The sequence below is a fragment of the Alicyclobacillus sacchari genome (genome assembly GCF_004366795.1).
In the GTDB taxonomy this organism is placed as follows: Bacteria; Bacillota; Bacilli; order Alicyclobacillales; family Alicyclobacillaceae; genus Alicyclobacillus; species Alicyclobacillus sacchari.
The window spans coordinates 1-57,671 of record NZ_SORF01000002.1; the positions used below are offsets into that span (position 1 = coordinate 1).

63 protein-coding genes and 1 riboswitch (1 of these 64 running past the window's edge) are annotated in these 57,671 nt (G+C 53.7%); of the genes, 59 read left to right on the forward strand and 4 right to left on the reverse strand.

The features are described from left to right. Window positions 1–31: 31 nt before the first annotated feature. Window positions 32–184: a hypothetical protein gene (locus C7445_RS14505; RefSeq protein WP_166668955.1), complete on the reverse strand. Its 153-nt coding sequence runs from the start codon at window positions 182–184 to the stop codon at window positions 32–34. Between the two features lie 144 nt (window positions 185–328). Here C7445_RS14505 and C7445_RS02120 point away from each other — a divergent pair, with 144 nt between their 5' ends. The 7 genes from C7445_RS02120 to C7445_RS02150 all read left to right on the forward strand — a co-directional run bounded on the left by C7445_RS02120 (window position 329) and on the right by C7445_RS02150 (window position 5,289). Further along, window positions 329–1,228 (forward strand): LysR family transcriptional regulator, encoded by a 900-nt coding sequence (locus C7445_RS02120; protein WP_134158420.1) that lies wholly within the window; start codon window positions 329–331, stop codon window positions 1,226–1,228. 378 nt (window positions 1,229–1,606) lie between these two features. Continuing rightward, on the forward strand, window positions 1,607–1,951 hold the full coding sequence (gene rplS, locus C7445_RS02125) for a 50S ribosomal protein L19 (protein WP_040289522.1): 345 nt from the start codon (window positions 1,607–1,609) through the stop codon (window positions 1,949–1,951). 107 nt (window positions 1,952–2,058) lie between these two features. Then, window positions 2,059–2,979: a ribosome biogenesis GTPase YlqF gene (gene ylqF / locus C7445_RS02130; protein ID WP_134158421.1), complete on the forward strand. Its 921-nt coding sequence runs from the start codon at window positions 2,059–2,061 to the stop codon at window positions 2,977–2,979. A gap of 57 nt (window positions 2,980–3,036) precedes the next feature. Further along, window positions 3,037–3,696, forward strand: a complete 660-nt coding sequence (locus C7445_RS02135; protein WP_243834884.1) for a ribonuclease HII — start codon at window positions 3,037–3,039, stop codon at window positions 3,694–3,696. Then, entirely contained in the window at window positions 3,689–4,672 is a 984-nt protein-coding gene (locus C7445_RS02140; RefSeq protein ID WP_134158422.1) for a hypothetical protein, read from the forward strand. Before C7445_RS02135 ends, C7445_RS02140 begins: the two co-directional genes overlap by 8 nt. A 1-nt stretch (window position 4,673) precedes the next feature. Then, window positions 4,674–4,931: an EscU/YscU/HrcU family type III secretion system export apparatus switch protein gene (locus tag C7445_RS02145; RefSeq protein WP_243834885.1), complete on the forward strand. Its 258-nt coding sequence runs from the start codon at window positions 4,674–4,676 to the stop codon at window positions 4,929–4,931. Beyond that, the gene (locus tag C7445_RS02150; protein WP_134158424.1) at window positions 4,903–5,289 is read left to right on the forward strand and encodes a YraN family protein; all 387 of its coding nucleotides are present in this window, start codon (window positions 4,903–4,905) and stop codon (window positions 5,287–5,289) included. The genes C7445_RS02145 and C7445_RS02150 overlap by 29 nt, the downstream gene beginning before the upstream one ends. Before the next feature lie 6 nt (window positions 5,290–5,295). Here the strand turns inward: C7445_RS02150 and C7445_RS02155 are convergent, their stop codons facing one another. Both C7445_RS02155 and C7445_RS02160 read right to left on the reverse strand, forming a co-directional pair. Further along, window positions 5,296–5,964, reverse strand: a complete 669-nt coding sequence (locus tag C7445_RS02155) for a polysaccharide deacetylase family protein (protein WP_243834886.1) — start codon at window positions 5,962–5,964, stop codon at window positions 5,296–5,298. Window positions 5,965–6,040: 76 nt separating this feature from the next. Further along, a complete protein-coding gene (locus C7445_RS02160) occupies window positions 6,041–7,516 on the reverse strand; it encodes a YifB family Mg chelatase-like AAA ATPase (protein ID WP_134158425.1) in 1,476 nt (491 codons plus the stop codon). Between the two features lie 145 nt (window positions 7,517–7,661). On the opposite strand from C7445_RS02160, the gene C7445_RS02165 reads away from it, so the two are divergent. The 6 genes from C7445_RS02165 to C7445_RS02190 all read left to right on the forward strand — a co-directional run bounded on the left by C7445_RS02165 (window position 7,662) and on the right by C7445_RS02190 (window position 13,521). Next, on the forward strand, window positions 7,662–8,042 hold the full coding sequence (locus tag C7445_RS02165; protein WP_134158426.1) for a hypothetical protein: 381 nt from the start codon (window positions 7,662–7,664) through the stop codon (window positions 8,040–8,042). 183 nt (window positions 8,043–8,225) lie between these two features. After that, window positions 8,226–9,380 (forward strand): ADP-forming succinate--CoA ligase subunit beta, encoded by a 1,155-nt coding sequence (gene sucC / locus C7445_RS02170; RefSeq protein WP_134158427.1) that lies wholly within the window; start codon window positions 8,226–8,228, stop codon window positions 9,378–9,380. 14 nt (window positions 9,381–9,394) lie between these two features. Then, a complete protein-coding gene (gene sucD, locus C7445_RS02175) occupies window positions 9,395–10,297 on the forward strand; it encodes a succinate--CoA ligase subunit alpha (RefSeq protein ID WP_134158428.1) in 903 nt (300 codons plus the stop codon). A gap of 119 nt (window positions 10,298–10,416) precedes the next feature. Next, on the forward strand, window positions 10,417–11,502 hold the full coding sequence (gene dprA / locus C7445_RS02180; protein ID WP_134158429.1) for a DNA-processing protein DprA: 1,086 nt from the start codon (window positions 10,417–10,419) through the stop codon (window positions 11,500–11,502). 168 nt (window positions 11,503–11,670) lie between these two features. Continuing rightward, a complete protein-coding gene (locus C7445_RS02185) occupies window positions 11,671–12,465 on the forward strand; it encodes a L,D-transpeptidase family protein (protein ID WP_243834887.1) in 795 nt (264 codons plus the stop codon). Window positions 12,466–12,549: 84 nt separating this feature from the next. Beyond that, window positions 12,550–12,692, forward strand: a riboswitch (cyclic di-AMP (ydaO/yuaA leader). A gap of 7 nt (window positions 12,693–12,699) precedes the next feature. Continuing rightward, window positions 12,700–13,521 carry a LysM peptidoglycan-binding domain-containing protein gene (locus tag C7445_RS02190; protein WP_243834888.1) on the forward strand — a complete coding sequence of 274 codons (822 nt, stop codon included), beginning with the start codon at window positions 12,700–12,702 and terminating at the stop codon, window positions 13,519–13,521. 33 nt (window positions 13,522–13,554) lie between these two features. Here the strand turns inward: C7445_RS02190 and C7445_RS02195 are convergent, their stop codons facing one another. Then, on the reverse strand, window positions 13,555–14,466 hold the full coding sequence (locus C7445_RS02195) for an MYG1 family protein (RefSeq protein ID WP_243834889.1): 912 nt from the start codon (window positions 14,464–14,466) through the stop codon (window positions 13,555–13,557). A 286-nt stretch (window positions 14,467–14,752) separates the two neighbouring features. On the opposite strand from C7445_RS02195, the gene topA reads away from it, so the two are divergent. From topA to C7445_RS02425, 46 genes are all read left to right on the forward strand, one after another. Further along, window positions 14,753–16,858 carry a type I DNA topoisomerase gene (gene topA / locus C7445_RS02200; protein WP_134158432.1) on the forward strand — a complete coding sequence of 702 codons (2,106 nt, stop codon included), beginning with the start codon at window positions 14,753–14,755 and terminating at the stop codon, window positions 16,856–16,858. A 29-nt stretch (window positions 16,859–16,887) separates the two neighbouring features. Continuing rightward, on the forward strand, window positions 16,888–18,201 hold the full coding sequence (trmFO, locus tag C7445_RS02205) for an FADH(2)-oxidizing methylenetetrahydrofolate--tRNA-(uracil(54)-C(5))-methyltransferase TrmFO (protein ID WP_134158433.1): 1,314 nt from the start codon (window positions 16,888–16,890) through the stop codon (window positions 18,199–18,201). A gap of 3 nt (window positions 18,202–18,204) precedes the next feature. Beyond that, entirely contained in the window at window positions 18,205–19,089 is an 885-nt protein-coding gene (locus tag C7445_RS02210) for a tyrosine-type recombinase/integrase (protein WP_134158434.1), read from the forward strand. 19 nt (window positions 19,090–19,108) lie between these two features. After that, window positions 19,109–19,651: an ATP-dependent protease subunit HslV gene (gene hslV, locus C7445_RS02215; RefSeq protein ID WP_134158435.1), complete on the forward strand. Its 543-nt coding sequence runs from the start codon at window positions 19,109–19,111 to the stop codon at window positions 19,649–19,651. A 15-nt stretch (window positions 19,652–19,666) separates the two neighbouring features. Then, complete coding sequence (hslU, locus tag C7445_RS02220) at window positions 19,667–21,058, forward strand: ATP-dependent protease ATPase subunit HslU (RefSeq protein WP_134158436.1); 1,392 nt, start codon at window positions 19,667–19,669, stop codon at window positions 21,056–21,058. A 194-nt stretch (window positions 21,059–21,252) separates the two neighbouring features. Continuing rightward, entirely contained in the window at window positions 21,253–21,657 is a 405-nt protein-coding gene (gene flgB, locus C7445_RS02225) for a flagellar basal body rod protein FlgB (protein ID WP_134158437.1), read from the forward strand. A 5-nt stretch (window positions 21,658–21,662) separates the two neighbouring features. After that, window positions 21,663–22,097, forward strand: a complete 435-nt coding sequence (gene flgC / locus C7445_RS02230) for a flagellar basal body rod protein FlgC (protein WP_134158438.1) — start codon at window positions 21,663–21,665, stop codon at window positions 22,095–22,097. Between the two features lie 20 nt (window positions 22,098–22,117). Then, complete coding sequence (gene fliE, locus C7445_RS02235; protein WP_134158439.1) at window positions 22,118–22,432, forward strand: flagellar hook-basal body complex protein FliE; 315 nt, start codon at window positions 22,118–22,120, stop codon at window positions 22,430–22,432. Window positions 22,433–22,470: 38 nt separating this feature from the next. Beyond that, entirely contained in the window at window positions 22,471–23,994 is a 1,524-nt protein-coding gene (gene fliF, locus C7445_RS02240) for a flagellar basal-body MS-ring/collar protein FliF (protein WP_134158440.1), read from the forward strand. 32 nt (window positions 23,995–24,026) lie between these two features. Then, window positions 24,027–25,037, forward strand: a complete 1,011-nt coding sequence (gene fliG, locus C7445_RS02245; protein ID WP_134158441.1) for a flagellar motor switch protein FliG — start codon at window positions 24,027–24,029, stop codon at window positions 25,035–25,037. Beyond that, a complete protein-coding gene (locus C7445_RS02250) occupies window positions 25,030–25,824 on the forward strand; it encodes a FliH/SctL family protein (RefSeq protein WP_134158442.1) in 795 nt (264 codons plus the stop codon). Before fliG ends, C7445_RS02250 begins: the two co-directional genes overlap by 8 nt. After that, window positions 25,808–27,124 (forward strand): FliI/YscN family ATPase, encoded by a 1,317-nt coding sequence (locus C7445_RS02255; protein WP_279586202.1) that lies wholly within the window; start codon window positions 25,808–25,810, stop codon window positions 27,122–27,124. The genes C7445_RS02250 and C7445_RS02255 overlap by 17 nt, the downstream gene beginning before the upstream one ends. After that, window positions 27,121–27,579 carry a hypothetical protein gene (locus tag C7445_RS02260; RefSeq protein ID WP_134158444.1) on the forward strand — a complete coding sequence of 153 codons (459 nt, stop codon included), beginning with the start codon at window positions 27,121–27,123 and terminating at the stop codon, window positions 27,577–27,579. The genes C7445_RS02255 and C7445_RS02260 overlap by 4 nt, the downstream gene beginning before the upstream one ends. Then, entirely contained in the window at window positions 27,570–28,265 is a 696-nt protein-coding gene (locus C7445_RS02265; protein WP_134158445.1) for a magnesium transporter MgtE N-terminal domain-containing protein, read from the forward strand. Before C7445_RS02260 ends, C7445_RS02265 begins: the two co-directional genes overlap by 10 nt. Window positions 28,266–28,305: 40 nt before the next feature. After that, the gene (locus C7445_RS02270; protein ID WP_134158446.1) at window positions 28,306–29,649 is read left to right on the forward strand and encodes a flagellar hook-length control protein FliK; all 1,344 of its coding nucleotides are present in this window, start codon (window positions 28,306–28,308) and stop codon (window positions 29,647–29,649) included. Window positions 29,650–29,664: 15 nt separating this feature from the next. Beyond that, window positions 29,665–30,126, forward strand: a complete 462-nt coding sequence (locus C7445_RS02275) for a flagellar hook capping FlgD N-terminal domain-containing protein (RefSeq protein ID WP_134158447.1) — start codon at window positions 29,665–29,667, stop codon at window positions 30,124–30,126. Further along, entirely contained in the window at window positions 30,123–30,539 is a 417-nt protein-coding gene (locus C7445_RS02280) for a hypothetical protein (RefSeq protein WP_243834890.1), read from the forward strand. Before C7445_RS02275 ends, C7445_RS02280 begins: the two co-directional genes overlap by 4 nt. A 67-nt stretch (window positions 30,540–30,606) precedes the next feature. After that, the gene (locus tag C7445_RS02285; RefSeq protein ID WP_243834891.1) at window positions 30,607–31,467 is read left to right on the forward strand and encodes a flagellar hook-basal body complex protein; all 861 of its coding nucleotides are present in this window, start codon (window positions 30,607–30,609) and stop codon (window positions 31,465–31,467) included. Window positions 31,468–31,534: 67 nt separating this feature from the next. Further along, window positions 31,535–31,750: a flagellar FlbD family protein gene (locus tag C7445_RS02290; protein ID WP_134158448.1), complete on the forward strand. Its 216-nt coding sequence runs from the start codon at window positions 31,535–31,537 to the stop codon at window positions 31,748–31,750. Further along, window positions 31,747–32,181 carry a flagellar basal body-associated FliL family protein gene (locus C7445_RS02295; protein ID WP_134158449.1) on the forward strand — a complete coding sequence of 145 codons (435 nt, stop codon included), beginning with the start codon at window positions 31,747–31,749 and terminating at the stop codon, window positions 32,179–32,181. The genes C7445_RS02290 and C7445_RS02295 overlap by 4 nt, the downstream gene beginning before the upstream one ends. A 17-nt stretch (window positions 32,182–32,198) precedes the next feature. Beyond that, entirely contained in the window at window positions 32,199–33,194 is a 996-nt protein-coding gene (gene fliM, locus C7445_RS02300) for a flagellar motor switch protein FliM (protein ID WP_134158450.1), read from the forward strand. Next, window positions 33,184–34,380, forward strand: a complete 1,197-nt coding sequence (fliY, locus tag C7445_RS02305) for a flagellar motor switch phosphatase FliY (RefSeq protein WP_134158451.1) — start codon at window positions 33,184–33,186, stop codon at window positions 34,378–34,380. Before fliM ends, fliY begins: the two co-directional genes overlap by 11 nt. A gap of 32 nt (window positions 34,381–34,412) precedes the next feature. After that, entirely contained in the window at window positions 34,413–34,772 is a 360-nt protein-coding gene (locus tag C7445_RS02310; protein ID WP_134158452.1) for a response regulator, read from the forward strand. 27 nt (window positions 34,773–34,799) lie between these two features. Continuing rightward, complete coding sequence (locus C7445_RS02315; protein WP_243834892.1) at window positions 34,800–35,228, forward strand: flagellar biosynthetic protein FliO; 429 nt, start codon at window positions 34,800–34,802, stop codon at window positions 35,226–35,228. 119 nt (window positions 35,229–35,347) lie between these two features. After that, window positions 35,348–36,064, forward strand: a complete 717-nt coding sequence (gene fliP / locus C7445_RS02320) for a flagellar type III secretion system pore protein FliP (RefSeq protein WP_424922983.1) — start codon at window positions 35,348–35,350, stop codon at window positions 36,062–36,064. A gap of 13 nt (window positions 36,065–36,077) precedes the next feature. Further along, complete coding sequence (gene fliQ, locus C7445_RS02325; RefSeq protein WP_040289496.1) at window positions 36,078–36,347, forward strand: flagellar biosynthesis protein FliQ; 270 nt, start codon at window positions 36,078–36,080, stop codon at window positions 36,345–36,347. 4 nt (window positions 36,348–36,351) lie between these two features. Next, window positions 36,352–37,125, forward strand: coding sequence for a flagellar biosynthetic protein FliR (fliR, locus tag C7445_RS02330; protein WP_134158453.1), 774 nt, complete (start codon window positions 36,352–36,354; stop codon window positions 37,123–37,125). An 11-nt stretch (window positions 37,126–37,136) separates the two neighbouring features. Then, entirely contained in the window at window positions 37,137–38,210 is a 1,074-nt protein-coding gene (flhB, locus tag C7445_RS02335; RefSeq protein ID WP_243834915.1) for a flagellar biosynthesis protein FlhB, read from the forward strand. Between the two features lie 5 nt (window positions 38,211–38,215). Then, a complete protein-coding gene (gene flhA / locus C7445_RS02340) occupies window positions 38,216–40,264 on the forward strand; it encodes a flagellar biosynthesis protein FlhA (protein ID WP_243834893.1) in 2,049 nt (682 codons plus the stop codon). Beyond that, a complete protein-coding gene (gene flhF, locus C7445_RS02345) occupies window positions 40,261–41,499 on the forward strand; it encodes a flagellar biosynthesis GTPase FlhF (protein ID WP_134158456.1) in 1,239 nt (412 codons plus the stop codon). Before flhA ends, flhF begins: the two co-directional genes overlap by 4 nt. Window position 41,500: 1 nt before the next feature. Next, on the forward strand, window positions 41,501–42,451 hold the full coding sequence (locus C7445_RS02350) for a MinD/ParA family protein (protein WP_166668956.1): 951 nt from the start codon (window positions 41,501–41,503) through the stop codon (window positions 42,449–42,451). A 4-nt stretch (window positions 42,452–42,455) separates the two neighbouring features. Next, window positions 42,456–43,043: a CheB methylesterase domain-containing protein gene (locus C7445_RS02355; RefSeq protein ID WP_166668957.1), complete on the forward strand. Its 588-nt coding sequence runs from the start codon at window positions 42,456–42,458 to the stop codon at window positions 43,041–43,043. 16 nt (window positions 43,044–43,059) lie between these two features. Continuing rightward, complete coding sequence (locus C7445_RS02360; protein ID WP_243834894.1) at window positions 43,060–45,063, forward strand: chemotaxis protein CheA; 2,004 nt, start codon at window positions 43,060–43,062, stop codon at window positions 45,061–45,063. A gap of 27 nt (window positions 45,064–45,090) precedes the next feature. Beyond that, window positions 45,091–45,561: a chemotaxis protein CheW gene (locus C7445_RS02365; protein ID WP_134158459.1), complete on the forward strand. Its 471-nt coding sequence runs from the start codon at window positions 45,091–45,093 to the stop codon at window positions 45,559–45,561. Further along, entirely contained in the window at window positions 45,558–46,178 is a 621-nt protein-coding gene (locus C7445_RS02370; protein ID WP_134158460.1) for a chemotaxis protein CheC, read from the forward strand. Before C7445_RS02365 ends, C7445_RS02370 begins: the two co-directional genes overlap by 4 nt. Then, a complete protein-coding gene (locus C7445_RS02375; RefSeq protein ID WP_134158461.1) occupies window positions 46,171–46,659 on the forward strand; it encodes a chemotaxis protein CheD in 489 nt (162 codons plus the stop codon). Before C7445_RS02370 ends, C7445_RS02375 begins: the two co-directional genes overlap by 8 nt. 126 nt (window positions 46,660–46,785) lie before the next feature. Next, a complete protein-coding gene (locus C7445_RS02380; protein ID WP_134158462.1) occupies window positions 46,786–47,289 on the forward strand; it encodes a hypothetical protein in 504 nt (167 codons plus the stop codon). A 173-nt stretch (window positions 47,290–47,462) separates the two neighbouring features. Then, window positions 47,463–48,161 (forward strand): 30S ribosomal protein S2, encoded by a 699-nt coding sequence (gene rpsB, locus C7445_RS02385; protein ID WP_134158463.1) that lies wholly within the window; start codon window positions 47,463–47,465, stop codon window positions 48,159–48,161. Window positions 48,162–48,294: 133 nt separating this feature from the next. Further along, a complete protein-coding gene (gene tsf / locus C7445_RS02390) occupies window positions 48,295–48,948 on the forward strand; it encodes a translation elongation factor Ts (RefSeq protein ID WP_134158464.1) in 654 nt (217 codons plus the stop codon). Between the two features lie 83 nt (window positions 48,949–49,031). Beyond that, window positions 49,032–49,766: a UMP kinase gene (gene pyrH / locus C7445_RS02395; protein WP_134158465.1), complete on the forward strand. Its 735-nt coding sequence runs from the start codon at window positions 49,032–49,034 to the stop codon at window positions 49,764–49,766. Then, window positions 49,759–50,316 carry a ribosome recycling factor gene (gene frr / locus C7445_RS02400; protein WP_134158466.1) on the forward strand — a complete coding sequence of 186 codons (558 nt, stop codon included), beginning with the start codon at window positions 49,759–49,761 and terminating at the stop codon, window positions 50,314–50,316. The genes pyrH and frr overlap by 8 nt, the downstream gene beginning before the upstream one ends. A 21-nt stretch (window positions 50,317–50,337) precedes the next feature. Further along, entirely contained in the window at window positions 50,338–51,111 is a 774-nt protein-coding gene (locus C7445_RS02405; RefSeq protein WP_208320815.1) for an isoprenyl transferase, read from the forward strand. 10 nt (window positions 51,112–51,121) lie between these two features. Further along, window positions 51,122–51,919 (forward strand): phosphatidate cytidylyltransferase, encoded by a 798-nt coding sequence (locus C7445_RS02410; RefSeq protein WP_134158468.1) that lies wholly within the window; start codon window positions 51,122–51,124, stop codon window positions 51,917–51,919. 30 nt (window positions 51,920–51,949) lie between these two features. Continuing rightward, window positions 51,950–53,104, forward strand: coding sequence for a 1-deoxy-D-xylulose-5-phosphate reductoisomerase (locus C7445_RS02415; RefSeq protein WP_134158469.1), 1,155 nt, complete (start codon window positions 51,950–51,952; stop codon window positions 53,102–53,104). A gap of 7 nt (window positions 53,105–53,111) precedes the next feature. Further along, window positions 53,112–54,380 (forward strand): M50 family metallopeptidase, encoded by a 1,269-nt coding sequence (locus C7445_RS02420; RefSeq protein WP_134158470.1) that lies wholly within the window; start codon window positions 53,112–53,114, stop codon window positions 54,378–54,380. A gap of 94 nt (window positions 54,381–54,474) precedes the next feature. After that, window positions 54,475–57,671, forward strand: the 5' portion of a protein-coding gene (locus C7445_RS02425; RefSeq protein ID WP_134158471.1) for a PolC-type DNA polymerase III. The gene runs 1,153 nt beyond the window's last position; the window shows 3,197 of its 4,350 coding nt (coding positions 1–3,197); the start codon lies at window positions 54,475–54,477; its stop codon lies beyond the right edge, outside the window.

The window sequence follows — 57,671 nt, forward strand, 5'->3', positions numbered from 1 at the left end:
ACGGCGCCGACTGACAAGACGACGTCCTGATTCAAGCTGCTAGGTGGGTCAAATTTAAGTCGGCGATCTGGGTCAAAACTAACCCGGCGTTGACACGGTAGACGAGCTGCCCGCGTTCACCGTCCACTAAGCTGAGGCGAGTTCGAGTTGCCACGACCCCTTCCAGTCCCGCTTGATCATTCATTTCAATTGCCCCCTCGATGGATTCTTCGATGCTGTGACCATGTTCTCACCTTCAGGGTACTCGAGATAACTGATTATGTATAATGGGTTTATGCATGATGATTGATTGAGAAATGTAATCAGTTAAGCGGAATGAGGGGATTGCGTGTTCCTCGAATGGGTACAAACATTCACTGTCGCTGCCAAGACGACAAATTTTCGAGAAACGGCAGACCGTCTTCATCTTGCGCAGCCCACAGTAAGCCAACATATCAGCAAGTTGGAGAAACACCTTGGAGTCACACTATTCGAACGACGAGGACGCAACGTTCACCTAAACGCGGCAGGTAGGCGATTTTTACCGTACGCCGAGCAACTCGTCGAGACTAGTTTACAGGGCAAGGAAGATCTAGCGCGCTGGCAGCAAGGCTACCAGCACACGCTGACCGTAGCCGTCTCGCCGCTCATCGCTACGACATTTCTACCGGACTGCGTACACCGATTCACCAAAGAGCATCCAGATGTCGAATTTTCGTTTCAGATTATTGAATCTCGAGACATCCTGAACCATGTTCTGCAGGGGGACTGCGACTTTGGGCTCAGTCGCATGTACGTGCAGCATCCACGGGTCGCATGTGATCCACTCGCATCCGATCCGGTAGTTCTGGTGGCACCCGCAGAACCAGATGACTTGGAGAGTCCTCCCCCAGACCCGGCGGAACTCTTGAGCCGATATCCTGTACTCACACACAATCATCCTGAGTATTGGGACGAGCTACTATGGTACCTCCGTACGAAGTACCGCTTCAGAACTATGCGTGTCAGTCAGGTTCATGTGACATTGCATTGGGTTGCAAGGCGGTTGGGTGTTTCATTTCTACCCTTGAGCGCCATTCGGCTTGAACTCTTACGCGGGACGATTCAGGAGGTTCCGATGATGGACGTGCCCTTACCCGTGACGCACACCTACCTGGTCGCGGATCGGTCCGCGTTGCGCGATCTCGCACGTCGGTTTGCAGACTTTGTATGCACCTATGTACGTCAGCGCGCTCCTAGCTCCGATTGAGACGCTATTTACCGCCAATCTCCACGCATCTGTGCGAATTCACCTTTGTTGAGGAGTTGCGTGAACGGAGTGATCATCCGCTGTAGTAACCTGGCTTTCATGAGAAGTACCTTGCGCGTTGTAAGATCAGCATATGAATCCTATTGGGGGCCGATCGCGAAAGGTACGCCTGTTGGTACATCGCAGGCATGGATAGCAATAGGCAAAGCCGCGAAGCCTATCGGTGTTATCTGTGTATTGTGACTCCCTGGATTTCACCCAAAAATTTCGGCGAACAGTTGGCTTCGTCGTGAAATGTACGGTATAATAGCGCGGGTAATTACAGTGGTCCTCTGTCGAGCGTATGGACATGAACACTTGTGGGAAGGAGGTCTGGCCATGAACTTGCTACGTTCAGTGGTGGAAGACCAGATTCGCTCTGATATTCCGGAATTTCGCCCTGGCGATACGGTGCGCGTTCACGTGAAGGTTCGAGAGGGTCAACGTGAGCGTATTCAGGTATTCGAAGGCGTCGTCATTCGTCGCCGTGGTAGCGGGATCAGCGCCACGTACACCGTTCGTAAGATTTCGTACGGTGTTGGTGTGGAGCGTACATTCCCACTGCACTCGCCGAAGATCGAAAAGATTGAAGTCGTTCGCCAAGGTAAAGTTCGACGCGCAAAGTTGCATTATTTGCGCGGTTTGTCCGGAAAGGCGGCGCGCATCAAAGAAGTTCGGCGGTAAGCAACTGGGCGCGGAGGGTTTGCCTCTGCGCCCTTTTTGTGTGGTCTTGGGCTGGTGGGTATGCTGATTAGAAAGCCCAATCGATTAATACATAGGAGGAAAGATGCGTGCCCGTACAATGGTACCCCGGTCATATGGCAAAGGCCAGGCGGATGATGGAGGAACGAGTTCGCCAGGTGGATGTTGTCATAGAGCTGGTGGATGCTCGTCTTCCGCTTTCAAGTCGCAATCCCGTGTTGCAAGAGTTGTCGGCCAAGAAACCACGGCTCGTGGTCATGACGCGTGAAGACCTTGCTGACCCACTCATAACCCGCTCTTGGTTGGATGCATTCGCATCTGACAACATGATGGCTGTATCCGTGAATACGACCAATGGCAACGGTTTTTCTCAAGTTCGTGATGGTTTGCGGAAGCTTGCTGCGGCAAAAATTCAACGGGCATTGGAAAAAGGTCTGCAGCGGGCGGTGGTTCGTGCCATGGTGGTTGGTATTCCAAACGTTGGAAAGTCGTCGTTTATCAACCAATTTGCCAAACGCTCTGTCGCAAAGACGGGGAATAAGCCTGGCGTCACCCGCACAGAACAATGGGTTCGTATGGGGGACATTGAGTTGCTCGATACACCCGGCGTGCTTTGGCCGAAAATTGACACGGCTGAACAGGGTTTGCGCTTGGCGATCAGTGGGGCGGTTAAGGACCAAATTTATGATATGGAAGAGGGATTGGCTTTCTTCTTGTGTTTTGCTGGCCAGCATTATCCAGACCTTCTACAAAAGCGATACGGTCTATCGCATGTCCCTGCCGTCCGGTGGACGGATTTGCCAACCGTCTGGCCACAGATCGCGGACGTGGTGGAGGAGATCGGACGCAAGCGCGGCTTGTTGGGCCGTGGAGGCGTCGTCGATGAAGAGCGGGTGGCAAAGATGGTGATCAAAGAAGTGCAGGATGGTGTACTTGGCCCAATGACCTTTGAATGGCCCGCATCGCATCTGAGTGAAACGAGTAGCGATCCAGGGAATAACCTCTCCTAAGTTTGTCTGGCGTTTGGACGAGTCTGGCCGTAGACTGGATGGTGAGGAGGCGGTTATATGCTGGGGGCTCGGCAGGCCTGGTACGGCCGTGCGCGTTTTGACTCGGCGATGGCGGGGGGATTGACCATGGCCGGCGTCGACGAGGTGGGGAGAGGGTGTCTCGCCGGACCTGTCGTGGCTGCTGCGGTCATCCTCCCGCGCACAGAGGATGCGTCTTTAGATTTGATGTGTGTCACGGATTCTAAGAAGCTCACAGCAAAGCGTCGGCACGAATTGGCCAACATGATCCGCTTTCGAGCAGTGTCAATCGGGATTGGCGAGGCCAATTCACGAGAAATTGATGAACTCAATATCCTTCGGGCAACCCAGCTGGCTATGGGTCGAGCTCTCGAAAGGTTGGATATCCCAGTTGAGCTGGCTCTTGTCGACGGCAATGTTCCGGCATCTACTTCTGTCGCCTGTCTGCCGGTCATCGGTGGGGACATGCGTTCTCTCTCGATTGCGGCGGCATCCATCGTGGCAAAAGTGTATCGCGATCAGTGGATGATGCGATTACACCGCGATTACCCACAATATGGATTCGATAGTCACGTTGGGTACGCAACCAAATCACATCTGATTGCGCTGCGTGAACATGGACCCACTCCTTACCACCGCTTGTCGTTTGGACCAGTACGGGATTGCATAGGCGATAGGAGGATGGTGGAAAGTGGATAATCCCCCGATCGGTTCTTCGGGAAGGGTGGACCGAGCGCTCGAACCGACGCAACAAGTTCGTCCTACGCCAAGGTTGCCGGTGGATCGAACGGATGAGAGGATTGCCCAAGCGCCTGCACACGCGCCTGCAAACGCGTTAACGGAAGCTGAACTGGCTCGACTCGACGACGCGTTGTTTTCGTTAGAACAGCATGTTCCTTATCAACTATTGCAAAATCCTCTATGGCTGAAGGCGGAATGGGCTTGGAAAGTATTGCTCGTTCAGCACATGTTTACGTCCGCTGCCGCCGCTGCAAACAGCCCTTTAAAGCAACAACAGACCTTGCCAGTGGTGAATGAGCCAGCCATTGCGCAAAACGAACATGCCGTTCGAATGCCGGGTACAGCGGACGAGGCTTCCGAGAGCGAACAGCCAGGCAATTTTGAGCGGGTTATTCAGGGGTTATGGAGTATCCTCACCGAGGCATCGGAACCTGTTGCGTCAAGCAAACTTGTTTCTTTGCGGATGCAAACAGATCCCCCTTTATTACACTTTGCTTCTGTAGGGAATGAGATTTTCGCACAGGCGCATAGTACCGCTGATCGACGCCAGATTGAACGTTGGACACTTCAAGATAGGCTTACTGCCGCTGTGATTGACAACCCATATGAACGCTATGGTGCCGGTCTGTTTTTTTTGCCCGATCAAGAAAGGCCCCCTTATCGAGCTGTCAAATGGGAGGCTGAGCGACGCACGAGAATTGGCAATGCAGGCAAGTTGGTTCATCGCATTGAGATCAATCTCGAAGTCGATGGATCACCTGTTACTTGTCTCATCACGGCACAGCGACCTCAAATGTATGTTCATTTTATGAGTGACGATCTCTCCATTCACAAACATCTGGCCGGTGGGAGAGAGGCCCTACAAGAGCCATTGACACGTCATGGCTGGGAACTTGCAGGATGGTCTTTGGGCACAAGTGAGGAGGTATTCTGACGTGGTGCATAAGCGAGCAGTGGCGCTGCGCTATGACCGTCAACGCGAGGGTGCGCCCCGAGTGGTCGCCAAGGGTGCGGGCGAAGTGGCAAACGCCATCATTGAGACCGCCGCATCCCATACGGTTCCGATTATAGAAAACGAGGCGCTTGTTGACACCTTGATTCAGCTTGAGGTCGATCACGTCATTCCTCCCGAGTTGTATCGGGCGGTTGCCGAGGTTTTGGCATATGTCTATCGAGGGAAAAAACAGCCATGATTCCATCGCCGTCGGCCGCTTCGGCGAGCTCTTTGTTTGCAGCTATCTGACTCGCTGTTTGGGGTGGAACGTGGTAGAGCGAAATGTCCGTTCACGGTACGGCGAGATCGATATCGTGGCGAAAACAGAAACGGCGCTGGTGTTTGTCGAGGTGAAGACGCGACAGTCCAACGATTTTGGAGCGCCGCTGGAAGCGCTGGGCGATGCACAATTGGCTCGTCTTGTTCGCCAAGCTGAAGGTTATGCGGCGCGCTATGACTGTGGTGCTGTACAAAGCGTCTGTCTCGATGTGGTAGGCCTTAGTATACGCCAAAAGTACGTGGTCGATTTCCAGCATGTGCGGATCTACCCAATGTAGGCCGATCTACACTGGAAGCGTACGAAACGTATATCCTTTTGCTTTGTAATCCTTGATAATCGTCGGGATGGCGTCGACCGTATAGCGACTCGTACTGATGCCATCGTGGAATAGGATGATAGAGCCAGGGTGGGCTTCCCGTTCGACGCGTTCGACAATACTGCGGGAAGACTTGGCTTTCCAGTCTTCCGAATCGACCGTCCATAGCGCGATCGGATGACCGAGACGATGGACATAGGCAATCTCGTCTGGCTTGATGGAACCATAAGGCGGTCGATAATAAACTGGTCTTTTTCCGCAGGCACGAATGATGGCCGAATCCGTCAGTTCGATGTCGCGTGTCATTGTCGTGATGGCCTGTTTCGCGGGATCTTGATGCGTAAACCCATGGTTCCCTAGTTCATGTCCTTCCTGCTGCATACGGCGGACAATGGTAGGGAACTGTTCACACCGATGCCCTAGGACAAAAAATGTAGCTGGCGTATTGGTCTCACGAAGCACGTCAAGCAACTTCGGCGTATATCGCTCACTTGGGCCATCATCAAACGTTAGATACAGTACCTTTTCATTTGTTGGTCTCGTTTGGGCATCTGTAGTCTGGGGGACAGAAAGGCAACTTCCCATTGAGGCCAGCGTGATACCAGCTAATAACCATTTTTGTCGTGTAAACCGCAAACGTGTCTCCCTCCCGCGAAGTCACTCCCCCTTAATATTCCATACGCAACTTCTTTCTATCCGCGTGGTTCGGTAGTTAACGCCTCGCTGAAGAGCGAAGAGCAAAAGCTTCCTCGACATCTTCCACCCGAATGTCATCTCTTTTCGCAAGTGCAGCAATGGTTCGCGCCAGCTTTGCCGTTTGTACAATCGCGCGCTCTGTGACATTGAGTTTGTCACACAGGTGTGTCAATGCTGTGACAGCGCGAGCTTGAAACTGCTTCATGGGGTCTAATCCGTCGACGTGTTCAATCACTGTACGCGCGTAGCGCACCGCTTCCCGTAACTCCGATGTTGACGGATCACGGCTGTAGGACGGTTGATTTGTACCATCTGCAACGCGGTTCATATAGTAAATCAAGTCAATGCGGTCCACGATTGGCCCTGGGCAGCGACTCCAATAACGCCGAATGTCGCTTTCGAGGCAGCGACACTCCCTATAGCCTCTCCATCCGCAGGGACACGGATTGGCGGTTCCGACGAGCAAGAAGCGTGCAGGTAGGCTCGCTGTGCGTCCGTTTCGCGAAATGTGTATCACCCCGCTGGTCAGCGGTTCCCGAAGAGCATTGAGGGTCGCCTTTGGAAATTCAAGCCATTCATCGAACAGGAGAACGCCTTTGTCAGCAAGTGTAACTTCCCCTGGGCGAGGTGGAGATCCGCCCCCAATCAGTCCTGCAGGCGTAAGCGTGTGATGGGGCTCTCGCAGGGGCGGTCGTACATGGAAACGAGCGCTGGGATTGACCAACTCGTGGAACGCATAGGAGTGCAATGCATCAGCTTCGGATAAATCCGGCAAGAGATCGACAAGGAGTCGGGCTAGCGTTGTTTTCCCGACACCAGGAGGACCGATGAGCAAAAGTGGATGTCTGCCTGCTGCGCTGATGGCGAGAAGTCGTTTTTCAAAGGCACGATTGGGCAGGGTGTCAAGTATGTCCAGCGGACGTGTTGCGTCCGACGTACAGGAGGTTACATTTCGTGGAGATTCCAGCCTGGCAACACCAAGTTGCCGTCGAGCCGTAAGGTGAGAGACGACTTGTGTCAGGGAGCTGAACCCTGCGACATGCACAAGACGAGTAAGTGGCTCTGGAATAAGCGGACCGGACGCGACGTACAGATCTTGTACGCCCGCTTCGGCAAGCCGCAAAGCCAGACCAACCGTCGACTCGGTCGGGACGAGTGCGCCATCGAGTCCCAGTTCCGCAAGAAAAGCCGTGTTGCCCTCTTCCGCAAGGACACCTTGGGCCCGCAGGATAGCGATCGCGATTGCGAGATCAAGTCCAGACCCCTGTTTGCGGAGTGACGCCGGTTGCAAGTTAACGGTGATACGCCCTTTGGGAAACGGCAGGGAGCAATTGTGAAATGCCGCACGAATCCGAAGTCGTGCCTCACTTACGGCGGAATCGGGCAGTCCTACAATAGAAAAGCGAGGAAATCCAGGTCCGACATCGGCCTCCACATATACAAGTTCGGGTTGAATGCCGTTGTGAACAGCGCTGACGGCGCGACCCAACATATCGAAATCACCTCTTGTAACGGCTTGCACACACGAGCCTGAGCATGGACTAGATATAGCAATTTGCCGGGGTGTAAGCCATAATGTAGGGAAGAATCTCGTTCGCATCGTCTCAGTAGGAGACGAGTTTCAGGAGGGAGCCGACATGGAAAGCCCACGAAAACGTATGGACAAATCCAACTCCCATGGCAAGCGGGGGCAGGTGATTGACTTACGAGCCTACCAGCGTCGCCGCGATCGAAAGTATCGCCGCCAGCCATACGAAGGTTTCACCGGCCTGTGGCTTTTGCGGTTCACCTGTTACGCCCTTGCCGTAGTGGCTGTGGCTTTTGCTATCGTGGGGTTGTGTCCTGTCGGGTGGAGAGCCGGGGCTCTCGTCGTCAGCCTGTTTACGAATACGATTGGTCTCGCTTTGGGGCTGACGCTTTATGTACTGAAGGAGCGAACGGCGATGAAAGTTCTTGGTTTGCTTGTCGGCACATTTGCGTTCGCATACCTATGCTGTCTCCTCCATCCGTGGCTATAGAAGCAAGGTCAATTTTGTCAAGACTCGATTGAATGCGTTTACATGGGTTGAACCGGACGAGACGTTGTCAAACGCTCCTAGAAGTTCTATTCTGATAGAGAAAACAAGACGGACGTCTAGACGACGTTCGTCCGGTTTTTATGGTACCGTTTCGGTACGGGTGGACAAAGGAGGACTGGCATCGTGAACATCCACGAGTATCAGGCGAAGGCCGTGCTGGCCGAGTTTGGCGTGAAGGTTCCGCAAGGCAAAGTTGCCTTTACCGTTGAGGAAGCGGTTGCTGCGGCAAAAGAGCTCGGCGGCAAGGCCGTTGTAAAGGCTCAGATTCACGCGGGCGGCCGTGGTAAGGCAGGCGGCGTCAAAGTATCGAAGTCGCTCGAAGAAGTCGAAGCGAACGCACGCGAATTGCTCGGAAAAACACTGGTTACACACCAAACCGGCCCGGAGGGCAAGGTTGTCAAGCGCCTCTTAATTGAGCAGTTGACCGATATCCGGAAGGAGTACTACATAGGTCTTGTCCTGGATCGCGCACAAGGGCGAATCGTGATGATGGCCTCCCAAGAGGGCGGGGTCGAGATCGAAGAGGTTGCAGCACAGCACCCAGAGAAGATCTTCCGTGAAACCGTCGATCCGGCGACAGGGTTAAACGCGTTTCAAGCTAACAACTTGGCGTATAAGCTCGAATTGCCGCCAACGGCTGTCCGCAAGGCGGTTCAATTTATGATGGGCCTCTATAACGCATTTGTAGCCAAGGATTGCTCGGTGGCAGAGATCAACCCGCTTGTGCTGACGGGTGAGGGCGACATTCTCGCGTTGGACGCGAAGCTGAACTTCGACGATAACGCGTTGTATCGTCATCCTGACATTGTGTCGTTGCGCGATGAGGACGAGGAAGATCCGAAGGAAATTGAGGCTTCCAAGTTCGGACTGAGCTACATTGCGCTTGACGGAAACATCGGTTGTATGGTCAATGGCGCTGGCCTTGCGATGGCGACGATGGACACCATCAAGTACTATGGCGGGGCACCGGCCAACTTCCTGGATGTTGGCGGCGGCGCGAGCGAGGAAAAAGTGACGGCGGCGTTTAAAATCATCTTGTCCGATCCGAAAGTACAAGGAATTCTCGTCAACATCTTCGGCGGTATCATGAAGTGCGACGTGATTGCAAATGGTGTGGTCGCAGCAGCCAAGCAGGTTGGATTGGACAAACCACTGGTCGTGCGATTGGAAGGTACGAACGTTGAACAGGGCAAGGCGATTCTCAACGAATCAGGTCTTTCCATCGTGGCGGCCGATTCGCTGGCCGATGCGGCACAGAAGATCGTCGCGCTTGTGTAAGGAGGAATTCCATCATGAGCATCTTGGTGAATAAAGATACGCGTGTCATTACGCAGGGTATTACCGGATCGGCAGGCTTGTTCCACACACAACAGGCGTTGGCTTACGGAACGCAAGTCGTCGGTGGAACGACACCTGGTAAGGGCGGTACCACGGTAGAAGGTCTGCCGGTTTTCAATACAGTTGAAGAAGCAGTCCGGGAAACTGGCGCGAATGCGTCCGTTATTTACGTACCGCCTGCGTTTGCAGCGGATGCGATCATGGAAGCTGTCGCTGCCGAATTAGACCTTGTCATCTGTATCACCGAAGGCATCCCGGTGTTGGATATGGTGAAGGTCAAGCGGTTTATGGAAGGAAAACACACGCGCCTCGTCGGGCCGAACTGTCCGGGTGTGATTACGCCTGGCGAATGTAAGATTGGCATCATGCCAGGGTACATTCATACGCCGGGTAAGGTCGGTGTCGTTTCCCGCTCTGGTACCTTGACCTACGAAGCTGTATACCAATTGACGGTTCGCGGCCTCGGCCAGTCTACGGCAGTGGGTATCGGTGGCGATCCGGTGAACGGAACCAATTTTGTCGATGTGCTGAAGATGTTTAATGACGATCCGAACACCGAAGCGGTAATCATGATTGGCGAGATCGGTGGTACGGCTGAAGAAGAAGCTGCGGAGTGGATACGTCAGAACATGAAGAAGCCTGTGGTTGGTTTCATTGCAGGTGCGACGGCGCCTCCCGGACGCCGCATGGGACACGCTGGTGCTATTGTCTCGGGCGGATCGGGTACAGCGGAATCCAAGATCCAAAAGATGAAGGAATGTGGAATTCGCGTTGCACCAACGCCGTCGGAGATGGGATCAACGTTGTACACGCTGCTGGAAGAACGCGGTCTGTTGGAAGTCTGCAAAACGAATTAACGAACCAAAAAGGCCATCCGGGCGACATGTCCTGGATGGCTTTTTTGCGATCCGCAATCGACGAACCACGTCCTCATTTGCACAATGTGGTTATGTCGATGGCGGAAGGTGGGCATTTCATGACTGAGCGGGAACTGCGGCTTTTTTGGGCGCTTTGCCCGGGATTGGCACCTGCGACATTCAGGAGATTTCTACAAGTGTTTGGCACATCTGTTACATTTTCGAATGCTGCTGAGTCGGACTGGATGGCATCAGTTCGATTGCATGCGCAAACCGTCCGTCGCATGGCTGCATGGCGGGAATCCTCTCCCAAGATCAGTGAGTTAGAGGCTCGTTTAAACGCACAGAATATCCTTTGTGTCGTGCGAGGCGATCCGACGTATCCGGAAAACTTGGAGGCGTTATTTGATCCACCCGAGGTGTTGTTTGCCCGTGGCAACCTTGATGTGTTACGTTCTCCATTTGCCGTTGCCGTGGTAGGTACTCGTCGTGCCACGGGATATGGTGCGGCCGCGGCCAAGTGGATCGCAGCGACTGTGGCGGAAGCGGGAGGCATTGTCGTCTCCGGACTGGCGTTGGGTGTCGATGCGTTTGGGCATCAGGCGGCCCTTGCAGCTGGGGGACCGACAATTGCCATCCTTGGCTGTGGAGTCGATGTGTGTTATCCGCCAGCCCACGCGGGACTCTATGCAGAGATCGGTGAGCAGGGATTAATTCTCAGCGAATATGCCCCGGGTTCCGCAGCGCGTAAGCATCATTTTCCAGAACGAAACCGTATCATTGCAGGTATATCCGATGCAACGGTCGTCGTTCAGGCCGGTGAGCGCAGCGGTGCGCTCGGGACGGCAGCCGCGGCACTCGAAATCGGTCGTGACGTCTATGTCGTGCCCGGGCCCATCACATCGCAAGCCAGCCGTGGATCGAACCAATTGCTGTTCGACGGGGCCATACCGTTACTCGACCCAGCTGCGTTCATCCAAGAGCGCTTTGACATCGAAGGCGCGTCAAAAGTGGTACAAAAACAAGTACCTGAGCATTTGGCGACAGTGTACCACAAGCTAGCCGAGGACGGGCCGCTTCGTGCGGGAGAACTCGCTCTATCACTGTCGGTACCTCCCGGAAACATCTATGCAACGTTGTTGGAACTAGAGATCTCACATTTGATTGAAAAACTTCCAGACGGGCGTTATCAGGTCATGTTGTGAGGTGAATGGACACAGAACGTATGTAAAAGTATTCCTTGTCTAAGTTGCGGGTCTGCATATCACCCTAGCCACATGGGGGTGATTTGGGTGTTTAGTCGCGACAGCATACGAATCTTGGTGCGGAGATGCGCACAGTTGTGTACTGCGGGTTTCACTTGTGGTTTCGTTGTGCTTGGGCCCTCACATTGCGCATTTGCCGCAAATGTTGATCAAACGGAACAGGTTTCAGCCAATCCGCCCGTCTTGACAACTGGCGATACCGATCCTCGCGTGTATTGGCTACATGAGAAGTTGGCCGAGCTAGGGTATTTGCCACTGACGTTTCAGCGTACGGTGCCGACAGATGGGCTGTATCGTATAGGCTGGGGATCGCCGGATATCGGCGAATTTACTTGGAAGTATCCCAACGTTCCAGATACTTTGCGGGCTCTATGGGATCCCTGCCGATATACCGAATTGACTCGGGGAGCAGTGATGACGTTTGAAGCCGAACATGGCATGCCAACCGATGGATATGCGGGTCCGGCCGTGTTTCGGGCTATCTCACTCTATGCCGCATGTGCCATGGCCAGTACACATCCGTATCGGTACGTGTACGTCAACCAGTCGATCCCACAGACGGTTCGCGTATGGGAAAACGGAGCTTGGGTCTTCTCTGCACCGTGTAGCACCGGCGTCGATGCCGCTCCGACTCACGTCGGCACACACGTGATCTACCTGCGTAACCGCGAGCAAACTATGGACGGTGTAGGACCAAGCGGCAAACCATATCATGTTGATCACGTACCATATGTAAGCTTTTTCTACAGGGGAGAGGCCTTGCATGGTCTGCCTCGATCTCGCTACGGTATCCCTCAAAGCGCGGGGTGTGTCGAATTGGCCGTCCCCGACGCGAAACGGTTATGGCAGTTAACTGATTATGGAACGTTGGTGACGATTAGCGATCCGCAAATCCGCACCTAACAGTCATTGAGTCACCATATATATCATGAGATGTCATACTTTTTATCTTACGTGAGGTATGTTCTAGCTGTTATACTCTCGTCGTCAAATACTTAGCCGAATCACCATTTCATCTGGTGTACGGGGGATCTCTTGGTTTCAGAACCTTGGGGTGAATCGCTGTGCTGCGACGGGTGTCTCGTCACCCGAACCCGACAACTAACCCCGGAGGCAGAACGAGAGGATTTGGGCATATTGCGTAAGAAACATTGGTTGATTGCAGCAGCGACGATGTGTCTGACCAGTGGACTCGGGGTTTCGACGGCTTTGGCGGCGACGGTTAAGGTGGCACCAGGGCAATCGCTTTGGAAGATTGCCCATAGCGCTGGGGTTTCTGTGCAGAGCGTTGAAGCAGCGAATCCTGGCATCGACCCGACGAATCTTCAGATAGGGGCTACCGTTCAAGTGCCGGGTCCTACAGTATATGTCGTTAAGCCTGGCGATACCCTGTTTACGGTGGGGCGCCGCTATGGGGTTGCGCTTGGTGCCATGCTGGCTGCCAATCCACAAGTCAATCCGCAGAACCTGCAAATTGGTTCGACGATTCGCATTCCGATTACATCCACTCAAACCACTCCGACGGCAAGTGATAGTGCTCAATCGAAGCAGGCGGTGAGTGCCCATGTTGCCGCACCCACATCCGATACGTCAAGCAACTTATATTGGCTCGAACACGTGATCAATGCCGAAGCAGGCGGGGAATCCCTGCAGGCACAAATTGCGGTTGGCGATGTCATTATGCATCGTATTGCAGCGGGTGGGTACGGGAACACGGTTCAGCAGGTCGTATTCCAGGTGAGTGACGGACATTACCAGTTTACGAGCGTTGCGAACGGCTACATTTACTCCGCACCGAACAGCTCCAGCATCACAGCAGCACAAGACGTTCTCCAAAAAGGGCAGGATATCGTACCTGGCGCACTGGTTTTTTATAACCCGTCCGAAACGCCAGCGGGCAGTTGGGTGCGTCAACAACCTATCGTGTGCCAGATTGGCAATTTGGTTTTCGCGAAATAGGAGCGTAAAGGGTGGAACACAAGTTGTTCCGCCCTATTCTTTTTGAGTTTCTTTCGAGTGATCAGTCTCCGTTGGCAATGCGATTGCTTGTTTTGCCATATGGAGTATGCCCTCCATAGTGTGGGCGCCTGCGATGAATCGGGCCGGATGGCAGAACGTGGCATCTGCAGTACCACACACCTTGGCGAGGGCAGGTCCCTCTTTGCCTGCCCATGCGGAAGGAAGGGGCTTTCTCGCCTCGAAGCTGCGAGGGCCTTTTGGCACGACCTGAAGGCGATATTGTCCGGTTTTATCTGGAAAAACCACGTACAACACGCTTGCCTGCGTATCCAATTCCATCAACGTCTCTGTCCATGGGCAAAACCTTGGCAGTACCATGAGAGACGGCTCAGTTCGAGTCTGAAAAGCTGTTTTTACAATATCCACCGCATCGATTCGGCTGATTTCGTGTCGTACATAATTGTCAAGAATGACAGAGGCAAAACGCACAGCTCGTTCAAATGCCTCATTTTCATCGTCGGCCGCGTTCCACGGAGGATTGAAGGATCCCACCAATTCCGAAATACCCTTAATGCGGGTATCTCTGTCCAAGTCGACACCGTTGTCGATCGCGTCAATCGCTTGAATGAGTTTCTCGTCAATGTGTGTATGCACGATGTTACGGCTGCCCTCATCTTTCACACCAAAGCGCGATATGAACTCAGCTCCAAAATCTCTCCAAATCAGGCCTGCAGACGCAAACGGAAGACCGTTTGCTCGATAGATTTTGTCGACGGTGTGATGGTCATACGGGGAACCGTTTACGTCGACCACAATGTCACACTCAGCGAGCACCTGTGGAGAACGCGAACGCAACACCTTTGCATCCGGATACAGTTGACGTAGAATTGCTACCGCGAACACTTCGTCTGCATGAAATTTCCCGTGATGGGTGCCGATTTTCATCGCTGTTGACCACCTTTCGCTTATGCATCCAACACGGATGATACAGCGCATATGGTACACGTTAACATCAATCGCTCAGCTGTACAACTTTGCATTCGGATGTTTGTGACGCAGCTCTCGCATCATAAATAATAGAAGAAATTCGACACGATTCACGATGGAAATGCGATTGTAAATCGCTCAATATAAAGGTGGCCTTGTTTGCAAAGATTTTTGTTCCGGTGATAATATGGGTTGAACTGAGGAACGGCACTGCCAAGGCGTACGACGAACAGGAGGATATGCTGTGGCGGATTATTTGGTTATCGTCGAGTCGCCAGCCAAGGCAAAGACGATTGGTAAATATTTAGGGAGTCGATATACGGTAAAAGCCTCCATGGGACATGTACGGGATTTGCCCAAATCACAATTGGGCGTTGATGTGGACCATGGGTTTGAACCCAAATATATTACGATTCGTGGCAAAGGCGATGTGATTAAAACGCTTCGCAATGCGAGCAAGAAGGTTAAAAAAGTATTTCTGGCGGCCGACCCTGACCGCGAAGGGGAAGCCATCGCGTGGCATCTTCAACACATTCTTGACTTAAATCCTGACGAGGATTGCCGAGTCGTGTTTCACGAAATCACCAAGGATGCAGTGCAACAAGCATTCAAACATCCTCGTAAAATCAACATGGATCTGGTGAATGCTCAGCAGACGCGCCGCATCTTGGACCGTCTCGTTGGATATCGACTAAGCCCATTACTATGGCGCAAAGTGAAAAAGGGTCTGTCTGCAGGCCGGGTACAGTCAGTTGCTGTCAGGCTGATTGTCGATCGTGAAAATGAAATTCGGAAGTTTCAGCCGGAGGAGTATTGGACAGTCGACGCCGTTGCGAATGTGGGTTCCAAAAAATTGATTTCGAGGTTCTATGGCTATGATCAAGAAAAAACGAATCTGCCCAACGAGGATGCGGTAAAGGAATTGCTGCGCCGCGTTGAAAACCAGCCGTTGATCGTTCGTCGGGTCAAAAAGTCTGAACGTCGCCGCAATCCGGCTGCACCTTTTACGACGAGTAGCTTGCAGCAGGAGGCAGCCCGGAAATTGGGGTTTCGAGCATATAAGACCATGTCGGTTGCGCAGCAGCTATATGAGGGTCTCGATATTCCCGGCGAGGGAACGGTAGGTCTCATTACGTATATGCGTACTGACTCAACGCGTATCGCCGCTTCCGCGCAAGAAGAGGCGAGATCGTTCATTCAAGCGGAGTTCGGAAGTGATTACGTACCAGAGAAGCCGCGCCAATACACAAAAAATGAAGATGCACAGGACGCACACGAGGGTATTCGACCGACCTCCGTGCTTCGCCATCCCGAGAAGTTGAAGGACCATCTCTCGCGAGACCAGTATCGGCTTTACAAATTAATATGGGAGCGCTTTATCGCCAGTCAGATGGCGTCTGCAATTCTTGATACGACGACGGTCGACTCCGAAATCAACGGTGCGTGGTTTCGGGCCACAGGTTCCGTCGTGCGTTTTCCTGGTTTCATGGCAGTATATATTGAGGGGAATGACGATGCGGAAGGCGATGAAAACAGCAAGTTGTTGCCGCCTGTCGAGGAGGGCAATGCACTTGCCGTCGCCGATGTGCGTCCAGAACAACATTTCACACAGCCGCCGCCGCGTTATTCGGAGTCAAGTCTTGTCAAGGCGATGGAGGAACTGGGAATCGGCAGACCGAGTACGTATGCTCCCACGATTGATACCATTCTCAAGCGCGGTTACGTCGTGCTGGAACAAAAGCGGTTCTTGCCAACGGAATTGGGCGAAATTGTCGTGAATTTGCTGAAGGAAAACTTCAACCAATTGATCGACGTCGATTTCACTGCCAACATGGAACAAGAGCTTGATGCGGTTGAAGACGGGGAAGCGAATTGGGTGGAGTTAATTGACCACTTTTATCATGACTTCCAAAAAAATCTGGATGAAGCGGAATCCTCGCTCGAACATGTCGAGCTCAAGGACGAGGTCTCCGATGTGCCTTGCGAGAAGTGCGGGCGGATGATGGTCTATAAAACCGGACGTTATGGCAAGTTCCTTGCCTGCCCAGGCTTTCCAGAGTGCCGCAATACGAAACCTATTGTGAAGGAAGCCGGTGTCAATTGTCCTAAGTGCGGGAAGCCTCTACTCGAGCGGCGCGGCAAGACAAGAAAGGTGTTTTACGGGTGCAGTGGCTATCCTGATTGTGATTACGTACTCTGGCAGCGCCCAACTGGGCAATCGTGCCCGACGTGTGGCCATCCGATGGTAGAAAGGCAATCCAAGGGCAAGGTCACCGTCGTTTGTAGTAACGAAAAAGCTCATCCGCACGCTCCTGCGTTTGCAGAGAGTGGTTCGCGCAAATCTTCATAAAAGACTCACCTCTTAAGGAAGTGCTCAGGATGAACAATGTTACAGTGGTTGGCGCTGGGTTGGCTGGGGCAGAGGCAGCTTGGCAGGCGGCCCAGCGCGGTGCGCAGGTGGTTTTGTACGAGATGCGCCCGGTGCGGCAAACACCGGCTCATCACACTGAACAGTTTGCGGAATTGGTCTGTACAAACTCGTTTCGTGCGGCAAGTATCACAAATGCAGTCGGATTGTTGAAAGAAGAGATGCGCCGTTTAGATTCTGTCATTATGAAGGCTGCCGATGAGCATCAAGTTCCGGCCGGCGGCGCATTGGCAGTCGACCGTGAACGTTTTTCCGCTCGTGTTACCGAACTCGTAAGCAGCCATCCGAACATTGAAGTGCGCCGTGAAGAGATCTTAGAAATTCCTTCTGAAGGAATCTGTGTTGTTGCCACTGGTCCTCTAACGTCACCGGCATTGTCGGAGAGCATTCGTCGTTTCATCGGTCACGACTATCTGTATTTCTTTGACGCGGCGGCGCCCATTGTGACCAAGGAGTCTGTCGATATGGACAAGGTGTTTCTGCAATCCCGCTACGACAAAGGCGAGGCTGCGTATTTGAATTGTCCCATGGACGAGGAGCAGTTCAATCGCTTCTATGAAGAGTTGATTCACGCGGAACGCGCCGAGTTGAAAGACTTTGAAGAAGAAAAGTACTTCGAGGGTTGCATGCCGATTGAGGCGATGGCTGCCCGCGGCCGCCAGACATTATTGTTTGGTCCGATGAAGCCAGTTGGGCTTCGCGATCCACGGACAGGGAAGCGGCCCTACGCTGTTGTGCAATTGCGCCAGGATAATGGAGCCGCAACATTATTCAATATCGTCGGGTTTCAGACACACCTCAAGTGGGGTGAACAAAAGCGAGTGTTTGGCCTGATTCCGGGTCTCGAACATGCCGAAATCGTTCGTTACGGTGTCATGCACCGAAACACCTACATCAATAGTCCTCGTACGTTGCTGCCTACATATCAAACGAAAGCTCGCCGCGAGTTGTTGTTCGCGGGACAAATCACGGGCGTTGAGGGCTATGTCGAATCGGCAGCGTCAGGTTTGGTTGCCGGAATCAATGCTGGGCGAATTGCTGCGAACATGGAACCTGTGACTATGCCCCATACCACGTCAATAGGAAGTCTTGCCCACTATATCACGCACACGTCCGCCGACAACTTTCAGCCTATGAATGCCACGTTCGGATTATTTCCGCCGTTGCCCGAGCACATCAAGGATAAGCGGCAGCGAAACGAAGCATATGCACAACGTGCGCTGGCGGATCTGTCCAGATGCATCGCGGGCATGCAGGTGAGCTGAACCATGCTTCTCGAAGACTGGATTGGGCGCTTTCTCGACGAGTCAAAGGCAAAGTGGAGCGCGAATACCTTGCATGCCTATGGGCGCGACCTGAACCGATTGCAGACGTGGCTTGCAAAACGGGCGATAACGGATGTTGCGGGCCTTTCTGCGAGAGAGATGCGTTCGTTTATTGCGGATGAACTGGCGGGAGGCAAATCGAAAGCAAGCGTCTCCCGCCAATTGTCCTGCTATCGCTCTTTTTTTGCGTTCCTTGAGCGAGAGGGCGTGATCGATCGCGAGATAGTTCGTTTGCTCACATTACCCAAACGCGACAAGCCCGTTCCGAAGTACTTGTATCAAGAAGAAGTTGCGCAACTCCTTGACCATATTGATGGATCTGATTTCGCATCGTTGCGCGATCGCGCTCTCCTGGAATGCATCTATGCATCAGGTGTTCGCGTAAGTGAATGTACGAACATTGATGTCGGCGATCTTTCACTGAACGATGGTTATGTATATATCATGGGCAAGGGCGGCAAGGAACGTTATGTGTTGCTAGGTGGCAAGGCGATCGCAGCTCTCTATCGGTACCTGGAGGCGCGCGGCGCAATCGCCACATGCCCAGCTTTATTTGTGAACCAGCGTGGCACGCGTCTATCGGATCGCAGTGTCCGGCGTATACTGGATCGAAGAATTCGCGAAGTGCCTGGGTTGCGACACATCCACGTGCATGGGCTGCGCCATTCCTTTGCGACGCACCTCCTAGACGGGGGGGCCGACTTGCGCAGCGTTCAGGAGCTGTTGGGGCATGCCAGCCTGTCGAGTACGCAGATTTACACACACACGAGTCGCGAGCGTTTGACGAAAGTGTATCTCGATGCGCATCCGCGGGCGGAACGAAAATAGGACGATAGGAGCGAATGGGATGGATATGTCGATGCATGCGACAACCATTTTCGCCATATTGAAAGATGGTAAAGGTGCGATGGCCGGCGATGGCCAGGTGACTTTGGGTAATAGCATGATTATGAAACAAGGAGCCCGCAAGGTTCGGCGTCTTTATAAGGACCAGGTAGTGGCTGGGTTTGCCGGTTCGGTTGCCGATGCGTTTACTTTGTTTGAGAAATTTGAGAAGCGGCTCGAGGAGTTTCAAGGAAATCTACAGAGATCGGCCGTTGAATTGGCGAAGGAATGGCGGTCAGACAAAGTTTTGCAGAAACTTGAGGCGATGCTCCTTGTAATGAATCGCACAGATCTTTTAATCGTCTCCGGCGGAGGCGAGGTCATTCAACCCGACGACGGCATTTGCGCGATCGGCTCTGGTGGAGCTTTTGCATTGTCGGCCGGGCGCGCTTTGGCGCGCAATACAGATTTGACGCCAGCGGAGATCGCCCGCAAGTCTTTGGAGATCGCATCCGAAATTTGTGTTTTTACGAACGATCACATCGTGTTGGAAGTCGTCGAGTGACGAGGAGGGATTCGAATGGTGATGGAACGCGAATTGACGCCACGTCAAATAGTGGAACATCTCGACCGCTATATCGTCGGGCAACGCGCTGCTAAGCGGGCGGTGGCTGTCGCTCTTCGCAACCGATCGCGCAGAGCGAAACTGAGCCCAGAGTTGCAAGCGGAAGTAACGCCCAAGAACATTCTCATGATTGGGCCTACCGGTGTAGGTAAGACCGAAATTGCAAGACGTCTTAGTAAGTTGGTGGGTGCCCCCTTCATCAAGGTGGAGGCCACCAAATTCACGGAAGTCGGTTATGTGGGCCGCGATGTTGAAGCCATGGTACGTGATCTCGTCGAGACGGCTGTGCGGATGGTGAAGACCGAGCATGCAGAAAAAGTTAAGGACGAGGCGGAAGCGCGCGCGAATGACCGCATCGTTGAGGCGCTTGTACCGGATCCGAGTGCGCGATCGCGGGTGAAAAATCCGTTCGAAATGTTATTTGGCGGCACCCAGAACGGCGATCGTACTGCTGAACCAAGTTCCGACAGTGTCCGGGAGGAGCGGCGGCGCACGAAGCATAAATTGCTGCTTGGGGAACTTGAGGATAAATACGTCGAAATTGATGTCGAAGAACAGTCGGCACCATCTTTGGGGTTCATGCCGGGCGTTGGTCCTGAGAGCATCGGCAATCTGCAAGAAATGCTGGGGAATCTGCTGCCCAAGTCGACACGCAAGCGAAAGATGACCGTTCGGGAAGCCCGTAAGGTCCTCACCCAGGAGGAAGCCCAAAAACTGATCGATATGGATGCCGTCACGGCCGAGGCGATTTATCGGGCCGAAAACCATGGCATTATCTTCATCGATGAAATGGATAAAATCGCTGGACGGGAGCAACGCGGCCCAGACGTGTCACGCGAAGGTGTGCAACGGGATATCTTGCCCATCGTAGAAGGATCCACCGTTTCGACGAAGTACGGAGCGGTCAAGACGGATTACATGCTGTTCATAGGTGCCGGTGCGTTTCATGTCGCAAAACCCTCGGATCTTATTCCGGAGTTACAGGGGCGTTTTCCAATCCGAGTGGAGCTGGAGCCGCTGACAAAGGAAGATTTTATGCGTATCCTTCGCGAACCCGAACATTCTTTACTCAAGCAGTATACGGCTTTGCTGGAGACTGAGGGGATTCGCGTGGAATTTAGCGATGATGCGATCGAACGAATTGCCGAAATGGCGCAGCAGGTGAATCAGGAAACGGAGAACATTGGTGCAAGGCGATTGCACACACTTGTCGAGAAGGTCCTGGAAGATCTCTCATTTGAGGCTCCGGATGTCAACCTACCGTCGATTCAAATCACCCGACAGTACGTTGATGAAAAACTTGGGGGTATTGTTGTGAATCGTGACTTGAGTCAATTTATCTTGTAAAGTTTCAGATTGCTTGCTTCCATATCGAAGTGTTGGGTGAAACCGATTTTCGGTTTCACCCATTTTTGTATGGGGATGAACGATAAGAAATAGTTTTTTTTGTTCTTCGCTCTACTCGGCAGGATTCGACTGAGGTGTGCCGAATTTGTAGTTTCGTATCGAAACTAGTCACAATTTGCATCGAGGCGAGTCCAATGAACGTTTTTCAGCTACTGCAGAGTTCCATTGATGCTGCAACTCTGCGCCAATCTGTATACGCAAACAACATTGCAAATGCCGAAACACCGGGTTATAAGCGCCAGGATGTGGCGTTTGAGTCCTATTTGCAAAGTGCATTGGATGGTACCGGACAGGCTCAGATGGGTCAATACCATATTCCTGTCAGTTCAGGCGGGAATTCTGTCAATGTCAATACGTTGCCAAACGTCAGTCCGATTGTTTACACCGATAATTCGACAACTGTCGAAAACAACGGTAATAATGTCGACATTACTCAAGAGATGACGTTGCTCGCGGAAAATCAGGTGCGGTACGATACGTTGGTTCAGGACGTTTCGGACCGTCTAACACGGATGCGGACTGCAATCACGGGGAGTTGAGCTGAGTGTTTGAGAATTCCAGCATGAATATTAGTGCCAGCGGCCTTGCGGCCAATCAACTTTGGATGAACGTGATTGCCAACAACATTGCGAATGCGAACACGACGCGTACGCCCCAAGGAGGGCCTTATCGCTCGGAAATCGTAAACTTCCAAGCGGTTGAACAGCCAATGAGTTTTCAAACCACGCTCGGTCAGGCCATGGCGTACGGTGGCGACGGTGTAGAAGTCTCCTCCATCACCCAAGATTCCAGTCCATTCCAGTTGGTATACGATCCATCCAGCCCGGATGCCGTGAATGGATACGTGAAGATGCCCAACGTCGATATTGCGACACAAATGGTTGATCTTGTTCAGGCTTCGCGTGCCTATGAGGCGAATGCGACAGCATTTGATGCCGCAAAACAAATGGACATCAGTGCACTGAGCATTGGTAAATAAATCGGAATGAGGCGTTGGCTATGATTCCTGCAGTTGTGTCGAATGTTGCAAACGCGGTTACAGCGACCGGCGCCGCGGGTACGACTCCGGTAGGAGGAGCAGGAAGTAGCGGGGGGACTAGTTTCGGGGAGTTCTTGGCGCATGCGATCGATCAGGTGAACTCTCTAAGTCAGTCTGCTGATCAAATGGCGGTGACATATGCGGCTGGTGGACCCGTTTCAACTGCGCAATTGATGATTGCTGAATCGCAAGCGACGTTGGCCGTTGATATGATGTCGCAAGTTGCTACACGCGTACAGCAAGCGTACTCGACCATGATGAATATGCAAATTTAATCGTTGTCATTGCGATGATTGAAATAGGGTGAGATGCGTTGAATGAAACCCTGCGGGGGATGTGGACCCATGTAAAAGGGAGATGGACAGCTCTGTCTCCCTTTGCCCGACGCAATGCCATAATCGCGTTTGTCGCTGCGTTGGCGGCACTCGCGACGATTGTGTTCGTCGCTTCGCGCCCACATTATGTGACCATTATGGAGGGCCTCGATGATAAGTCGCTTGGCCAGGTGCAGCAGGAACTCGATACCTTAAAGATTCCGAATCAAATTCAGGGCACCGCGGTTTTGGTTCCCGCCCGCGAGGCGGACGAAGCTCGTATACAACTATCGATGGCGGGTTTGCCGCAATCGGGTTATGTTGGTTACTCGAGCGTGAGTACGTCGTTTGGTCTTACACAGGATCAATTCAATATCCAGGTGCTCGACGCACTGCAACAGAGCTTGAATGCGACGATTTCCAGCATGAATGGTGTGGAATCGGCACAGGTTCACATTGTCATGCCTCAGCAGCAACTTTTCGTGACTCAGCCAACCTCGGATGCGAAAGCGTCGGTATTTGTAACGCTGGGAACTGGTGTGCAGTTGTCGCCGGCGCAAGTTGCTGGTATTCAAGAACTTGTGGCGCATTCAGTACAAGGGTTGAGTGTCGGCAATGTCACGGTGGTGGATCAGTACGGCGATACATTGTCCAGTGACACGCCCTCCACCGGATCGACGGTCACAGGAGCTTCGTCGGAGTTAGCGATGCGTGAGAAACTGGAGAACGATCTGCAACAGAAACTGGTTTCGGGTCTTCAGCAGATTGTTGGCGCACAAAACGCTGTCGTTGTCGTGCATGCGAACGTGACGTTCAATCAAACGCAGACCACGTCTCATGTTTTGTACAATGCTCCGGGTTCAACCAACGGTTTTGTGACGAGCACCCAGATCGATAAGTCGCAGACCACAAACGGGACGGGCCCAGGCGGTGCCGCAGGGCAGGCGGGCACGAATCCGAACCTGAACTCCACGTATGCTGCCGGTGGCAGCGGAGGTTCAAATTCGACGTCCTCTAACACGACAACTAATTACGCGTTTAGCTATCAAAATCAGCAGACCACGTCCGATCCGATGCAAGTTCAGGGTTATTCGGTCGGCGTCTTGCTGAACAGCAATGACAAGAGCATTACGCCAGCCGTGCAGGCTCAGATCAAGAATTTCGTGGCGGGGGTTATTGGAGGAACGCAGACGCAGGGGAAAAATCAGGTCAGTGTCTCCGCGGTTCCGTTCACCTCCATGCAACAGCCGACCACTTTGGTGACACCGGGCTCGCACCGCTTCGTCTATGCTCTCGGCGCGTTGCTTTTGCTTGTGATTGGCGGGGCCGTCGTTTGGTATCGACGCCGCCAAACACGGGCTAAGGAATTGCAGATACCTACGGTTTTATCGGATGTATTCGAGAACGAGTTGGAAGAACTACCACTAACGGAAGAAGAAGTGCTTCGTTCACAACTGGTGAACCTTGCAAAGCAACGGCCGGACGATTTTACAAGTCTACTGCGTTCATGGTTATCGGAGTGACAAATTCGTGAATGTAGCAAGGAGGCGATGAGATGCAACGCCGATCGTCTTTGTCCGGCAAGCAAAAGGCAGCTGTTCTTCTCATCGCGCTGGGTCAAGATGTCGCAGCTGAGATTTTTAAACGTCTATCTCAAGATGAAGTAGACCAGTTGACGTTTGAAATTGCCAACGTAAACAAAGTTGGAATGGAACAGAGAGAAACCATTTTGGAAGAGTTTCGAGATCTTGCGATGGCAAAGGAATACATTCAAACGGGTGGGATCGATTATGCCCGCGAGGTTTTGGAGCGCGCTTTGGGTCCGCAATCAGCACAGGATGTACTTGCGCGTTTAACATCTGCCTTGCAGGTTCGTCCGTTTCATTTTGCGCGCAAGGCGGATCCGAATCAGGTGTTAGGGTTTTTGCAGGATGAACATCCGCAAACGGTGGCTTTGGTGTTGTCGTATCTCGAGCCCAGTCAAGCTGCGATGATTATTTCTGAATTGCCTCCGGAACTGCAGGCGGATGTCGCAAGGCGGATTGCAACCATGAAAGGGACGTCCCCCGACGTCATTGCCGAGGTCGAGGAAATCCTCGAATCGAAGCTCTCGACGATGACGGCGGTTGACAATTCTCACACGGGTGGGATTGAGGCCGTTGTCAACATATTAAATGGCGTTGATCGAAGCACAGAGAAAAGTATTCTCGAGCAACTCGCCACTCGCGATCCCGATTTGGTCGACGAGATCAAGAAGCGCATGTTTGTGTTTGAGGATATCATCTTCCTCGATTCCAAAGCCATTCAGCGGGTTATTCGCGAGGTCGATGCGCGCGATCTGCAATTGGCCTTGAAGGTTGCGCGTGAAGACGTCAAGGAAGTTCTGTTCAACAACATGTCCAAACGCATGGCGGAGCAGTTTCAAGAGGACATGGAATATATGGGGCCCGTTCGCTTGCGCGATGTCGAGGATGCCCAGCAACGCATCGTTGGCGTGATTCGGCACCTGGAGGATATCGGCGAAATTGTCGTCTCGCGTGGCGGGGGGGACGATATCATTGTCTAACGTCGTGAAGCGCGAGCAAGTGATTCCACATATCGATTGCGTTGCCATTCCCGAGGTTGCTGTTTCGTCCCCATCCATTGAGGGGACCGAAGTTCAGCAACAAGAGTCTGCTTTGGTCGAGGATGCAGTTGGGCGCCTTCGTCAGATGGCGATCGAACAAGCAGAGCGGGAACGAACCATCATTTTGCAACGAGCGGTGGCAGAGGCGCAAGAAGTGGTTGCGCGCGCTCGCGAAGAGGCGGATTCCATTGCGGAACAAGTCCGGCGCCTGGCCTATGACGAGGGCATGCAACAGGGACTCGCGGCTGCGGCGCGGGAATTCGCTTCGTGGAAGCAAACTGAGTATGACAAGCTCGACGCCTTGGCGAGCGACATGCAGGCGGATTGGAACAGACGCATAATGGCACAAAAAACTGCGCTCAGCCAATTTGCGATCGCGGTTGCAAGGACGCTTCTTGGCCGGGAACTCGCGCTGGCGTCTGTCGCCATCGATCAACTGATCGAGGACATGCTGCAACAGGTGATTCAGGCTGCCTCTGTCTGTGTCCGTGTGCATCCGGACGACTATCAGGCGGCTTGTGATACCAAACCGACATGGTCGCTACGCGGCATGGGCCAGTGGGCTGTTCAGGTGATCCCGGATCCGTCGATGAACCCGGGTGATTGCGAGATTTGGGCGGATTCTGTGCACATTGACGGAAGGATGCAGGTGCGTCTCGCGGAGCTCACGGACTGGCTCACAAGGCTGGCAGAGGAAGGAGATGCCGGCGATGTGGAGTCTGCTTGAGACTGTCACGGATGAACTCAGCCCTAGGCGGTTGTTGCGGATCGAGGGCAGCGTGACGAAATTGGTGGGTACGGCCCTTGAGGCCACAGGGCCACGGGCATCGCTAGGCGATTTGTGCATTGTCCACGGGGGGGCGCGGCCCTGCCTGGCAGAAGTAACCGGATTTCGCGATGACCGATTGCTCCTGGTGCCGTTATCTGAACTAGTCAACATTGCCCCGGGAGCGCCTGTTACGTTTTTGCAGCGTCAGCTCGCGGTTGCCTGTGGGGAAGGTCTGTTGGGGCGCGTGTTAAACGGCCTTGGGGAACCGGACGACGGCCGCGGTGCGATTGTTGGCAAGGTCACGTATCGACAGGTGCTGGGACGGCCGGTGCATCCGCTTCGCCGACGTCGGATCGAACGTGTACTTGCAACAGGGGTTCGAGCCATCGACGCGCTTCTGACCTTGGGGGAAGGGCAACGTGTTGGCGTGTTTGCCGGAAGCGGCGTGGGCAAGAGCACGCTCTTATCGATGATCGCGCGCGGAAGCGATGCGGATGTGAACGTGATCGCGCTGGTTGGTGAACGGGGGCGTGAGGTCCGTGAATTTATCGAGCGGGATCTGGGAGAAGCAGGTCTTGAGCGCAGCGTGGTGGTCGTCGCCACCTCGGACCAACCTGCGTTTATCCGGATGAAGGCGGCTTTTGTGGCGACGGCGATTGCCGAGCATTTTCGCGATGCAGGAAAACGTGTTGCATTCATGATGGACTCGGTCACTCGTTTCGCCATGGCACAGCGGGAAGTGGGATTGGCTGCAGGAGAACCGCCGTCTTCGCGCGGGTATACGCCCTCTGTATTTGCGCTGCTGCCGCAACTCCTGGAAAGAACCGGGCCAGGCGAGTCAGGTACCATCACCGCGTTTTATACCGTGCTCGTCGAGGGTGACGATATGAATGATCCAATTGCCGATGCGGTCCGCGGTATTCTTGACGGACATGTCGTGCTGTCCCGGAAGATGGCTAACGCGGGGCACTATCCAGCCATTGATATCTTATCTAGCATTTCGCGTTTGTTTTCGACGGTGGCGAGTTCGGAACATCAACAGCAAGCGCGGATGGTACGGAGCTGGCTGAGTAAACACCAGGAGGTTGAGGACCTGCTTCGCATCGGTGCTTATCGTAATGGGACAGATGCTGACGTCGATATCGCGATCGAAAAAATGGCTGCGATTCGGGCATTGCTCCAACAAGAAGCGGATGATCACACGCCGTTTGCCGATACGATGGCGCGGCTTGCCGCCCTTGCCGGAGGTGTATCATGAGCGATTTCCGTCGATTTGCACACCGTTATCGAAAATTGATGGCAGGCCTGGAACAAGCGGCTGAGCGGGAGTACAAGCAGGCCGCAGATGCTGAGGTGCGTGTACGCAACACTTGGTATGAGATCGCGGAAACGATGGAGGATGTACGGCGGCAACAGTGTGCGTCGATATTCAGATCAGGAGATTATCGGGAGTGGGAATTGTTCGACGCACACGGACAGTGGTTGCAGATGCGCCTGACGGCCGCAGAGAGGGAATGGCGGCAGGCAGTGAAGGACATGGAGCAGCAGCGCCAATACCTCCATGATCGCTACACGGCCACGCAAACGTGGGTGCAATTGTCCGATGCAGCGGATTGGGAGCATCGAGTCGATGTCGAAAAGCGGGAGCAAGTAGACATGGATGAGCTCGCATTGCAGCGTTACCGAAAGGCGGCCGACGACACATGGCGATAAAGCAGAAAGCAGCTTCGACTGCTGATCGCGTTCCGGAGCAGACGGAAGAGAAAAAAGGACATAAAGTTGGTTGGATTGTACTTGTCATCGTGATTCCTGTCATGGTTGCACTTGCCGTCTTGGTCGGTGCGCTAGAGGTTTTGGGTGTGCCGGTTTGGAAGAAGGTATCGTCCGTATTCGGAGTGCACGCAAAACCCGCGGCTGCAAATCAGAGTGTCACTGCCACACTCCACAGTACGATTGTCGCTGAACGGGCACAGATTCTGTCGCTGCAAAATCAGGTTGCACAATTGACGCAAGAGTGGCAGAAGGCCAAGGCAGAGAATTCGGCGCTAGGAGCACAGGTCAAGTCTTTGAAATCACAACTGGCGGTTCAGGTATCCGATGTACAGCAGGGCTCGGACGAGGCGAAAGTGTTAGCGCAAATGGATCCTTCTGCCGCTGCGCTCGTGCTTGAGAAAATGCCGCCCGTGAAGGCTGCGTGGGCGGTGGCCGAAATGACGCCGGACGTCTCAGGGCCAATTTTGCAGGCGCTACCGACGACGACAGCGAGCTCGATACTTCAGCAAGCTGCAATCGATGAGCGCCAGCAATCATCAGCGACATCCAACTCCAGCGCAAACGGCATGGGAAACGGCACAAATGCGCCGGGGATTGTGAACAACAACAGCAGTTCGCTGCCGTGAGCAAACGGTTTGCCATGTCACTGTGAAGGGAGGTGAAAATGTGGGGATTCGCGCAGTTGGGGCGCAGGGGTCAAGTGGCCCGACAGACGCTACACAGGGCGAAAACAGGTCGAAGGCGAGTGGTACAGAAGCCGATCTCTTCGCGGCAATGCTCGGTAGTTTACAAGGGCCGTTGCCTGGTCTGCCTGTTCAACTTCCAGGAAGCGTTGGATCACCCGCTTCCAAGCCAGGTGCGAAAGAAGCGAATCACATGTCTGTGGACTTGTTGGCGGCGCAGGCAGCCAAAGCCACAGGGAGTACATTGTCTGTCGACGAAGCAGGGATGAGAGCCGCCAAGCGGTTTCCGAACATGCCGCCAACAAGAGTTGATCATCACGCTGGGCAGAACATGGCGGCAAGTGCGACGGAAACCTTGAGCACATCTGTGTCTCAGGTGAACGCTGTGAGCAACCAAGCACTTCTTTCAAGCCGTTTGGCTACAAGCAAGCGTGAGGTGCTCAGCTCAGGAACCAGCGTTGCCGCAACTCTTGGGGACGGTGGCGAGATCGCGGAGACGGCACGGGCGACTGCTCAGACAGAAACGAGATCGCACATCCATGACGAGCGTGACCGCAGTGAAACGAAGGCGTTGTCGGATGTGTTGCGTCATTCTGCCGCGTCGGCAAGCAATATGAATCATGTTGGGGCGCCGCTTGCACAGGCACTTGGGTCTCGACTTGTAGATGGGATGGATCAGAAAGCTGGTGTGAGCGCTTCGCGTGAAAAGCAGTTAGGCACGATGATGGCTGGCCAGATGAGTCAGGCCAACGCACACAAGTTGCGTGCAAATCACGAGGGAACACCGGTGCTCGCATCGACAGCGAATATCGGACAAGTCTCAGCCCAATGGGATGCGGCGCACACTTCGAATCAAACGGTCGATCCGCACACACCAGCGCACACCGCCTTCGGATCCGTCATCGATGCTCGTGCATCAGGGGCAGTTACAACACTGGGCACGATGGTGGCGGCTCACGCCGAGCAGGGGAATGCGCTGCTACACATTCAAGTGCAGCCTCATGGCTTGGGTGAACTGCAGATTATCGTGACACAGTCGGGAAATGGAATGGACGTGCAGGTGGTAGCTTCGGAACAGGCCGCATTCGCTTGGTTACAGGGTCAATTGAATGATATGCAGCAGAGTATGCAGGCAGCGGGATTGAACGTAAGCAGCATGTCATTATCCATGGCTTCGGATGGACAGCGCGATCGCGGTGATCGATCAAACGGCGAGTCGCGGATGCAGGCAAACAGCGTTCCATCTGCCCAAAGCGTCGCTAGGAAACAGTCTGTTTCGGCGGCGATAACTGACTTAGATGCTCGTTTACTCAATTTGTACGTGTGACATGGAGGTGAAATCATGACCACTGTTGTGAATACGTCATCCCCCAATACAAGCGTGGCGGGTTCGGCAACTGTCAGCAGCAACAACAGTGCGAGCGCAAACACCGTGAACCCGAGTGGTCAACTCAATGAGAACTCGTTTCTTCAGCTATTGGTTACGCAGTTGCAAAACCAGGATCCGCTCGCCCCTCAGGACAACACGCAGATGATCGCACAGCTTGCACAGTTTAGCGCATTGGAACAAATGACGAACATCGCCCAGACCGATTCACAAGTACTGTCGGCGATACAGTCGCTGACCAGTGAAACCAACCTGCTGTTCGCGCATCAGTTACTAGGCACCCAGGTAGCGATAACCGATAACTCCGGGCAACAGATACAAGGAACCGTTTCTGCGATCTCGATGTCCCAGGGCAGTCCAGAGGTCGTTGTCAACGGGACATCCTATCCGATCACGCAGGTGGTGCAGATGTCGTGACCGCTGTCTCCGGCTGGAACGGCGATTGGCAACGTAGAATTTCTGCCGGTGCGGCGGATTCGTCACCGTCTACACCGATGTCTCATAACAGACAGTCGCCGGTTTCAGGGAATTCGTTTCGCGACGCGTTGTTTCAAGCTGCAGCAGGGCCTTCCTGGAAGCTCAGCCAACACGCGCAACAACGATTGTCTGAACGCGGCATTGTCATTTCGAAACAGGATTTTGATCTCATGGAGAAGGCGGCGCAACAGGCTGAAGCGCGCGGTGCCAAGAATGCGTACCTCGTTGCGGGCAGAGCTGGATTTGTCGTCAACTTGCCATCGCGAACTGTGGTCACTGCGTTGGACAACCGTGAACAATCTATTGTCACACAAATCGACAGCGTCGTTTTTTTGGACAAGTTGGACCGTTAGTGCGGGGACTTGCTTGCCGGAGATCGACTGATCCGGCAGGGCGGCGCGAAACGAAGGAGGAATTGTAGTGCTGCGTTCTATGAACTCTGCTATTTCCGGTATGCAAGCATTTCAGACGGACTTGGACGTTGTCGGTAACAACATCGCCAACGTCGATACGGTGGGGTATAAGTCGAACAGTGCGGAATTTAGCGACGTGCTGAGCCAAACCATGGCTGGTGGAAACGCAGGTTCGACAACTGCCGGCGGTGTCAATCCTGAGCAGGTTGGCCTTGGTGTGAAGGTTGCGGCGACACAGATGGATATGTCGCAAGGCGCAGACTCAACGACGGGCGTTGCAACCAATGTGGCGATTCAAGGGAATGGGTTCTTTGTCGTGACCGATGGCACCCACGATTATTTAACCCGAGCTGGTGATTTTTCGATCGACAGCGCAGGCAATTTGGTTTTGCCCGATGGAACGATCGCGCTGGGATATTCTTCGGCACCCACTGCCTCAAGCACAACTGCTCCGACTACGAAGATGAATGTGCTAACACTCGCAGGGAGTGGCAGCCAAGTCTCGAACGTTACGATTGGCAGCGATGGTTCCATCACGGCGAGTGTAACGAACAGCTCAGGCAACACGACGACGCAGACGCTTGGTTATCTTGCGTTGGCACAGGTGCCAAATCCAGCTGGCTTGGTCAAAACGGGAGACAACTTGTTTGACGCGCAGAGTGCACCGGCCGGCAGTGCCACCTATTGGACGCCTGGCCAAGGCACATACGGTACGCTCGCGGCTGGTGAGTTGGAGCAGTCAAATGTCGACCTGTCGCAACAGTTTGCCGAAATGATTGTCGCGCAAAACGCATACGTGGCCAATACACACATGATTGGCACTGACAATGCGATTTTGCAGGCCTTGGTCAATATGAAAAATTCGTAATTAGCACTTGCCCCGCGATTTTGAAATGGCGCGCAGTTTCGTGCTGCGCGTCAAGGAGAATGGGCCGATGATTAGGGTGACGCGTCTCAATGGCTCCGAATTGTGGTTGAATCCTTTGCTCGTGGAGACGATCGAAGCGACGCCAGATTCGGTGATCACGATGGCAAATGGACACAAATACGTGGTCGTGGAGGATCCAGGGGTCATCACGTCAAAGTTAATCGACATCTACCGACAAATCGGCTTGACGCGGGCGGTCGTGCAACAGGAGGATCGCCCATGAAACAGGCAATACGAACCATGATGTGGATTGTGATAGGCATTGTCGTACTTGCTGGCATTGCCGTCGGTGTGCTGCTCTATATGAAAAAGCATCATCATGCGAGCAATGCACCTGTCAGCATGTCTGCCAAACAGATGGCGGCACTGCAGGTAACCTTGCCACAGATGACAACGAATTTGGACGCGTCCGGAATCATTCAGTTTACCCTGACGCTGCAGGCGGCAGATCAATCCACTGCTAAGGAATTGAACTTAATGCAACCGCAAGTTTCTGATCAGGTCAACGAGATCATGCGTCAATTCAGTTCGGATGAGTTGCGAAGCGATGCCGGATTGAATCAGTTAAAGAGCACGATCGTCCGCGATGTCAACAAGCTGCTCCCGTCAGGTAGGGTGACAGCGGCATATTTGTCGCAAATTCTCGTTCAATAGCGAAAGGAGGTGTAATCGTGTCGGAGGTCCTGTCACAATCCGAAATCGACGCGCTTTTGTCGGCCATTAAGAGTGGCGAAATCGACACCGCGGCCATGCGTAACGAGCAGGAGTCGGTTCGCGTTCGGTCGTACGATTTTCGCCGGGCGATGCGCTTCTCCAAGGACCATTTGCGCGTGCTCAGGAGAATGCACGAGCATTTCTGCCGGTTGTTGACGACACATCTGTCCGGTCAGTTGCGATCTGTTCCGCAGATTCAGGTGGAATCGGTTGATCAAGTGCCATATGAAGAGTTCATTCGGTCGATCCCGGTCTTAACGGTTTTGCAGTTGTTTGAGATGTCCCCTCTCGAAGGCAGGATCGTCCTGGAAATGAATCCGCAGGTCGTGTTTGCCATGCTCGATAAATATATGGGCGGCGACAGCGTTGGACCTTATCGCGAGAGGGAATTGACGGACATCGAAGTCACGCTGCTGCGCCGTTTATTCGAGCCGATGTCGTCCATTCTGGCGGACGCCTGGAGCGGCGTGGCGTCACTCGAACCGGCGTTTCTGTCGTTCGAGAGCAATCCGCAATTTTTGCAGTTGACCACACCGAACGAGACGGTCTTGGTCGTGACGATGAGTGTGCGCGTGGGGGATACGTCTGGCCTCGTCAATCTATGCATTCCACACGCTACGATCGAACCTGTGATACCGATGCTTAGCAACCGATATTACATGGATCCAGGTAGACATGCACAAGGATCGCGAGGCGCAGACGCACGGATTCAGGCGCGGGTCCTTGGCGTTCCGGTCGACGTTCGTGTTCAAATGGGCGATACGACGTTGAAGATGAGCGAAGTCCTCGATTTGGCCGTAGGCGACACGATTGTACTTCGGCAGTCGATACGCGATCCAGCCCTCGTCTATGTGGATGGCGCTCCGGCATTTTGGGCGAGTATAGGCAAAAAGAATCGCATGTATGCTGTGAAAATCGTACGCGAATGGGGGGCGGACATCGATCGTGAATGATCAGATGAAGTTATCACAGGACGAGATCGATGCGCTTCTGAATGCGAATCGGGTCAGCGGTGAGACCGCAAGCTCAGCACAGAGTGACCATCTTGAACTCAATTCGGAAGAAGCAGATATCTTAGGTGAAATCGGAAATATAAGCTTCGGGTCGGCTGCGACGTCCCTTTCGACGCTGCTGCAACACCGTGTAGATATCACGACACCGCGCGTTTCTCTCATCCGGCAAGACGACGTGGAAGCTCGTTTTCCCACGCCTTATGTTCTCGTTCAAGTGGATTTTACCGAAGGCTTGCGGGGCTCGAATGCGCTCGCCATCGAGATCGACGACGCGAAGCGGATCGCCGACCTGATGCTTGGCGGGGATGGTACCAATACGTCTGGGGAACTCAATGAGCTACATCTGAGCGCTGTGGGCGAGGCAATGAACCAGATGATGGGTGGCGCCGCGACGTCGATGAGCCAGATGTTCGGCCGGTATATCAATATTTCTCCGCCGACAGTACGTGTTGTCGACCTAGCATCAAGTGAAGGGCAGCAGGCGTTTGGTGAAGGTGGGGCTCTTGTTAATGTCGAATTTCAGTTGCGTGTGGATGACCTAATCGACTCTCACATCATGCAGCTGATGCCCATCGAGTTTGCCCAAGAAATCGTTCGTACGATGGGGCTTGGCGGTGGCGAGGAGACTGCGTCTACGCCTGTAGCGAAATCGGCTGACGTGCCAGCCTCAGGTGCAGATGAAACTGCCGGCACGAAAGCAGCACCTCAAACCTTGGGTAGTCTTGATTCGACCGCAAGGCGCATGAGCGAGTATCCTCCTGTCGCCATGGCGGAAGTGGCTGCTGCCGCCGAACCGCTGCAACGAGTGGATGTGCACCGTCCCCAATTTGTTGACTTTGGCGCGGACGCGGATGAACGCACATTCCCACCTCGCAATTTGTCTCTCTTGTACGACGTCCCGTTGAGTGTCACGGTGGAACTCGGGCGTGCGAAGAAGATGATACGCGAGATTTTGGAGTTAGCTCCAGGTTCCATTCTGGAACTGGACAAGTTGGCTGGTGAGCCGGTCGATATCTATGTAAACAACAAAAAGATTGCAATTGGGGAAGTTGTCGTGATCGACGAAAACTTTGGTGTGCGGGTCACGGATATTGTCCAGGCCGACCAACGTATCACGCAGTCGTAACCCCGCATTCTACATTCCGGAGGTAAGGGAAGATGGCAAAGATCTTGGTTGTTGACGATGCGGCATTTATGCGAATGATGATCAAAGACATTCTTACGAAGAACGGTTTTGAGGTGGTCGGCGAGGCGGCTGATGGGTTGCAAGCTGTGGAGAAATACCAGGAATTGAAACCGGATCTTGTGACGATGGATATCACGATGCCTGAAGTGGACGGTATTGAGGCGTTAAAGAGAATTCGGGCCATCGATCCAAACGCTCGCGTGATCGTCTGTTCGGCAATGGGACAGCAGGCGATGGTGATCGACGCCATTCAGGCAGGAGCCAAGGATTTTATTGTGAAGCCGTTCCAGGCCGATCGCGTCGTTGAAGCCGTGCAGAAGGCGTTGCGATAACGCATGCCTGCGACACGGAGAATGGCTATGCGCGGGGTGGGCTTGCTCCTCTTGTTATGGGCAATGCCCGCACCGCAGGTGTTGGCAGCGAGCAATTCGGCTGTCCCTGCGTCGGGGGCCGGTGCGTATGTGAAGTTGATCATTGCATTCATCGTCGTTTTGCTGTTGCTTGTGCTGTTGTTTCGCTTTCTTGGGCGACGGGTTGGCGTCGTCCAACGTGGTTCCATTCAAGTGATAGCAGCGAGACAACTTGCTCCAAATCGCTCGGTTCAGGTGGTGGAGGTTGGCAAGAAGCTGTATTTGCTTGGCGTAGGTGAGAACGTTCAGTTGCTTGCGGATGTGACAGACTCATACACAGTAGCTTCTGACGCCGGTGCTGGGGGCTCGTTCGGCACCACACTACAACAGGTTCTGGCAGAACTGCGCCGGGATTCGCGGAGGAATGACGAACCGTGATAGCTGAAAGCAAGAATAAACGTTTCGTCGTTCTTTCGGGAATACATGTCGGGACGGCGATCGCGCTTTTCGTCGCTTGCCTGGGCTTCTTTGTGGTTGCGCCCGATGTTCATGCAGCCGTGCAGACGGCGGCAGGGAGCGCCAGCACGCCCATACCGGGAGTTAGCTTAAACCTGGGGGATAACAGTCCTCCCTCCGTGGCAAACACCGTCAAAATCATTCTGTTGCTGACGGTGTTGACATTGGCTCCGGCCGGGCTCATTCTTATGACCTGTTTTACGCGCGTGATCGTGGTGTTGTCGTTCATCCGGAATGCGTTGTCGCTGCAGACATCGCCTCCCAATCAAGTGTTGGTGGGGCTCGCACTGTTTATCACGCTGTTCGTGATGCAACCCACGTTGCAGCAGGCCAACCAGCAGGCTTTGCAGCCATATCTAAAGGGAACGATATCGCAGACGGTGGCAATCCAGCGGGCAGAGGATCCGTTTAAGGTATTCATGGCCAAGCAAACGAGGACGACGGATTTGGATTTATTCCTTTCCTACCGCCATGAAACACTGACCCCGGCGATGGAAAAACATCCAGAGCAGATTCCTTTGACCGCATTGGTGCCTGCATACACCATCAGCGAATTGAAGACAGCTTTTCAGATCGGTTTCATGATTTACCTTCCGTTTCTCGTGATTGATTTGGTTGTCGCCACGACCCTGATGTCGATGGGTATGATGATGCTGCCACCTGTCGTGATTTCCTTGCCGTTCAAGATATTGTTGTTCGTCATGGTCGATGGGTGGTACTTAGTTGTGAAATCGCTGCTGGCCGGATACGCGACGTAGAGGAGGAACGCAGATGACGGATACCTATGTCATTGGACTGGGTGCACAAGTTATGTGGCTTGTCGTCAAACTGACAGCGCCCGTTTTACTGCTGGGCCTCGCAGTCGGGCTGTTGGTCAGCATCTTTCAGGCGACCACACAAATTCAGGAGCAAACACTCGCGTTTGTGCCAAAAATTGCTGCCGTGATCGTAGCGTTGTTGGTGTTCGGGCCCTGGATGCTACAAAATTTGCTCGATTTTGCGAACTCGATCTTAGGGAACCTCATGAGTTACGTGATGTGACGAGATGAACGTGATTCTTCAGCACTTTGACTTGTTCGTTCTCATTTCCTTGCGGACGGTGGCGTTCATTGCCGCATCTCCGCTGACGTCCATTCGAGCGTGGCCCACATGGGCAAAAATTGGTCTGGCGTTCAGCTTGTCCTACGTGGCGGTGCCGAATGTACCGGGCAATGTACCTGACGTTATGCAAAATCCCGGTGCCTTTGTTCTCGATGGCACATTGGAGGCGTTTGTCGGTCTCCTGCTTGGTTTTTTGGCGACCTGGATTTTTTCTGCGATTTCCATTGCCGGTCAATTGATCGACATGCAAATCGGATTTTCGATGGCTTCTCTGCTTGCCCCTGGCAGCGGAGTGCAGGCTGGGCTTATTGGAAATTTGTACAACCTGCTGTTCACATTATATTTCGTTGGCATGGGTGGGCTGGACGGCATGATGCTCACCATTCTGCAGTCATTCGCGACGATCCCGGTCGATCACGCTCACCTGCCGGGAAATTGGCCAGGTATGCTGCTGCAGCTCATGGGCTTGGTCATGGCGCTTGGCGTCGAGATAGCCTTGCCGGTACTGGCGGCTCTTTTTTTAAGTGATGTAACCTTCGCGTTTTTGTCGCGAGCGGTTCCCCAAATGAACGTGTTCGTCGTTGGTCTGCCGGTCAAGTTGTTCGCTGGATTGGCGATGTTCGCCGTGGTTATGCCTGGAACAGTATACCTGTTCAATCAGGTTTTTATGCTATTGTTCCGTGAGATGCAATCGTTTATGCGGGTTTTGGGGGGATAACGGTGCGCCACATGCAATTGCAGCGGTTTGCCGGGGAGCGCACCGAGCGCGCCACGCCCAGACGGCGGGAAGATGCGCGCAAGGAAGGGCGAGTTGCAAGGAGCCCGGAATTGACGTCTGCTATCGCGCTTGCTGCGCTCTTAATCGCATTGCGCGTTGTTGGACCGATGGTGTGGGGACAATGGGAGAATATCTTTCAACTCGATTTTTCGACACCGCCTCCGAATGTGTGGACGACCAATACGGTCGCGCAACTTTTGGTCATGCAGATGATGAGTGCTTTGAAGGCCCTGGCTCCAATTGTCGGTACGGGCCTCATCATTGGAGTGGCCGTTGCTGTTATGCAGGTGCGTCCCATGTTTACCATGAGGCAACTTGTTCCTGACTTTTCGCGGATTGTCCCAACGACTGGGTTACAGCGGTTGTTTAGTTCTTCTTCACTGTTTGAACTTGGGAAATCGTTGGCTAAGCTCGCGATCGTTGGGGTGCTGAGCTATTCGTCCGTTTCCCGCATGGCTGCGGAGATTCGCGGCTATGGTGACACTGACGTGACGTCGGTTCCAGGCGTGGTCGGATCTCTTGTCTTTCAACTTGGGATTCGCATGACGATTGCGATGGTCCTTTTGGCTGCACTGGACTTCATGTACCAGCGTTACGCGTTTGAGAAAAGTTTGCGGATGACCAAACAAGAAGTCAAAGATGAATGGAAAGATGCAGAAGGCAACCCCCAAATCAAATCGACAATACGCAAACGGGCGAGGCAAATGGCGATGCGCCGCATGATGCAGGCGGTTCCGAAAGCCGATGTCGTCGTCACCAATCCCACACACTTTGCGATCGCGCTGCGGTATGACGGCACCACGATGACCGCTCCGGAAGTGGTCGCGAAGGGAGCAGATTCGTTGGCACAGCGAATGAAGATCATAGCTGCGGAATCGGGTGTACCCATGGTCGAAAATAAGCCGCTGGCACAGTCATTGTATCGAATGGTCGACATTGGCGAACAGGTGCCTGCCGAATTGTATCAAGCGGTTGCAGAAGTGCTTGCGTACGTGTACAGAATGCGCGCAGGACGACGGAGGTGATGACGATGGGCAAATGGGTAAAGCGGACCGATCTCATTGTGATGATCTTCGTACTCTTCATGATTGTGATGATTGTCATTCCGATTCCGAAACCGTTGCTCGATGTGTTGATTATCTTAAACATTTTTCTTTCCATGACCATTCTGCTTGTCGCAATGAGCGCCAAGGAGCCTCTTGAGTTTTCTGTATTTCCTTCGATGTTATTGATCACGACGCTTTATAGGTTGTCGTTAAACATTTCGACGACCAGGTTGATTCTCGGTCAAGGCGACGCGGGAAGTGTCATCAACACCTTTGGAAACTTTGTCATCGGCCAGAATCCGATTGTCGGGTTTATCGTGTTCCTTATCATTATCATCGTGCAATTTATCGTCATTACCCGTGGGGCGGAGCGCGTGGCGGAAGTCGCGGCGCGTTTCACGCTGGATGCGATGCCGGGTAAGCAAATCGCGATCGACGCTGATCTGAATGCAGGCTTGATCAACGAGCAAGAGGCGAGACAGCGGCGTCAAAATATCGAGCGTGAAGCCGATTTTTATGGCGCCATGGACGGTGCATCAAAATTTGTAAAGGGTGATGCAATCGCTTCGATACTCATTGTTGCAATTAACATCGTGGCCGGGTTCATCATTGCCGTAGCGATGAAGCACGAGCCGTTTACGAGTGCCTTGCACACCTACACGATGCTCTCGGTGGGCGACGGTTTGGTAAGCCAGATACCCGCGCTGCTTTTGTCGACTGCGACAGGTCTGATGGTGTCGCGTGCAGTCTCCGACGGCAACATGGGCGATGATGTCGTCCGCCAAGTTTTTGGATATTCACGGGCGCTGTACATTGTTTCGGCTGCAATTTTGCTGCTCGGCATTGTGACCCCAATCGGGATTTTACCGGTACTTCTGATTTCTGGTGGTGCCACACTGATGGCTCGGCGCTTACAGACGAATCGTCGGCGCGTGGAAGCGAAAGAGAAAGAGGCCAAAGCGCGTGCGGAGCGGGCTGAGACGAAGAAGCCGGAAAACGTGTATCAACTGCTTACCGTCGAGCCTGTCGAATTTGAGTTTGGATACGGCATCATTCCGCTCGTCGACGCCAAACAGGGCGGCGATTTGATGGAGCGCGTCGTCATGATACGACGCCAGTTGGCAATCGAGTTGGGTCTGGTTTTACCCATGGTCCGTATGCGCGACAATGTTCAACTAAAACCGACACAATACATCGTGAAATTAAAAGGTGTTCAGGTTGCAGAAGGCGAAATCTTAATCGGACACTGGCTGGCATTGAGTCCTGGGTTGGACAATCCCAACGTTCAGGGAATCCCGACGAAGGATCCAACCTTCGGTTTACCTGCGCTGTGGGTCAACAGTCAAATGAAGATTCAAGCAGAAGCCAGTGGCTATACCGTGGTTGACGCACCGTCCGTCATCGCGACACATCTGACTGAGATTTTGCGCAAGCATGCGCATGAACTTCTCGGCAGGCAGGAAACGAAGGCGTTGTTGGACCATCTCAAAACAAATAACGCGGCGGTTGTCGAAGATGTTTATCCGGGCACGTTGTCGCTTGGGCAGATTCAAAACGTCTTAAGCAATCTTCTGGAAGAAGGAGTATCCATTCGCGATCTCGTCACGATACTCGAAACGCTGGCCGACGCCGGGCGGCAGACGCAAGATATTGATACCTTGACCGAGCGCGTACGCCAAGCGCTTGGACGTCAGATATGTCATCAGTTCACCGCGCCAAATGAGCCATTGACTGTTCTGACGTTCGGGGCGGAAGTAGAAGGCGAAATTCAGCAGGCTCTTGTCGATCACGGTGGGGGTGCGTTCGTCGGCATGGAACCGACGCGTTCGCAAATGGTGTTCCGCAAACTGCAAGAAGAGATGACACGATTGCAGACGATGGGAAAGTCGCCGATTCTTGTCGTGCATCCGCGCCTACGCTTGCCGATTCGTCGCTGGATCAGTCGATACATTCCGGATTTACCTGTCTTGTCTTTCAGTGAACTCGATCCGAGCGTTCAGATACAAAGTGGGGGCGTGGTGAATCTGACATGATCGTCCGACGCTATGTGGTGAAGGATATGCCAGAAGCTGTTGTGTCGATTCGTAAAGAATTGGGTAAAGACGCTGTTATTTTGAGTACGAAGAAAATTCGAGTTCGCAAGTGGCTGGGGTTGCGTTGGCAGACTCGTATTGAGGTCACCGCCGCGGCGGGATCTGACGTTCCGCTCGCGCAACAGGTCGCTGCAGAAAGGCGTAGCCCTTCGACTGGCGATTTGGCTGAGGAGTCAGGGGATGGAACATCAGAGTTGCGATCGCCGGATTCCACGGCATTTGCCGTGAGTATGCGACAGGCAGTTGCAGCGTACCAAGGTGTGGGAACTAAGCGTGAGTTGAGAGATGTCCAAACCTCCCCGGATCTATCCATGGTGCTTCAAGAGCTTGCAACTTTGAAGGGGTTGCTTGCCGAACGCCGCGAGCAGGAATCCATGGCAACTGGTGCGAGGGAGAGAACGCTTGAGGCATCGTTGCAGTCTTATTTGGAACAAGAGGGAATAGAACGCACACAGGCAGAGCGTTGGGTGCAGGCGATGCGCAAAGCGCATCCCGACGCCGACTCCTTCGCGGAAGCAGTGCCTTTGCTCGCCAGCGCGATTATCTCAGAACTTGCGAATCTGTCTCAACCTTGTCCGATCCGCAAGGAGAGTCGGACAGTGGCCTTTATAGGTCCAACCGGTGTTGGTAAGACGACGACCATAGCGAAAATCGCAGCCCTGCATGTACTGGCTGGTCAACGTCGAGTGGGACTTTTAACGACAGATACGTTTCGCATCGCCGCCGTTCAACAGTTGCAAACCTATGCCGAAATTCTCAACGTACCCCTTGCCGTCGCCGATGGTGAGGACGAGTTGCCGGCTGCTTTGGCTGAATTGGCAGCGTGTGATTTAATCCTGATCGATACCGCTGGGCGGAACTTTCGCAAGCAAGGCACCATCGAATCGACGCAGCGACTGCTGCGAACAATGGAGCCCGACGAGGCGATGCTCGTCCTCTCGCTGACGAGTAAGGCATCGGATTGTCGACGGATTGCGGAATTGTGCAAGCCGCTGGCTGTGAATAAGCTGGTGTTTACAAAATTGGATGAGACGCAGTCTGTTGGCGTCATCCCAAGTCTGGTCGCAATGCTCGGGGCGCCTGTTGCCTACGTGACAACAGGGCAAAATGTTCCGGATGATATCGATATTGTCTCCATCGAGCAACTGCTTGCGCGTTGGCAGGGAGGTGAGTGAGATGGCTGACCAAGCTTCGCGCTTGCGTAAGCAAATGGAATTATGGCGCGTTTCACCCGAATCCGCGGCGGCACAAATGGGGCAAATTTCACCGCCTCCACGTCCCAGCTCGCCGTCAGCCCACGTCATCGCTGTGGCAAGCGGCAAGGGAGGTGTCGGCAAGTCCAACTTTTGTGTCAATTTTGGACTCGCCTTGGTTCAGCGCGGCCTTCGTGTCGTTGTGATCGACGCGGACGTCGGGTTTGCGAATGTCGAAGTGTTGCTCAATATTGCGCCGTCCCACAGTCTTCTCGATCTCCTTGAGGATCGCAGTCTGGAGGACATCGTCGAACATTCTCCGCACGGTTTGTCATTCGTGTCAGGAGGGAGCGGTCTATTTACCGAGTCGATCGTCCAACATCCCGAAGCCGACCGCTTGATGCGCGATTTGCAAAAATTGTCCAGTATGTATGATGTCATTTTGTTTGACTGTGCTGCGGGGGCGGATTCGATGATCCGCAGAGTGGCCGCTGCATGTGATGACTTCGTGCTGCTTGTAACGCCCGAACCGACGTCCTTAACGGACAGCTATTCGTTGCTCAAATGGCTGGCAGCTGCCGGTGTTGCAGTCTCGCCAAAAGTGGTGATCAATCGCGTTCACTCGCTGGAGGAAGGCCGCGAGACGGCCAAACGACTCCAACTGGCAGCGGGGCAATTCCTTGCGATTGAGGTGTCCAGTTTGGGCTATGTGATGGATGATCCCGCTGTCGTGCAGGCGGTCATGCGTCAGGTGCCGCTCATGATCCACAGCGCAAACAGTCGGGCAGCTCTATGTTATCGGCAGGTTGCGGAAAGGTATTTGCAAGTTTGGCCAGGGGATGTACCTCAGAGTTCGACGGCTAAGGGATTTTTCGAGCGTCTACTTTCTGTTCGCCGGATGTGGCCGTTTCGCGCCGGTGACCACGGTGGCTAACCAGGTGTCTTCACTCATTCTGATTGGCGCCTCGACGGGCGGGCCGAAAGCACTCACCGAGTTGTTCTCACGTCTTCCTGCCATTCCCGGCGCGGCGTGCTGTGTCGTGCAGCATATGCCTGCCGGCTTTACATACAACCTTGCGAAGAGGCTAAATGATCTTTGCGCATGGCGTGTCGCAGAAGGTGCCGATGGAGTTCGAATCGAGGCGGGAGCGGCATATGTGGCTCCAGGTGGCTGTCAGATGCGGATCGTCGAATCGGGGACCGTGCTGCAGATGTCCGTGCAGAAGGAAGTTGGGGGGCATCTGTATCACCCGTCGGTCGATGTGATGTTCGTATCGGCTGCAGCACTTTCCAACAAGATCAGGCTGTTTGGCGTCATCTTAACAGGTATGGGGCGAGACGGCGCTGTGGGGCTCAAGGCGATTCGCGAGCGTGGTGGCTTCACGATAGCGGAAGGGCCTGAGACTGCAACGATTTACGGAATGCCGCGTGCGGCCTGGGAGTCCGGTGGAGCAGCTGTTCGTCTCCCGCTGCCCGAAATTCCGGGGTGCTTAATCGAGCAATTCCATCTTGCGAACGGTGGTTGAACAGGGAGGAACGAGGGTGGACATCAGTCAATATCTCGATTCGTTTTTAGCAGAGTCAGAAGACAATCTTGCAACACTCGACGATCTTTGCCTCGCCTTAGAGCGCGATGGCGCGCACGATGACACACTGGCCGCGATGTTCCGGGCGGCACATACCCTTAAAGGAATGAGCGCGACCATGGGGTTTACGGCTATGGCCGACTTGACACACCACATGGAAGATGCGCTGGGCTACATACGTAACCATCCGTCGGAGTTTCAACCGACGGTTGTCGATACGCTGCTTGCAGCCATTGATGCCTTGACGGCCAATCTCGACCAGATTCGTGACAGCGGTTCTGAGGCAGGGATCGATCACGGACCGATCCTAGAGCGCCTCGCAGCCGTTATCTCAGGGCATGAAGCTGGAGGCGGGGGAAGCGCTGCGGAGGCTGGGCCACCAAAGGCTTTTCGCGATCGAGTGATAGAACTCGTGCAATCGGGCCGTGAACCTGTCGTTGTGGAAATCGCCTTTGCACCCCAGTGCACCATGAAAGCTGTGCGTTTACTGATGGTGGAGCGCACTGTCGAGTCGTTCGGGGAGTGCGCCGCTGTCTTTCCGGATGTGCAAGCACTTGAAGCAGATGCCGATGCGCCAACCGCGTATGTCGCCGTAATCGTTCCCGATGAGGACAGCAATGCCCTGCTGACAGCCATTCAGGAGATCTCAGAAATCGCAGCGGTCAATATCGTTCGACTGGACAGCCTGCTGACGTCAACCAATGCGCCCGATGTTCAACAAGCGCGAGTAGAAACGGCTGCAGCGGTCGCGACTCCAACGCCGGCCGAGGAAGCCCATGCCGTTCGCACGGCTGCGCCTGCCCCGGGCGGCAAGGTTCGAGATCAAACCTTGCGCGTAGCCGTATCGCGGATCGACGAGTTTATGAACGTGTTAAGTGAGTTGGTCATCGCAAAGACGCGCTTGGAATTGTTGGCTCAACATGGTGGCGATCACGCACTGCGCGAAGTGACGGAGCAAATTGCCCGTTTGACCACTTCGCTGCAGGATGGCGTGATGCAAATGCGCATGATGCCAGTGGAGTCGCTGTTTCAGCGTTTTCCTCGTATGATGCGCGATTTGCAAAAGACCTTAGGTCGGGAATTTGAGTTTGTCATGACCGGGCTGGAGACAGAAATGGACCGCACGGTCATGGACGAAATGGGCGAAGCATTGGTACATCTGTTGCGCAATGCTGCTGACCACGGGCTTGAGCCTCCGGAAATGCGTGAACAGAAGGGCAAACCACGTAAAGGCACGATTCGGTTGTCCGCTTATGCAAGTGGTGGTCATGTCTACTTGGAAGTGGCTGACGATGGGGCGGGAATTGATCGCGATCGCGTTCTTGGTTCGGCTGTTCGTAAAGGATTGGTGGACGAGCGCACGGCATCCAATTGGACAGACGCTCAAGTGTATGACTTGCTGTTTGCGTCTGGTTTCAGCACGGCAGAGAAAGTGTCTGATATTTCGGGGCGAGGCGTTGGACTTGACGCGGTGCGTGGCAAGGTGGAGTCACTTGGCGGCGATATACGAGTCGAATCTGTTCCGGGACAAGGAACGACGTTCGTGATCGAGTTACCCTTGACACTCGCCATTTTGCCGGCGATGCTCGTTCGACTTGGCAACTATGTCTATGCAATTCCGACTGGAAGTGTGGAAGAGGTGGCACGTTTGGCTGCCGGAGACATCGATTCGATACAGGAACAACCGGTTTACCGCTACCGCGATGGCGTGGTGCCGATTGTCGATCTCGGCGACCGGTTCTTCGACACTCCATGCCGCGGGGAGTATCCGTGGAATGCGGTCATTTGCAAAGAAGGAAAACGTCGGCTTGTTTTGATAGTCGATGATATTGTTGATGAACTAGAAATTGTAAACAAACCTCTGGGGCGGTATTTGGAACAAGTCGAGATGTTTTCCGGTGCGACCATTCTCGGGGATGGTCGCGTGGCACTCATCATCGATGTTCGCCAACTGTTTTGATACGGTCAAAGGGAGAGTTGATAAACCATGGCACAGCAGTATGTTGTGATGAAAATGGGGAAGGAGCTATATGGAGCTCCTGTCATGCAAGTTGTCTCTGTCGAACGAATGATGGACATCACACCCGTTCCGAGGACGCTTCCGTTTATCAAAGGGGTCGTCAATCTGCGCGGCACGGTCACTCCGGTCATCGATCTGCGCGAGCGGGTGGGTTTGTCGGCCGCAGAACGGTTGGATTCAGAAGCGATGCGGATTGTCATCGTTGAGGTCGATACGATGTTGGTCGGCATGATTGTCGACAGTGTTGAAGACGTCGTTACCGTAGAGGAATCTCAGGTTTCAACGCCCCCTGAAGTTGTCGGAGGATTGCGCGCAGTGTATTTGCATGGCGTCGCTCAATTAGGTGAAAGGCTTCTCGTCTTGCTCAACGTCAACCGAATTTTGTCCGACGTCGAGGTTGACCAACTTAAAGAAGTGGAAAAGCGGGTTCGCGGATGAAACGGTTGCATGTCGATCCCGTGACGCTGGATGCTTTGCGAGAATTCGGGAACATCGGTGCGGGGCATGCGGCGACCGCCTTGTCGACACTGTTGAGCGGAAGAGTCAAGATGTCCGTAACGGATGCTCGGCTTTGTCCGTTTTCCGAAATTGTCGAGGTTGTTGGAGGCGGAGAAACGATTGTTGCGGCGGTGTTCATTCGGATTTTCGGAACGATCTCCGGCAACATGTTTGTATTGATGTCACTGCCGAGTGTAGATAGGCTGTTGGAGCGGCTGTTGCCGGCTCCAAGTCATGTTTCGGAATATATGGAATTAGAACAATCGGCGATTGCAGAAGTGGGAAATATTCTGTCGGGTGCTTATGTCGCGGCCATCTCGGATTTGTGTGGCATGTCACTGAACCAATCGGTACCCGCGGTCGCGATCGACATGGCGGCATCTCTTTTGGATATTGGTCTCATGATGAGCGGCGACGAGGAGAATCAGGCGATTCTCATCAGCACGTCTCTGGTCCACGACGGCAACAACATCGATGCGTATTTCTTTCTCTTGCCGGATCTTGACGGAACAGAGGTATTACTCGATATTCTGCGAGGGAAAATACGGCATGGTTGACGAGAAGGAACAAATTCGCATCGGGATTGCGGAAGGAGCTATTTTAACTGGTTCCGGGACGTTGATGACTGCAGGCCTCGGATCGTGTGTCGGGCTAGTGATCTATGACGAAACGCGTCTGTTGGCCGGGATGGTACACATTATGTTGCCAGAGAGTCCGCATGTGCAACCGCCTCACCCGCAAAAATATGCTGACACTGGGATCGCCTGGCTCTATGAAACGCTTCTACAGCAAGGAGCCAGCCATGCGCATCTGCGGGCGAAGTATGCTGGCGGTTCGCAAATGTTTCAGGCGTTGCAAATGGAGGGCTTACGAATCGGTGAGCGCAACGTCCGTGCCGTGTCCATGCATTTGGAGCGCCTGCAAATCCCCGTAATCGGCACCGACGTCGGAGGGCACGTCGGCCGTACGGTATGGTTTGAATTGCCGTCCCGGCGGTATTTCATTCGGACTGCGCGGGGTGATGAACGTCACTTGTAGCCGACTTGTGAATCGCAATCGGAAGGAGGCGTCCATCTGATCGAGACGGTTGTACTTGCCATTGTCTGTGTCATACTGGTTGCCATTCTGTATGTTGTTACAGGTGGTTGGCGCAAATATCGGGGCGTGCGCGGTTTTCTTCAGTGGCTTCGTGAAGGCATGACCAGTGCCAACGGCATTGCCGTTGGGACGTCGCGCCAGCGCCCAAGCACGAGTTCGTCCTCTGCTTCCGCGGAAGCCGACGGCGCGGCGGAAGCCATCGCTGTCCTGCGCGATCTGTACACCGAATTCGACGAGAAACATAAGGAACTGGCTAAAAGGATTGAGCGGTTGGAGCGGATTTTGGGGGCAATGACACCGGTTCAATCGGTTGCTGGCCTAACTTGTGATGATCTGCCTGCAAGAGCGGCCAGTGAAGCGGTGACTATGGTGCAGGAAACCCGTGATGAGACCAAGCATTTGCGCATTGCCGCGGGCGCGACCTCTGAAGAGGTGTACTTTTCCATTTTGGACATGTTAAATACGGGAGCCTCGCATGGACAGATCCGCGCGGCGCTCGGGGTCACAGATGAGCAGATTCATGTGGTCGAATCCTTATTGGCCGGCGATCCGGCACGGCGAAAAGATTAGCCTTGAAGGCCGGTTGCCGAATTTTGCGGAACTGTGCTATATTATTCAGCAGTGCAATGGCCCACTTACGTGGAGTACACACGAACGAGGACACATGGTCAGGTGCCCAAGTTGTTGAGGGTTGGCTGTGTGAATGAGTTGTTCGGCGGCCAAACATAAAGGAGGAAGTCAGCTTGGCGATTATTTCAATGAAACAGTTGCTGGAGGCCGGTGTTCATTTTGGCCACCAAACGCGTCGTTGGAATCCAAAGATGGCGCGTTACATTTTTACTGAACGCAATGGCATTTACATCATTGACCTGCAAAAGACGGTTCGGAAAGTCGAAGAGGCGTACAACTTCGTGCGCGAGCTTGCTGCCGCAGGCGAAACCATTCTTTTCGTCGGCACGAAGAAGCAAGCGCAAGAAGCCGTGAAGGAAGAAGCAGAGCGTTGCAACATGTTTTATGTGAATCAGCGTTGGCTGGGTGGAACGCTCACAAACTTCAACACGATTCAAAAGCGCATCCGCAGGTTGCAAGAGCTGGAGCGGATGGAGCAAGACGGCACGTTTGATGTGCTTCCTAAGAAGGAAGTTATTCTTTTGAGAAAAGAAGCGGAGCGCCTCGAGAAGTTCCTTGGCGGGATCAAGGGAATGACGAAGATGCCAGGGGCCATGTTCGTGATCGATCCTCGCAAGGAACGCATTGCGGTTGCTGAGGCTCATAAATTAGGCATTCCAATTGTGGCCATTGTCGATACCAACTGCGATCCGGACGAAATCGATTATGTCATTCCTGGAAATGACGACGCGATTCGCGCTGTTCGCCTGTTGACCGGAAAGATGGCCGATGCGGTGCTGGAAGGTACGCAAGGGGAAGAAACCACCGCGTGATGCAACGCGAAAGGTGGCGGGTGCATGGCGCTCTCGTCACCTTTTTTGTGTCGGCATTTCATCTTCACATCGTGTGATCGCACGTTACTCGTTTGGTGATGATCCTGGTGAATCTTAGGGGGAAATTGCAGATATGGCAGAAATCACAGCAGCTATGGTAAAAGAACTTCGTGAGAAGACTGGCGCAGGCATGATGGACTGCAAGAAGGCGTTGACCGAGGCAGACGGCAACATGGAACGGGCAATGGAAGTTCTCCGCGAACGCGGCCTGGCTTCTGCTGCGAAGAAGGCGGGACGAGTTGCTGCTGAAGGGCTCGTCGAGTCCTACATCCATGGTGGTGGCCGAATCGGTGTGCTGGTCGAGGTAAACTGTGAAACTGATTTCGTGGCGAAGAACGACGACTTCCGCACGTTTGTAAAAGACATCGCTATGCATATTGCGGCAGCAAACCCGCTGTATGTCCGGCGTGAGGAAGTGCCGGCCGAAGTCGTGGAAAAGGAACGTGAGATTCTGCGGGCACAGACTCTAAACGAGGGGCGCCCAGAGAATATCGTAGACAAGATTGTGGATGGGCGTATCGATAAATTCTTTAAAGAGAATTGCCTGATGGAACAAATGTTCGTGAAGGATCCTGACAAGTCGATCGAGACGCTTCTGAAGGAGAAAATTGCAACCATTGGCGAAAACATCTCGATTCGGCGCTTTGCTCGGTTTGTTGTTGGAGAAGGCATTGAGAAGCAGGAGTCGAACTTCGTAGAAGAGGTCATGGCGCAAGTTCGTCAATGAATGATGGGAGGCGAGGGGACACATTTGTGTTCCCTCGTGTTCCGTCTGAACGCAATATCATAGAAGACAATGGAGGGGCGCGCGTGACGACACCGAAGTATCGGCGTATCGTGCTGAAGATTAGTGGTGAGGCGCTGGCTGGCGACAACGGTTTTGGTATCGATCCGGCTGTGATTCGCAACATTGCGCGTCAGATCACTGAGGTTGCGCAACTGAACGTGCAAATCGCCGTTGTTGTAGGGGCGGGTAACATCTGGCGGGGGGCGGTTGGCAGCCAGATGGGCATGGATCGTGCCACGGCCGATTATATGGGAATGTTGGCGACGGTTATGAATGCGTTGGCCCTACAGGATGCGCTTGAAAAAATGGGAGTGGCCACACGCGTTCAGAGTTCGATTCATATGTCAGAAGTCGCGGAACCCTATATTCGCAGGCGGGCGATTCGTCATCTGGAAAAGGGTCGCGTGGTGATTTTCGCCGGGGGTACTGGCAATCCGTTTTTCTCTACAGACACGACGGCTGCGTTGCGCGCTGCCGAGATCGAAGCCGAGGTCATCCTGATGGCGAAGAATGGTGTTGACGGCGTCTACACGGCCGATCCGCAGAAAGACCCAACAGCAACCAAGTACTCGGAACTCGACTTCATGCAGGTCTTGAATGAAGGATTAGGCGTGATGGATTCGACCGCCGCTTCGTTGTGTATGGATAATGACATTCCGTTACTGGTTTTTGCATTGAATGAGGAAGGCAATATTCGCCGAGCCGTGCTGGGAGAGAAGATCGGCACGATAGTCGGAAAGGGTGACACAAATGCGTGAACAATTGATTTCGAATGTGCAGGAGCGCATGGATAAAGCGGTGCAAAATCTGCGTCGTGAATTTGCTTCGGTACGTGCAGGTCGAGCTACGCCAGCCATGTTGGATAAGGTCTTAGTGGATTACTACGGTTCCCAAATGCCTGTCAATCAAGTGGCAAGCGTGACCACGCCAGAACCAAGACTGCTCGTCATCTCTCCTTGGGAAAAGTCGATGCTTGGCGAGATCGAAAAGGCCATTCAGAAATCCGACTTGGGTTTGAACCCTGCCAACGATGGTGCCGTCATTCGATTGACAGTACCTGCACTCACAGAGGAGCGTCGCCAAGAACTGGTGAAACAGGTGCGCAAGTTGGCAGAGGAAGCGCGCGTAGCCATCCGCAACGTTCGGCGCGATGGTAACGATGAATTGAAGAAACTGGAGAAGGGCGGAGAGGTATCGGAAGACGAGGTTCGCCGTCTGATGGACAAGATTCAACAAATTACGGATAAGTGTATTGCACAGGTCGACAGTCTGTTGGAAGATAAGGAGAAGGACGTGACGCAGGTCTAAAGTCCGACGCTACCGAGGGGGATGCCAGACTTGTTTAAAAGTTTCGGGCGCGGTCAGAGAACCAGTGCAACCACAGTCGAGCATCCGGCGCTCCAGGTCAAACCTAGGCACATCGGCATTATCATGGACGGGAATGGCCGTTGGGCTAAAAAGCGAGGATTGCCCCGTATGGCTGGACACCATGCGGGCATGCTGGCGATGCGTGAGGCCATACGAGCGTGTGACGATTTTGGGATCGAATGTGTTACGTTATATGCATTCTCAACCGAAAACTGGAAGAGGCCGGTTGCTGAAGTGGAATACTTGATGCGCCTGCCGGAACAATTTTTTCGAAATGAGATTGACGAGTTAATCAAACGAGGTGTCAAGATTCGATTCTTGGGAGATACCTCACGGCTACCTCCTTACACGCAGGAAACGGTTCGCACAGCAGTCCAGCGAACCGAGCACAACACCGGAATGACGGTGAACTTTGCGCTGAATTATGGCGGGCGAACGGAACTGATGTCGGCCATTGAACGGTACGCGAAGGAAGTTGCCGAGGGGCGTGCGACGGTGGGTGACCTGACGGAAGCGAAGTTCGATCGCTATCTCGATACCGCAGGCTTACCTCCTCTCGACCTGATTATTCGAACAAGCGGTGAAATCCGTCTGAGCAACTTCTTGCTTTGGCAAGCGGCGTACGCAGAATTGTGGTTCACAGAGGTACTGTGGCCTGATTTCACACGAGATGATCTGTTCCAAGCAATTTCCGATTATGGAAAGCGCAAACGCCGTTTTGGCGCCATCGAGTAGGTGTCCGCTTATGTTGAAGCAGCGGGTTATCACAGCTGTGATCGCAGGTTTGGTCGTGTTATTCGTGTTGCTCTTTGGCGGCACAATCGGCTGGCGCTGGCTGGTGTGGATGTGCACCGTGGCCGGCGTCGTCGAGTTTTCCGTTATGTTTGGGCGTCGATGGTACGGACCTCCGACTGTGTTTGGAGCACTTCTCGTCACATTGGTGGAATGGTTTCCGCACGCGCTGTATCACCCGTTTCTTCTATATCTCATTGTTGCGATTGTCTTCGCGGTTCCGGTTTTTACAAGAAGCCCTGCCGATCTCAAACCGTTTTCCATGTTGGTGTTTGGAGCCTTGTACATCGGGGCGGGTGGCTTTGCGCTCATTGGGCTGCGCGATCTCCCGGTTGGTTGGTTTTGGCTGTGGCTATTCCTCATTTCGATTTGGATGTCGGATACGGCCGCGTATTTTGTGGGCAGGTTTTTGGGCGGGCCAAAATTGTTGCCCGCCATCAGTCCTGGAAAGACCATCAGCGGGATGATCGGTGGCATTGTTGGAGCCGCTTTCGGAGCTTGTCTATTCGGATGGATTGCTCATCCGGTGCATGCCGGCGCGTATCCGCTGCTTGGGGCTCTGATTTCTGTGACTGGCCAACTCGGGGATTTAATCGAGAGTGCGTATAAGCGATCCGCCGGCGTTAAAGATTCGGGGAAGTTGTTACCGGGTCATGGCGGATTGCTGGATCGGATCGATAGCTTGCTGTTCGCAGCCCCGTTTGCACTGTGGATGATTGAGATTGGACTGCATGGATGGTTCGGCGTCTGACCCGGTTGGGCATGCGGAGGTTGATGAGATATGACATATGTAACGATTCTAGGCAGCACTGGGGCAATCGGAACCCGTACCCTAGAAGTGCTTGCCGCATTAGGGGATACATATCAGGTGGCCGGACTCGCCGCGGGGCGCAACGTGGAATTGTTGGCAGAGCAAATCTGCCGTTTTCATCCACAGATTGTTGCGGTTGCGGACGAGGAAAGTCGAGCGAGACTGCTTTCCCTCTTGGACCGGAGCGACGCACCTGAGGTACTGGTGGGCGACGAGGGGCTGATCGCATGCGCAAGTCTACCCGCTCCAGTCGTGGTCAATGCAGTCATGGGGGCTCGCGGAATTTTGCCGGCTCTGGCTGCCGTGCGCCGGGGGGCTCGTCTAGCTCTTGCAAACAAGGAGTGCCTTGTGGCCGCTGGGACGTTCATCATGCGCGAAGCCGCTGCGGCAAATGCTGAGATCGTGCCGGTCGACAGTGAACACTGTGCCTTGCACCAATGTATGCAAAGTGGGAGACCTTCGGAAGTTCGACGTTGGATTTTAACAGCTTCTGGCGGGCCATTTCGGACATGGCGTCGGGAAGACTTGGCATCCGTTACGGTCGCCGACGCGCTGAAACATCCCAACTGGAATATGGGCAAAAAGATTACAGTCGATAGTGCGACCATGATGAACAAAGGGCTGGAAGTCATTGAAGCGCATCATTTGTTTGACGCGCCATATGATAAGATAGCTGTGCTTGTACACCCGGAGAGCATCGTGCATTCACTTGTCGAGTACGAAGATGGTTCGTTGATGGCTCAGCTTGCCACGCACGACATGCGATTGCCAATCCAATATGCCGTGACCTATCCGGAACGCGTTAGTCTCCCTTGGCCAAGGCTTAGTCTTGCCACAGTTGGCGGTTTGACGTTCGAAGAACCGGATGTGGAGAAGTTTCCAGCTCTTCGGTTGGCAATGGATGCGGGGCGTGCTGGCGGATATGCGCCGTGTGTCTTGAACGCCGCGAACGAGGTGGCTGTGGACGCGTTTTTGCGAAATCAGATTTCGTATTCGCGTATCACATCGCTCGTCTCGGAGGTACTCGACGACTTGCATTCGGGATCGCCTTCGTCCATTGATGACGTGTTGCATATGGATGGGCTGGCACGGGAACGAGCGCGACTCTTATTAACGAAGGGTTGATGACGGATTGCCAATTGTAGCGCACCTCGAATTCTACCTGGAGGCGGCTATTGCCATCGTCCTGGTCTTTGCCGTCTGCATCACATTGCACGAGTTTGGACACTTTTACGTAGCGAAGAAGTGCGGTGTGGCGGTTCCGGTATTCGCTATCGGCTTCGGTCCAAAGTTGTGCAAGTTCAAGCGTGGTGGCACAGAATACTCCGTTCGCCTGTTTCCGCTTGGCGGTTTCGTGCAAATGGCCGGGGAGGCGCCACAGGAAGCCTGGTTTCCTGTAGGTCAGCCTGTTGCCTTTCGTGTCAATGAGCTTGGCGAAATTGTTGCGCTTGGCGATGTTAAGGATTTGCCCGATGCAGAGGTGGGAACGGTACGCCGAGCCGATTTAACGGATGCTCTTGAAATGACCATTCAGATGGCGCAGGGGGTGCGCACGTATCCCGTTCGCCCGTATGCGCGCGTGATGTTGAATGCACGTTCGTCCGTGCCGATTGTCGAAAAACATGAACAGGTTGTAGGGAAGCCATTGTGGCAGCGGGCCGCGATCATACTCGCTGGGCCTGTGATGAATTTGCTTTTGGCTGGTTTTCTGTTTTCTGCCGTCAACACGTACACGGGTGTACCGACGACGACAATCGGGACGGTCGAATCACATATGCCGGCACAGATGGCTGGGTTAAGAGTCGGCGACCGGATTGCCCAGGTGGATAATCAAACTATCCGCTCTTGGGGCGAGCTGGTGGAGGTCGTGGGACGCAATGGTTACCGCGGCGGACAACCGCAACCGCTTCACGTCGTCGCTGTGCGCAATGGGGTTGCGCAGGATGTGACGCTGACACCGAAACTCGTCAATGGCATGCCGATGATTGGAATTGACGCGCAGGTGTCGCATAATCCTGTGCACACGGTGCCTGCCGGTTTCTCGGCCTTGGGTCGGGATATTGCGCTCACGGTACATGGTTATGTCGGTCTGTTCGTACATCATCAGTTCCAAACATTGTCCGGTCCGGTTGGGATCGCGCATGTGATCACGCAGCAATTGCGGTTCGGCTTTTGGAACGTCGTTGCCGTGGCAGGGGCATTGAGTCTTGGACTAGGGCTGTTTAACCTGCTTCCGATCCCGGCGCTTGACGGTGGGCGATTGCTGTTTATGGTGATTGAGTTAGTTCGGGGGAGGCGTGTCGACCCCGAAAAAGAGGGCTTTGTGCATTTCGTGGGTTTTGCGTTGGTGATGCTGTTTGCTGTCGTGATCACATACCGTGACGTGACCCATCTGTTTTGAGGGGTTCCGTTTCTGAAATCGCAAAACAGGGACGAGTGTTCGCCCCTGTTTTGTATTTCTAAAGTTGCAGAGGTACGCAGGAGGGCCTGTTACGATGTCTGCTGTGTTAGATCATTTGCCATCAGAACGTGCACTGGGACGGGTGAACCGTGTTCTGGTCGACGTGGCAGGTCGAAGAGTCCGGATCGAAGTCGCAAACCCACTGCGGTCAAGTTCCTTGGGTGGGGATGATGAAAGTCGCTTAGCGTCCGAACTCTCGCAGTATTATCTCGATCTTTGCGATTTGCGCGAGATTTGCCGTGAGCATTTTGGCGAGTCTTGCACTTGCCAGTGGCGTACCGACGCTGTCGAGCATTCGCTGTCGGTCAGTGAACTTGCCATGCTGACGAAAATTTTGTGCGACGGGTATAGTCGCGTTGAACCGATTGCAGGAAAGTTATTGGCTCAAGCGCAGGTGCTTCCGCAGATCCAGAACGGACATGGTTATGTCCAATTGTGCTTTGCGGCTCAGCCTGTCGTGGACAAGCTTAACCAGAAGGGCGTGAGCGACTGGTTAGCGCGGGAATCCCAGGAGGCGTTTGGACTTTCACTCTCGTTTGCGCTGCATGTGAGTCGCGAGCGTGAAGAGGAGCTTGAAAAGTTACGATCCCGCTTGCAAGCGGAAGAGGAAGAACGGGTTCAGCAGTTGCTTGCGGAAGAGGAAACTCGCATCCGAGCGAAAGAGGCGGATGAGCGCCCGACCCATAAAGCGGGCCGCGATACGGGTGTGGATAGCGTCGAGCCGTTGGTGGTCGGCCAGATCTATGCAGAGCCTGAGCCCATTGCGATTCGCGAAATTGTCGATGAAATGCGCAGGGCGTCCATTGTCGGTCGGGTGTTTCGCCACGAACGACGTACGCTTGCAAGCGGCAGAACGCTTATCCAGTTCAACATTACCGATTTCACAGACTCCATTTCAGCCAAAATGTTTGTTCAGCACGAGCGCGACTTGGCGGCGCTTGAAACGTTCGGGGACGGCGTCTGGGTAAGATTGCAAGGACAAGTTCAGTTTGACACGTATGCGAAAGAAATCGTCTTTATGGCGCAGGCGATGCGCCCGGAACCGGCTCCTGTGCGGCGTGACGAGGCGGAGGAAAAGCGGATCGAACTGCATGCGCACACGGTCATGTCCGCTCAAGACGGCGTTGCAAGTGCCGCGGATCTCGTGCGGCGTGCGGCGCAATGGGGACATCCGGCGATTGCGATTACCGATCACGGCGGTGTGCAATCTTTTCCGGAAGCTTATGGAGCGGCTAAGAAGCAAGGAATACGGCTCTTGCTTGGGGTTGAAGCGTACGTCGTAGACGATGGTGGATTAGTGGTCTACCGCGAGCGCGAACAGCCGTTCACGGACGAGACAACATTTGTGATATTTGATACGGAAACGACAGGTTTGAATGCGCGGGAGGACACGCTGATTGAAATCGCGGCAGTGAAGGTGCAGGGCGGTGAGATCGTCGACACGTACGCCTCGCTCATCGATCCGGAACGCCCAATCTCACCGAAGATCACGGAGCTGACCGGTATATCGAATGACATGGTCAAAGGTCAGCCTAAGTTAGAGGACGTGTTGCCCGCGTTCCGCGAGTTTGTCCAAGGGGCCATTTTAGTAGCGCATAATGCCGAATTTGATGTTGGTTTTTTAAACCAGTGCGCCGACAGGCTAGGAATGCCTGCCTGGGAGGAACCGGTCATTGACACCCTCGCTTTGGCTCGCGCCTTGTATCCGGGTGAGAAAAATTACAAGCTAAAGACGTTGACGCAAAAGTTCGCGGTCGAATTGGTCAATCACCACCGTGCATTGGCCGACTCTGAAGCGACGGCGAAAGTGTTCCTGCACATGTTGAAGGATTGCAAGGAACGCGGACTTGTCGATGTCTCGCATTTAAATCAGTTGCGGGGTCAGGTCGATATCGCGCGCGTAAGGCCGTTTCACGCGACCATTTTAGTGCGCAACCGCGACGGCTTGCGCAACCTTTACCGCCTTGTATCCATGGCCAACACGGAATATCTGCATCGCGTACCACGCTTGCCGAAAAGTGTGCTCGCGCAATTTCGCGAGGGACTGCTCATCGGTACGGCCTGTCGCCAAGGGGAGCTCATCGAATCGTTTATTCGCGGTAAATCGATCGATGAAATTGAGGCGGTATGTGAGTTCTATGATTATCTGGAAATCCAACCGCCAAGCCACTATGAGCCATTGATTCGCGATGAGCTGCTGCCGTCGTTCGAACATGTTCGCGAGATATTGCGCCAGATTGTCGACATGGGAAAGCGCCTAAACAAGCCGGTTGTCGCAACTGGGGACGTGCATTTTCTCGACGAGCACGATCACGTCTATCGCGAAATCTTTTTACAGTCTCAGAAGTTGGATACCAAACAGCCTCCGCTGTATTTTCGTACCACTGAGGAAATGTTGGCGGAATTCTCGTTTCTCGGTGATGATGCTCGGTCCGTCGTGATCCATCATCCGCAAGATGTCGCGCAACTTTGTGAGGATGTCAAGCCGATTCCCGACGACCTTCATACACCCGTGATCGAGGGCGCAGAAGAGGAGATTCGGTCGCTGTCATACCGCAAGGCCACGGAAATCTACGGCACTCCACTGCCCGATATCGTCGAGAAGCGACTTGAAAAGGAGCTTCACTCGATCATCTCGAATGGCTTTTCTGTGATCTATCTGATTGCGCACAAGCTCGTGACCAAGTCGCTATCAGACGGGTATTTGGTCGGCAGCCGCGGATCGGTCGGTTCATCGCTGGTTGCGACGATGACAGACATCACCGAGGTCAATCCGTTGCCGCCGCACTACGTCTGTCCGAACTGCAAATACAGCGAGTTCTTCCTACAAGGTGAATATGGATCTGGCTTCGACTTGCCGGAAAAGGCTTGCCCGCATTGTGGCACATCCTTGCGCAAGGATGGGCAAGACATCCCGTTTGAGACGTTTTTAGGCTTCGATGGGGACAAAGTGCCCGATATCGATCTCAATTTCTCGGGCGAGTATCAGCCGCGAGCGCATCGGTATACGGAAGAGTTGTTCGGCAAGGATCACGTGTTTCGCGCGGGTACCATTTCGGTGGTGGCGGAGAAAACCGCATATGGATATGTCCGCAAATACGCCGAGGAAAAGGGACTTGTCCTGCGCAATGCCGAGATCGAACGGCTGGTGCAGGGGTGTACGGGTGTCAAGCGTACGACCGGTCAGCATCCTGGCGGCCAGGTGGTCGTTCCCAATTACGTCGAGATTTA

Bases quoted from the DNA above. Each gene is read 5' to 3' on its own strand.
- C7445_RS14505 (WP_166668955.1), bottom strand. From the start codon at position 184: ATGAATGATCAAGCGGGACTGGAAGGGGTCGTGGCAACTCGAACTCGC.
- rplS (WP_040289522.1), top strand. From the start codon at position 1,607: ATGAACTTGCTACGTTCAGTGGTGGAAGACCAGATTCGCTCTGATATT.
- C7445_RS02135 (WP_243834884.1), top strand. From the start codon at position 3,037: ATGCTGGGGGCTCGGCAGGCCTGGTACGGCCGTGCGCGTTTTGACTCG.
- C7445_RS02150 (WP_134158424.1), top strand. From the start codon at position 4,903: ATGTCTATCGAGGGAAAAAACAGCCATGATTCCATCGCCGTCGGCCGC.
- C7445_RS02160 (WP_134158425.1), bottom strand. From the start codon at position 7,516: ATGTTGGGTCGCGCCGTCAGCGCTGTTCACAACGGCATTCAACCCGAA.
- C7445_RS02165 (WP_134158426.1), top strand. From the start codon at position 7,662: ATGGAAAGCCCACGAAAACGTATGGACAAATCCAACTCCCATGGCAAG.
- sucD (WP_134158428.1), top strand. From the start codon at position 9,395: ATGAGCATCTTGGTGAATAAAGATACGCGTGTCATTACGCAGGGTATT.
- dprA (WP_134158429.1), top strand. From the start codon at position 10,417: ATGACTGAGCGGGAACTGCGGCTTTTTTGGGCGCTTTGCCCGGGATTG.
- C7445_RS02195 (WP_243834889.1), bottom strand. From the start codon at position 14,466: ATGAAAATCGGCACCCATCACGGGAAATTTCATGCAGACGAAGTGTTC.
- trmFO (WP_134158433.1), top strand. From the start codon at position 16,888: ATGAACAATGTTACAGTGGTTGGCGCTGGGTTGGCTGGGGCAGAGGCA.
- C7445_RS02210 (WP_134158434.1), top strand. From the start codon at position 18,205: ATGCTTCTCGAAGACTGGATTGGGCGCTTTCTCGACGAGTCAAAGGCA.
- hslV (WP_134158435.1), top strand. From the start codon at position 19,109: ATGGATATGTCGATGCATGCGACAACCATTTTCGCCATATTGAAAGAT.
- hslU (WP_134158436.1), top strand. From the start codon at position 19,667: ATGGTGATGGAACGCGAATTGACGCCACGTCAAATAGTGGAACATCTC.
- flgB (WP_134158437.1), top strand. From the start codon at position 21,253: ATGAACGTTTTTCAGCTACTGCAGAGTTCCATTGATGCTGCAACTCTG.
- fliE (WP_134158439.1), top strand. From the start codon at position 22,118: ATGATTCCTGCAGTTGTGTCGAATGTTGCAAACGCGGTTACAGCGACC.
- fliG (WP_134158441.1), top strand. From the start codon at position 24,027: ATGCAACGCCGATCGTCTTTGTCCGGCAAGCAAAAGGCAGCTGTTCTT.
- C7445_RS02255 (WP_279586202.1), top strand. From the start codon at position 25,808: ATGTGGAGTCTGCTTGAGACTGTCACGGATGAACTCAGCCCTAGGCGG.
- C7445_RS02260 (WP_134158444.1), top strand. From the start codon at position 27,121: ATGAGCGATTTCCGTCGATTTGCACACCGTTATCGAAAATTGATGGCA.
- C7445_RS02265 (WP_134158445.1), top strand. From the start codon at position 27,570: ATGGCGATAAAGCAGAAAGCAGCTTCGACTGCTGATCGCGTTCCGGAG.
- C7445_RS02275 (WP_134158447.1), top strand. From the start codon at position 29,665: ATGACCACTGTTGTGAATACGTCATCCCCCAATACAAGCGTGGCGGGT.
- C7445_RS02290 (WP_134158448.1), top strand. From the start codon at position 31,535: ATGATTAGGGTGACGCGTCTCAATGGCTCCGAATTGTGGTTGAATCCT.
- C7445_RS02295 (WP_134158449.1), top strand. From the start codon at position 31,747: ATGAAACAGGCAATACGAACCATGATGTGGATTGTGATAGGCATTGTC.
- C7445_RS02310 (WP_134158452.1), top strand. From the start codon at position 34,413: ATGGCAAAGATCTTGGTTGTTGACGATGCGGCATTTATGCGAATGATG.
- C7445_RS02315 (WP_243834892.1), top strand. From the start codon at position 34,800: ATGCGCGGGGTGGGCTTGCTCCTCTTGTTATGGGCAATGCCCGCACCG.
- fliQ (WP_040289496.1), top strand. From the start codon at position 36,078: ATGACGGATACCTATGTCATTGGACTGGGTGCACAAGTTATGTGGCTT.
- fliR (WP_134158453.1), top strand. From the start codon at position 36,352: ATGAACGTGATTCTTCAGCACTTTGACTTGTTCGTTCTCATTTCCTTG.
- flhB (WP_243834915.1), top strand. From the start codon at position 37,137: ATGCAATTGCAGCGGTTTGCCGGGGAGCGCACCGAGCGCGCCACGCCC.
- flhA (WP_243834893.1), top strand. From the start codon at position 38,216: ATGGGCAAATGGGTAAAGCGGACCGATCTCATTGTGATGATCTTCGTA.
- flhF (WP_134158456.1), top strand. From the start codon at position 40,261: ATGATCGTCCGACGCTATGTGGTGAAGGATATGCCAGAAGCTGTTGTG.
- C7445_RS02350 (WP_166668956.1), top strand. From the start codon at position 41,501: ATGGCTGACCAAGCTTCGCGCTTGCGTAAGCAAATGGAATTATGGCGC.
- C7445_RS02365 (WP_134158459.1), top strand. From the start codon at position 45,091: ATGGCACAGCAGTATGTTGTGATGAAAATGGGGAAGGAGCTATATGGA.
- C7445_RS02370 (WP_134158460.1), top strand. From the start codon at position 45,558: ATGAAACGGTTGCATGTCGATCCCGTGACGCTGGATGCTTTGCGAGAA.
- C7445_RS02375 (WP_134158461.1), top strand. From the start codon at position 46,171: ATGGTTGACGAGAAGGAACAAATTCGCATCGGGATTGCGGAAGGAGCT.
- tsf (WP_134158464.1), top strand. From the start codon at position 48,295: ATGGCAGAAATCACAGCAGCTATGGTAAAAGAACTTCGTGAGAAGACT.
- frr (WP_134158466.1), top strand. From the start codon at position 49,759: ATGCGTGAACAATTGATTTCGAATGTGCAGGAGCGCATGGATAAAGCG.
- C7445_RS02405 (WP_208320815.1), top strand. From the start codon at position 50,338: ATGCCAGACTTGTTTAAAAGTTTCGGGCGCGGTCAGAGAACCAGTGCA.
- C7445_RS02410 (WP_134158468.1), top strand. From the start codon at position 51,122: ATGTTGAAGCAGCGGGTTATCACAGCTGTGATCGCAGGTTTGGTCGTG.
- C7445_RS02415 (WP_134158469.1), top strand. From the start codon at position 51,950: ATGACATATGTAACGATTCTAGGCAGCACTGGGGCAATCGGAACCCGT.